Source organism: Moritella sp. F3 (assembly GCF_015082335.1).
Classification (GTDB): domain Bacteria; phylum Pseudomonadota; class Gammaproteobacteria; order Enterobacterales; family Moritellaceae; genus Moritella.
Genome location: NZ_BLRL01000011.1, coordinates 57672 through 115019, shown reverse-complemented (window position 1 = coordinate 115019; position 57348 = coordinate 57672). Strand labels below are relative to the sequence as shown.

At 42.1% G+C, this 57348-nt stretch carries 62 protein-coding genes and 1 riboswitch (1 of these 63 cut by a window edge); of the genes, 49 read left to right on the top strand and 13 right to left on the bottom strand.

What is annotated here, in order from left to right; translation table 11 throughout:
• Window positions 1-114: 114 nt before the first annotated feature.
• The 3 genes from JFU56_RS23205 to JFU56_RS16995 form a co-directional block, all read right to left on the bottom strand.
• Window positions 115-642, bottom strand: coding sequence for a Tfp pilus assembly protein FimT/FimU (locus JFU56_RS23205; protein WP_198438457.1), 528 nt, complete (start codon window positions 640-642; stop codon window positions 115-117).
• A 116-nt stretch (window positions 643-758) separates the two neighbouring features.
• On the bottom strand, window positions 759-1301 hold the full coding sequence (locus JFU56_RS17000; protein ID WP_198438456.1) for a prepilin-type N-terminal cleavage/methylation domain-containing protein: 543 nt from the start codon (window positions 1299-1301) through the stop codon (window positions 759-761).
• Between the two features lie 265 nt (window positions 1302-1566).
• Window positions 1567-3288 (bottom strand): proline--tRNA ligase, encoded by a 1722-nt coding sequence (locus tag JFU56_RS16995; protein WP_198438455.1) that lies wholly within the window; start codon window positions 3286-3288, stop codon window positions 1567-1569.
• Window positions 3289-3461: 173 nt separating this feature from the next.
• Here JFU56_RS16995 and JFU56_RS16990 point away from each other — a divergent pair, with 173 nt between their 5' ends.
• Complete coding sequence (locus tag JFU56_RS16990) at window positions 3462-4076, top strand: hypothetical protein (RefSeq protein WP_198438454.1); 615 nt, start codon at window positions 3462-3464, stop codon at window positions 4074-4076.
• 127 nt (window positions 4077-4203) lie between these two features.
• On the opposite strand, the gene tsaA is transcribed toward JFU56_RS16990, so the two are convergent.
• Together tsaA and rcsF are read right to left on the bottom strand one after the other, a co-directional pair.
• The gene (tsaA, locus tag JFU56_RS16985; protein WP_198438453.1) at window positions 4204-4941 is read right to left on the bottom strand and encodes a tRNA (N6-threonylcarbamoyladenosine(37)-N6)-methyltransferase TrmO; all 738 of its coding nucleotides are present in this window, start codon (window positions 4939-4941) and stop codon (window positions 4204-4206) included.
• Entirely contained in the window at window positions 4941-5330 is a 390-nt protein-coding gene (gene rcsF, locus JFU56_RS16980) for an Rcs stress response system protein RcsF (protein ID WP_198438452.1), read from the bottom strand. Before rcsF ends, tsaA begins: the two co-directional genes overlap by 1 nt.
• A gap of 205 nt (window positions 5331-5535) precedes the next feature.
• Here rcsF and JFU56_RS16975 point away from each other — a divergent pair, with 205 nt between their 5' ends.
• The 3 genes from JFU56_RS16975 (at window position 5536) to JFU56_RS16965 (ending at window position 8013) form a co-directional block, all read left to right on the top strand.
• Window positions 5536-6339: a transporter substrate-binding domain-containing protein gene (locus JFU56_RS16975; RefSeq protein ID WP_198438451.1), complete on the top strand. Its 804-nt coding sequence runs from the start codon at window positions 5536-5538 to the stop codon at window positions 6337-6339.
• Window positions 6340-6432: 93 nt separating this feature from the next.
• Entirely contained in the window at window positions 6433-6783 is a 351-nt protein-coding gene (locus JFU56_RS16970; RefSeq protein WP_019441720.1) for a RidA family protein, read from the top strand.
• Window positions 6784-7122: 339 nt separating this feature from the next.
• Window positions 7123-8013: a prenyltransferase gene (locus JFU56_RS16965; RefSeq protein WP_198438450.1), complete on the top strand. Its 891-nt coding sequence runs from the start codon at window positions 7123-7125 to the stop codon at window positions 8011-8013.
• Window positions 8014-8132: 119 nt separating this feature from the next.
• On the opposite strand, the gene JFU56_RS16960 is transcribed toward JFU56_RS16965, so the two are convergent.
• Window positions 8133-8558 (bottom strand): hypothetical protein, encoded by a 426-nt coding sequence (locus tag JFU56_RS16960; RefSeq protein WP_198438449.1) that lies wholly within the window; start codon window positions 8556-8558, stop codon window positions 8133-8135.
• 159 nt (window positions 8559-8717) lie between these two features.
• Here JFU56_RS16960 and JFU56_RS16955 point away from each other — a divergent pair, with 159 nt between their 5' ends.
• From JFU56_RS16955 to JFU56_RS16880, 16 genes are all read left to right on the top strand, one after another.
• Window positions 8718-10112, top strand: coding sequence for a PhoH family protein (locus JFU56_RS16955; protein ID WP_198438448.1), 1395 nt, complete (start codon window positions 8718-8720; stop codon window positions 10110-10112).
• Between the two features lie 222 nt (window positions 10113-10334).
• The gene (locus tag JFU56_RS16950) at window positions 10335-10601 is read left to right on the top strand and encodes a hypothetical protein (RefSeq protein WP_198438447.1); all 267 of its coding nucleotides are present in this window, start codon (window positions 10335-10337) and stop codon (window positions 10599-10601) included.
• Between the two features lie 151 nt (window positions 10602-10752).
• A complete protein-coding gene (locus tag JFU56_RS16945) occupies window positions 10753-11493 on the top strand; it encodes a PepSY-associated TM helix domain-containing protein (RefSeq protein ID WP_242065998.1) in 741 nt (246 codons plus the stop codon).
• 9 nt (window positions 11494-11502) lie between these two features.
• Window positions 11503-12048 (top strand): DUF2271 domain-containing protein, encoded by a 546-nt coding sequence (locus JFU56_RS16940; protein ID WP_198438446.1) that lies wholly within the window; start codon window positions 11503-11505, stop codon window positions 12046-12048.
• Between the two features lie 16 nt (window positions 12049-12064).
• A complete protein-coding gene (locus tag JFU56_RS16935) occupies window positions 12065-12901 on the top strand; it encodes a DUF4198 domain-containing protein (RefSeq protein ID WP_198438445.1) in 837 nt (278 codons plus the stop codon).
• Between the two features lie 102 nt (window positions 12902-13003).
• On the top strand, window positions 13004-13324 hold the full coding sequence (locus tag JFU56_RS16930) for a hypothetical protein (RefSeq protein ID WP_198438444.1): 321 nt from the start codon (window positions 13004-13006) through the stop codon (window positions 13322-13324).
• The gene (locus tag JFU56_RS16925) at window positions 13321-13944 is read left to right on the top strand and encodes a DUF6162 family protein (protein ID WP_198438443.1); all 624 of its coding nucleotides are present in this window, start codon (window positions 13321-13323) and stop codon (window positions 13942-13944) included. Before JFU56_RS16930 ends, JFU56_RS16925 begins: the two co-directional genes overlap by 4 nt.
• A gap of 32 nt (window positions 13945-13976) precedes the next feature.
• Complete coding sequence (locus JFU56_RS16920) at window positions 13977-14960, top strand: metal ABC transporter solute-binding protein, Zn/Mn family (protein WP_198438442.1); 984 nt, start codon at window positions 13977-13979, stop codon at window positions 14958-14960.
• Window positions 14961-14962: 2 nt separating this feature from the next.
• On the top strand, window positions 14963-15715 hold the full coding sequence (locus JFU56_RS16915; protein ID WP_101061884.1) for a metal ABC transporter ATP-binding protein: 753 nt from the start codon (window positions 14963-14965) through the stop codon (window positions 15713-15715).
• Window positions 15715-16590: a metal ABC transporter permease gene (locus JFU56_RS16910; RefSeq protein ID WP_017223454.1), complete on the top strand. Its 876-nt coding sequence runs from the start codon at window positions 15715-15717 to the stop codon at window positions 16588-16590. Before JFU56_RS16915 ends, JFU56_RS16910 begins: the two co-directional genes overlap by 1 nt.
• A gap of 6 nt (window positions 16591-16596) precedes the next feature.
• Window positions 16597-17481 carry an ABC transporter substrate-binding protein gene (locus JFU56_RS16905; RefSeq protein WP_198438441.1) on the top strand — a complete coding sequence of 295 codons (885 nt, stop codon included), beginning with the start codon at window positions 16597-16599 and terminating at the stop codon, window positions 17479-17481.
• Window positions 17482-17691: 210 nt separating this feature from the next.
• Window positions 17692-17958, top strand: a complete 267-nt coding sequence (locus JFU56_RS16900) for a YihD family protein (protein ID WP_198438440.1) — start codon at window positions 17692-17694, stop codon at window positions 17956-17958.
• Window positions 17959-18323: 365 nt separating this feature from the next.
• Complete coding sequence (locus JFU56_RS16895; RefSeq protein ID WP_242065997.1) at window positions 18324-18572, top strand: c-type cytochrome; 249 nt, start codon at window positions 18324-18326, stop codon at window positions 18570-18572.
• 13 nt (window positions 18573-18585) lie between these two features.
• On the top strand, window positions 18586-19809 hold the full coding sequence (locus tag JFU56_RS16890; protein ID WP_198438438.1) for a sulfite oxidase: 1224 nt from the start codon (window positions 18586-18588) through the stop codon (window positions 19807-19809).
• Window positions 19806-20174 carry a cytochrome C gene (locus JFU56_RS16885; protein WP_198438437.1) on the top strand — a complete coding sequence of 123 codons (369 nt, stop codon included), beginning with the start codon at window positions 19806-19808 and terminating at the stop codon, window positions 20172-20174. The genes JFU56_RS16890 and JFU56_RS16885 overlap by 4 nt, the downstream gene beginning before the upstream one ends.
• Window positions 20175-20189: 15 nt before the next feature.
• Complete coding sequence (locus JFU56_RS16880; protein WP_198438436.1) at window positions 20190-20519, top strand: hypothetical protein; 330 nt, start codon at window positions 20190-20192, stop codon at window positions 20517-20519.
• An 80-nt stretch (window positions 20520-20599) separates the two neighbouring features.
• Here JFU56_RS16880 and thiQ read toward each other — a convergent pair whose 3' ends face one another.
• The 3 genes from thiQ to thiB are packed head-to-tail and all read right to left on the bottom strand — an operon-like array spanning window position 20600 to window position 24025.
• The gene (gene thiQ / locus JFU56_RS16875; protein WP_198438435.1) at window positions 20600-21397 is read right to left on the bottom strand and encodes a thiamine ABC transporter ATP-binding protein; all 798 of its coding nucleotides are present in this window, start codon (window positions 21395-21397) and stop codon (window positions 20600-20602) included.
• Entirely contained in the window at window positions 21390-22994 is a 1605-nt protein-coding gene (gene thiP, locus JFU56_RS16870; protein ID WP_198438434.1) for a thiamine/thiamine pyrophosphate ABC transporter permease, read from the bottom strand. The genes thiQ and thiP overlap by 8 nt, the downstream gene beginning before the upstream one ends.
• 23 nt (window positions 22995-23017) lie before the next feature.
• Window positions 23018-24025, bottom strand: coding sequence for a thiamine ABC transporter substrate binding subunit (thiB, locus tag JFU56_RS16865; protein ID WP_198438433.1), 1008 nt, complete (start codon window positions 24023-24025; stop codon window positions 23018-23020).
• A gap of 86 nt (window positions 24026-24111) precedes the next feature.
• A riboswitch (TPP riboswitch) is annotated at window positions 24112-24225 on the bottom strand.
• An 807-nt stretch (window positions 24226-25032) separates the two neighbouring features.
• Here thiB and JFU56_RS16860 point away from each other — a divergent pair.
• From JFU56_RS16860 to JFU56_RS16755, 22 genes are all read left to right on the top strand, one after another.
• The gene (locus tag JFU56_RS16860) at window positions 25033-25902 is read left to right on the top strand and encodes an urease accessory protein UreD (protein WP_198438432.1); all 870 of its coding nucleotides are present in this window, start codon (window positions 25033-25035) and stop codon (window positions 25900-25902) included.
• A gap of 56 nt (window positions 25903-25958) precedes the next feature.
• Window positions 25959-26261 carry an urease subunit gamma gene (gene ureA, locus JFU56_RS16855; protein ID WP_198438431.1) on the top strand — a complete coding sequence of 101 codons (303 nt, stop codon included), beginning with the start codon at window positions 25959-25961 and terminating at the stop codon, window positions 26259-26261.
• Window positions 26262-26271: 10 nt separating this feature from the next.
• Window positions 26272-26589: an urease subunit beta gene (locus JFU56_RS16850; RefSeq protein ID WP_198438430.1), complete on the top strand. Its 318-nt coding sequence runs from the start codon at window positions 26272-26274 to the stop codon at window positions 26587-26589.
• Between the two features lie 3 nt (window positions 26590-26592).
• Complete coding sequence (ureC, locus tag JFU56_RS16845) at window positions 26593-28296, top strand: urease subunit alpha (RefSeq protein ID WP_198438429.1); 1704 nt, start codon at window positions 26593-26595, stop codon at window positions 28294-28296.
• Window positions 28297-28372: 76 nt separating this feature from the next.
• The gene (locus JFU56_RS16840) at window positions 28373-28963 is read left to right on the top strand and encodes a HupE/UreJ family protein (RefSeq protein WP_198438428.1); all 591 of its coding nucleotides are present in this window, start codon (window positions 28373-28375) and stop codon (window positions 28961-28963) included.
• Between the two features lies 1 nt (window position 28964).
• The gene (ureE, locus tag JFU56_RS16835) at window positions 28965-29447 is read left to right on the top strand and encodes an urease accessory protein UreE (RefSeq protein WP_198438427.1); all 483 of its coding nucleotides are present in this window, start codon (window positions 28965-28967) and stop codon (window positions 29445-29447) included.
• 28 nt (window positions 29448-29475) lie between these two features.
• Complete coding sequence (locus JFU56_RS16830; protein ID WP_198438426.1) at window positions 29476-30153, top strand: urease accessory protein UreF; 678 nt, start codon at window positions 29476-29478, stop codon at window positions 30151-30153.
• A 12-nt stretch (window positions 30154-30165) separates the two neighbouring features.
• Complete coding sequence (ureG, locus tag JFU56_RS16825; RefSeq protein ID WP_198438425.1) at window positions 30166-30783, top strand: urease accessory protein UreG; 618 nt, start codon at window positions 30166-30168, stop codon at window positions 30781-30783.
• A gap of 229 nt (window positions 30784-31012) precedes the next feature.
• The gene (gene urtA, locus JFU56_RS16820; RefSeq protein ID WP_198438424.1) at window positions 31013-32314 is read left to right on the top strand and encodes an urea ABC transporter substrate-binding protein; all 1302 of its coding nucleotides are present in this window, start codon (window positions 31013-31015) and stop codon (window positions 32312-32314) included.
• Window positions 32315-32400: 86 nt separating this feature from the next.
• A complete protein-coding gene (gene urtB / locus JFU56_RS16815; protein ID WP_242065996.1) occupies window positions 32401-34152 on the top strand; it encodes an urea ABC transporter permease subunit UrtB in 1752 nt (583 codons plus the stop codon).
• Window positions 34153-34155: 3 nt separating this feature from the next.
• A complete protein-coding gene (gene urtC / locus JFU56_RS16810; protein WP_198438423.1) occupies window positions 34156-35322 on the top strand; it encodes an urea ABC transporter permease subunit UrtC in 1167 nt (388 codons plus the stop codon).
• Window positions 35319-36278 (top strand): urea ABC transporter ATP-binding protein UrtD, encoded by a 960-nt coding sequence (gene urtD, locus JFU56_RS16805; protein ID WP_198438422.1) that lies wholly within the window; start codon window positions 35319-35321, stop codon window positions 36276-36278. Before urtC ends, urtD begins: the two co-directional genes overlap by 4 nt.
• On the top strand, window positions 36278-36973 hold the full coding sequence (gene urtE / locus JFU56_RS16800) for an urea ABC transporter ATP-binding subunit UrtE (RefSeq protein WP_198438478.1): 696 nt from the start codon (window positions 36278-36280) through the stop codon (window positions 36971-36973). Before urtD ends, urtE begins: the two co-directional genes overlap by 1 nt.
• A gap of 95 nt (window positions 36974-37068) precedes the next feature.
• A complete protein-coding gene (locus JFU56_RS16795; protein ID WP_198438421.1) occupies window positions 37069-37371 on the top strand; it encodes an urease subunit gamma in 303 nt (100 codons plus the stop codon).
• A gap of 38 nt (window positions 37372-37409) precedes the next feature.
• Window positions 37410-37763: an urease subunit beta gene (locus tag JFU56_RS16790; RefSeq protein ID WP_242066000.1), complete on the top strand. Its 354-nt coding sequence runs from the start codon at window positions 37410-37412 to the stop codon at window positions 37761-37763.
• Complete coding sequence (gene ureC, locus JFU56_RS16785; RefSeq protein WP_198438419.1) at window positions 37764-39467, top strand: urease subunit alpha; 1704 nt, start codon at window positions 37764-37766, stop codon at window positions 39465-39467.
• Between the two features lie 84 nt (window positions 39468-39551).
• Entirely contained in the window at window positions 39552-40169 is a 618-nt protein-coding gene (locus JFU56_RS16780) for a HupE/UreJ family protein (RefSeq protein ID WP_198438418.1), read from the top strand.
• A 4-nt stretch (window positions 40170-40173) separates the two neighbouring features.
• Window positions 40174-41043, top strand: coding sequence for an urease accessory protein UreD (locus tag JFU56_RS16775; RefSeq protein WP_198438417.1), 870 nt, complete (start codon window positions 40174-40176; stop codon window positions 41041-41043).
• A 22-nt stretch (window positions 41044-41065) separates the two neighbouring features.
• Entirely contained in the window at window positions 41066-41560 is a 495-nt protein-coding gene (ureE, locus tag JFU56_RS16770) for an urease accessory protein UreE (RefSeq protein WP_198438416.1), read from the top strand.
• A gap of 28 nt (window positions 41561-41588) precedes the next feature.
• The gene (locus JFU56_RS16765) at window positions 41589-42266 is read left to right on the top strand and encodes an urease accessory protein UreF (RefSeq protein ID WP_198438415.1); all 678 of its coding nucleotides are present in this window, start codon (window positions 41589-41591) and stop codon (window positions 42264-42266) included.
• Between the two features lie 9 nt (window positions 42267-42275).
• Window positions 42276-42896: an urease accessory protein UreG gene (gene ureG / locus JFU56_RS16760; protein WP_198438414.1), complete on the top strand. Its 621-nt coding sequence runs from the start codon at window positions 42276-42278 to the stop codon at window positions 42894-42896.
• A 218-nt stretch (window positions 42897-43114) separates the two neighbouring features.
• Window positions 43115-43405 (top strand): PilZ domain-containing protein, encoded by a 291-nt coding sequence (locus tag JFU56_RS16755; protein WP_198438413.1) that lies wholly within the window; start codon window positions 43115-43117, stop codon window positions 43403-43405.
• Between the two features lie 199 nt (window positions 43406-43604).
• Here JFU56_RS16755 and leuB read toward each other — a convergent pair whose 3' ends face one another.
• Both leuB and leuA read right to left on the bottom strand, forming a co-directional pair.
• Entirely contained in the window at window positions 43605-44702 is a 1098-nt protein-coding gene (gene leuB, locus JFU56_RS16750; RefSeq protein WP_198438412.1) for a 3-isopropylmalate dehydrogenase, read from the bottom strand.
• A 20-nt stretch (window positions 44703-44722) separates the two neighbouring features.
• Window positions 44723-46288 carry a 2-isopropylmalate synthase gene (gene leuA, locus JFU56_RS16745; RefSeq protein WP_198438411.1) on the bottom strand — a complete coding sequence of 522 codons (1566 nt, stop codon included), beginning with the start codon at window positions 46286-46288 and terminating at the stop codon, window positions 44723-44725.
• Between the two features lie 274 nt (window positions 46289-46562).
• Here leuA and JFU56_RS16740 point away from each other — a divergent pair, with 274 nt between their 5' ends.
• From JFU56_RS16740 to ilvN, 5 genes are all read left to right on the top strand, one after another.
• A complete protein-coding gene (locus tag JFU56_RS16740; protein WP_198438410.1) occupies window positions 46563-46712 on the top strand; it encodes a 2-isopropylmalate synthase in 150 nt (49 codons plus the stop codon).
• Between the two features lie 262 nt (window positions 46713-46974).
• Window positions 46975-48783: a long-chain fatty acid--CoA ligase gene (locus tag JFU56_RS16735; protein WP_198438409.1), complete on the top strand. Its 1809-nt coding sequence runs from the start codon at window positions 46975-46977 to the stop codon at window positions 48781-48783.
• A 222-nt stretch (window positions 48784-49005) separates the two neighbouring features.
• Entirely contained in the window at window positions 49006-50652 is a 1647-nt protein-coding gene (locus tag JFU56_RS16730) for a bifunctional diguanylate cyclase/phosphodiesterase (RefSeq protein ID WP_242065995.1), read from the top strand.
• Between the two features lie 364 nt (window positions 50653-51016).
• A complete protein-coding gene (locus tag JFU56_RS16725; protein WP_198438408.1) occupies window positions 51017-52744 on the top strand; it encodes an acetolactate synthase 3 large subunit in 1728 nt (575 codons plus the stop codon).
• Window positions 52741-53235, top strand: a complete 495-nt coding sequence (ilvN, locus tag JFU56_RS16720; protein WP_019441678.1) for an acetolactate synthase small subunit — start codon at window positions 52741-52743, stop codon at window positions 53233-53235. The genes JFU56_RS16725 and ilvN overlap by 4 nt, the downstream gene beginning before the upstream one ends.
• Window positions 53236-53317: 82 nt before the next feature.
• Here ilvN and JFU56_RS16715 read toward each other — a convergent pair whose 3' ends face one another.
• Both JFU56_RS16715 and JFU56_RS16710 read right to left on the bottom strand, forming a co-directional pair.
• Window positions 53318-53668 (bottom strand): DUF3802 family protein, encoded by a 351-nt coding sequence (locus tag JFU56_RS16715; protein WP_198438407.1) that lies wholly within the window; start codon window positions 53666-53668, stop codon window positions 53318-53320.
• Window positions 53669-53936: 268 nt separating this feature from the next.
• A complete protein-coding gene (locus JFU56_RS16710) occupies window positions 53937-54743 on the bottom strand; it encodes an enoyl-CoA hydratase (RefSeq protein WP_242065994.1) in 807 nt (268 codons plus the stop codon).
• A gap of 210 nt (window positions 54744-54953) precedes the next feature.
• Here JFU56_RS16710 and JFU56_RS16705 point away from each other — a divergent pair, with 210 nt between their 5' ends.
• Both JFU56_RS16705 and cysI read left to right on the top strand, forming a co-directional pair.
• The gene (locus JFU56_RS16705) at window positions 54954-56750 is read left to right on the top strand and encodes an assimilatory sulfite reductase (NADPH) flavoprotein subunit (protein WP_198438406.1); all 1797 of its coding nucleotides are present in this window, start codon (window positions 54954-54956) and stop codon (window positions 56748-56750) included.
• Window positions 56750-57348: the 5' portion of an assimilatory sulfite reductase (NADPH) hemoprotein subunit gene (gene cysI, locus JFU56_RS16700; protein WP_198438405.1), read on the top strand. It continues 1090 nt past the right edge of the window; only the first 599 of its 1689 coding nucleotides appear in the window; the start codon lies at window positions 56750-56752; its stop codon lies beyond the right edge, outside the window. Before JFU56_RS16705 ends, cysI begins: the two co-directional genes overlap by 1 nt.

Sequence of the window (57348 nt, the reverse complement as noted above, 5' to 3'; positions counted from 1 at the left end):
CTTAATTATTGTTAAAGACTAACGCCTTCGCCAAATTAATACTGTGGAGTGTGGGGTAATTTGAAGTATTGATTATTATGCCAAGGGAGTACTTGGCTTTAATGATGCTGTTACTTATTTACAATCTTCAGTTTCTAGCCCGATGATAGCGGGTGTACCGTCTTGATGATTAAGGTAGTAAACGCCACATTGGTCACTCCAACGATAACCACGTGGGAATACTTTACCGATACGACCGGGATATGTTGTACTGATAATGCCACTCGGTATCGTTGTCGCATTTCCCATGCCGCACCAATCCGTTGTGCATATTGCGTTGTCCTTGGAAAATTCGACCGTATCTAAATTAACAATGTAACGAATACCATTCATCCAATTACCAACAGGGTAACCACTGTGTAATAAGATGTTGATACCATCAATGGAGAGTGTTGCTTCGTTCACATCTTGATTATTAACCACTGCTTTAGAGTGAATTAAATTCGTACCACTGCGCATAGCACCTTCCATGCCTTTAAGTGATGCAATGCGGGCGTCAGATGATAAGTTGGTAAATTTAGGGATGGCAGTAGCGGCAAGTATGCCTAATACGATAATGACGATGACGAGTTCTATTAATGTAAAACCTTGCTGCTTATTCATTGCTCTCGCCCTTATCTATAATGGCGGCATGTTAACAGCCCAAAGTAGCGCTGTAAATATAGACTCTGTAGATGATAAGAAAGGGGGGGGATGCGTGGGTTATGTGATGGTTTAGCTTATTTACACTCTTTGGTTTCTAGGCCAATTTCAGGCTTAGATCCATCGTGATAATTAATATAGTAGACCCCGCATTGATCATTCCAACTATAACCTTGTGGGAATACTTTGGCGATATAGCCTTGGGTTATAACGATGCCACTCGGTAACTCTTGTTGCTCGCCTCTGCCACACCAATTTGATTTACATATATCTTCGGCTTGTTTAGAAAATTCGACGTCATCTAAACTAATGGCATAGCGCACTCCGTTCATCCAATTACCATCTGGGTAACCACTGTGTAATGTCATGGTAATGCCATCAATATCGGCAACGAATTTGTCTTTATCTTCTTCAGGTGGATTATCTTGATTAGTCAGTACAGCTTTAGCATAGATCAAGTTAACACCACTACGTAGGGCTCCTTCCATACCTTTAAGAACGGCAAGGCGAGCGTCGGATGATAGGTTGGTGAATTTAGGGACCGCAGATGCGGCAAGTATACCGAGTATGATAATAGCGATAGTCAATTCGATTAATGTAAACCCTTGCTGTTTGTTCATTACATCCACCTTGTTGTCGAATGGACGATGTTAGCAACCTAAGTTAATACGGTACATGAATGCTATAAGTAAACGACTGGTTTAGTCCAATAGCGGCACTGTTGGTGATAAAATATTGACGATTAGAGTTTCGATGCTGTTAGTTAGCTTGGTATATTTAGCGTTATATCGTGCGCTGCTATATGTCGAAATGCAGATACGAAAAAGCCAAGCAGATGCTTGGCTTTGAATTGTTTTAACAGACGAGAGTTAATTACCAGTTAGCTTAAGCTAGTAGGCTTTTAATATGCTCAACGATATCAGTCAGTGCGATCTCTGTCTTATCACCAGTCGTACGTAGTTTGTGGTCAACTAGACCATTCTTCAGACTACGATCACCAATGATGATGTTGTGTGGGATACCGATAAGTTCAGAATCCGCAAACATTACACCTGGGCGCTCTTTACGATCATCGAACAATACTTCGATACCAGCTGCTTGAAGGTCAGCGTAGATTTTCTCTGCTGCTTCTTTTACTTCTGCTGATTTATGCATGTTCATTGGGATGATAGATACTTTGTATGGTGCGATAGACTCGTTCCAGATAATACCGTTTTCATCGTGGTTTTGTTCGATTGCTGAAGCAACGATACGAGAAACACCAACACCATAACAACCCATTGTCATCGTTTGCTGTTTACCTTGCATGTTTAGTACGCCAGCACCCATAGATTCAGCGTATTGCGTACCAAGTTGGAAGATATGACCAACTTCGATACCACGTTTAATAGAAAGTGTACCCTTACCACATGGGCTCGCTTCACCTTCAACAACGTTACGGATATCTGCAACTGTGTAATCGCTAATATCACGATCCCAGTTAGCGCCAGTGATGTGCTGGCCATTCACGTTAGCACCACAAACAAAGTCTGCTAGGTGTGCAGCTGAGCGGTCAACAACAACAGGGCAGTTCAGACCTTTAGGACCGATAGAACCCGCATCGCAGTTTGCTGCTGCTTGGATTTGTGCTTCGTTAGCAAATGTTAACGGAGCTGCAACGCCTGCAATTTTCTCTGCTTTCACTTCGTTTAGTTCGTGATCACCGCGTAGTACCAGTGCGATAACGCCTTGTGCTTCGCCTTCTTCAGCTTCAGCAGCAACAAGCAGTGTTTTCACTGTTTGTGTTGCATCAACACTTAAGAATTTACATACGTCTTCGATGCTATGTGCATCTGGCGTATCAACAACAGTTAGCGCTTGAGTTGCTGCAGGACGGTCGCCAGCAGGTGCAAGTGCTTCTGCTTTTTCAATGTTTGCTGCGTAATCGCTGCCGTCAGAGAATACGATATCGTCTTCGCCGCTTTCTGCAAGTACGTGGAATTCGTGAGATACAGCACCACCAATTGAACCAGTATCAGCGAGTACCGGACGGTATTCTAGGCCAATGCGTTCGAAGATGTTGCAATATGCTGTGTGCATTTTGTTGTACGTATCGTTTAGACATTCATCTGATAAATGGAAAGAGTAAGCATCTTTCATCAGGAATTCACGTGAACGCATTACACCGAAACGAGGACGAACTTCATCACGGAATTTAGTTTGGATTTGGTAAAGCGTCAACGGTAGCTGCTTGTAGCTGTTGATTTCTTTACGCGCGATATCAGTGATCACTTCTTCGTGCGTTGGACCTAAAACAAAAGGACGGTTGTGGCGATCGTTAATGCGTAACAACTCTGGACCAAATTTATCGATACGACCTGTTTCTTGCCATAAGTCAGCGGGCTGAACCATCGGCATTAGAGTTTCAACAGCACCTGCTTTATCCATCTCTTCACGTACGATGTTTTCTACTTTACGTAAAACTCGTAAGCCTGTCGGTAACCAAGTGTATAGACCTGATGCAAGACGACGAACCATACCTGCACGAAGCATTAGCTGGTGGCTAATTACTTCTGCGTCATTTGGAGTTTCTTTCAAAGTTGAAAGCAAGTAGTTGCTGCTGCGCATAACGTTCCTTTATTTACTAATAAAATCGATATAAGAGAGCGATTTTAACAGGGCATAGCCAGAGTAAACAGTAAAAGTTAGTGATTAGTTTTATTTATTTTTGACTGCTGTCCTTTTATTCGTTTCTCGGAGGTCATATACTGGCTGCCAAAATTGGATTTGTGTTATTTAAAATGAAAAAAATACTGAGATTAGCTGCACTTATAATGGTTAGCAGCGTATTGTTTGGTTGTGCTTCACAACCGAGTAATCCGGAAAATATTTGCGATATTTTTATTGAAAAATACGATTGGTATGAAGCTGCCATGGACAGTAACGAAAAATGGGGTGTGCCTGTACATGTGCCAATGGCAATGATGTATCAAGAGAGTTCATTTAAACATAATGCGCAACCGCCGATGCAGTATTGGTGGATCATTCCAACGGGGCGCGCAAGTTCTGCTTATGGTTATGCACAAGCAAAAACCATGACCTGGGATGATTACGTGAGGGAAACTGGTAATAGCTGGTCAAGCCGTTCTAATTTCCATGATGCCATGGATTTTATGGGGTGGTTTATGAATAAAACCCAAAAAATCAATGGTGTATCTAAGTGGAGTGCAGAGCAGCAATACTTGAATTACCATGAAGGTTGGGGCGGTTATCAGCGTAAAACCTATAATCAAAAGCCTTGGTTGAAGAAAGTCGCGAAAAAAGTGGAACAACGTTCGTTAAGATATGCGGGTCAGTATCGGACCTGTAAAGACGATTTAGATTCTAACTGGCTATGGCGTTTGTTCTTCTTATAATACCGAAGATAGTACCGATTACAGCACTGGCGTTAAACCAGATAATGTTGGAATAAAAAAGCCGATTGACTGCTAAACAGTGAATCGGCTTTTTAGTATTTTAACCACGTCTTCGCTAATCAGTAGATTATTCAGATGCCGGCGGTAGTGCTGGTAGCGCATCATCTTTAATGACAGATACAACGGTGGTGATATCACTTTCAACTACCCAGCGGACATTAAAATCATATAACTTCACACCGTATTCCTGACGGGTGGTTTTATTCTTTTTGTAAGCAGGGCGTGGATCTTGCGCTAATACCTGCGCAATAAAGTCGCGTAATTCTGGGTGTTTTTTATGCTGGGCACCTATTTGGTTCACCGCTTCATCAGCAAACAAGACTGGCATATCTGCAATTGGCGCGTCGCTGGCATAACCAGCTTGTGCATCCGCTAAACTATCGGCGTAAGGCACATAGGGTTTGATATCTAAAATAGGTGTACCGTCAACGAGGTCAATACCAGATAAATTCAAAATACACTGATTATTCTTAATGCTAATGCCATCGAGTTTCGCTACTGATAATCCTAATGGATTAGGGCGAAATGTAGAGCGAGTAGCAAATACGCCTAAGCGTTCGTTCCCGCCTAAACGTGGTGGGCGCACGGTCGGATTCCAGCCTTTATCCATGGTTTCATGAAACGCAAAAATCAACCAAACATGACTGAACTGTTCAATACCACGTAATGCATCCGCTTCATCATACGGCGGGCTTAAGATCAGTTGTGCTTTGGCTGCCGACACTAAACCTGGTTGACGCGGTACGGCAAATTTTTCTTTATATGGGCTATGAATGATCCCAACAGTATCGAGTTCAAACTTCATTATTGGCTATCGTCACTGCTGCTTGTTAAAGGGGTTACCTTGATCGCATCAGCATAACAGAGGTAACTACTCAAGCATGCTTTTGAAGCGGGAGGGGCAATACACGAACGAATAATAATACCATTGGCATTGAGAGCGGCAGCTTGACGTTTTGCGGCTATTTTCGCTTGTTGTTCTTCTGCTGGTGGCAGGTTATCAGCGGTTTGACAGCTTTCGCCTTCGACTAAACCTAATTGTTCAACGTGGCTATATAACAATGAACTGGTTGTGTAATACTCGACATCCGAAACGGCAAAATAATCGGTGAAGTTGTCTTTATCTAAATTGGTCTGTAGCGGGTAAGTGCTACAGCCGCTTAAGAGTATTGTCAGTAATAATAAATATTTCATGGCATGCTATCGAGTGAAATTATACTGCAATTATAATTCTATCACTGACTTAAAGACATTTATTTTTGACCTGATTAGCTGTCTATATTGTTTTACCTAGGGTGTTATTGGCATTACAGATGAATAATTATGATTTTTACTAGATAGCTCGTGATTTATAGTCTTAACTTATATTGGATAAACGCAATATGAGGGAAGCAATACGATGAGAAACACACGCTGTATTATCACGCTATTATGTTCACTAAGTTTAGCCAGTATTAGTTTATCTGCCCATGCCGGGATCGATAAAATACGCCTTACAACCGAAGAACGTAATTACCTTACCAGTCGCGCGCCGATAAAACTCTGTATCGACCCGAATTGGATGCCTTATGAAGCGTGGGATCCTAAGCTTGGTTATATTGGTATTGCAGCTGATTATGTCGCGGTGTTTTCTCAGATGTTAGATGTCGAGTTTGAAGTCAGAGAAACAGATACTTGGCAGCAAAGTTTAGATGTCACCCGTAGCGGTGGCTGTGATGTATTGTCCTTCCTGAATCAAACCCCGAGACGTTCACAATGGCTGCTTTTTACGACTCCATATGTTGAAGCGGAAGCGGCATTAGCGACCTTGAAAAATGTGCACGGGATCCGTAACTTAAAATCATTACGTGGTAAAACCGTTGCCGTTGTTGAAGGTTATGTTTATGAAGAATATCTGCGTAGCAACTACCCGAGAGTCATTGTTAGTCGAGTCGATAACACGGATGAGGCGCTGCAAAAAACTGCCAACGGTGAAATTGTCGCGACCATCGAATCGTTATTTGTATTACGTTACAAAATTGCCAAACTCGGGTTGAAGAATTTAACGGTATCAGGGCGGACTAAATACGTGAATCGTTATCGTTTTGGGGTTCGAAAAGATCAAGCAATGTTACGTAAGATATTAGACAAAGCGATAATGCAAATTGAACCAAAAGTGGAAAATAAAATTTTACGAAAATGGAGTTTAGAGCATAACTATTAATTTTAAGCTAAAATTTATCCGTTATCCAAGGTAAACTAGTCGATTAACCCACAAGCTGGGTATCATCTTGATATTTAACGAAGAGAATTTAGCATGATAGAACGTATGGAAACTAAACCAAGAATGAGCCGTATTGTAAAGCACAATGGCACTATCTACTTATGTGGCCAAGTATGCGCAGATGCAACGTATGGTATTAAAGAACAAACTGAAACGATGCTAGCAAAAGTAACTGAATTATTAGAGCAAGCTGGTAGTGACAAAAAACATATGTTGTCAGCAACGATTTATATTAAAGAGATGACTGATTTTGCTGAAATGAATGCAGTGTGGGATGCTTGGGTTCCCGCTGGTTATGCGCCAGCACGCGCATGTGTACAAGCAAGTATGGCGCGTGAAGCGTTACTCGTTGAAATTTCAGTAGTAGCTGCAGAGATCGTATAAGCGATACGCGTTATATTCAGCTTATAAAGCGGTGAAATGCCATAAAGAGCAAGAACAAGCGTAAGATCAAGGGATATGAGCTTAAGTTAACAAATAACCTAAGCTAGATTCATTGCTGTTACGCTTCCTCTTTATTTTTTTAACATTATATTTTATTTGTTACATTTATTTAAATATCATTTTTCTTACCATTATTTTATCAATATCTCACTTCACAGTTTATTGTTTTAACGTAACTGAAATTGAAATCCGGAAGATCTTTAGATTCAGATCAAATTTAGCTTGTTTAAATCGCGCTAGCATAACTCTAAATGAGTATTTATTTGAGGCGAACTCGCTATGTTAACGTTTAGATTTAAAACAGTATTACGATCGATAAATTTATCCTATTTTTTACTTACACTTGTTTGTGTGTTTCTCGGTTTTAGCGCGGTCGTTGCAAACCATGATGATGTGAATGGTTATGTATTAATTGCAGCCTGTATCGCAGCATTTGTCGGTCATGTCAGTATTTGTACATTCCATGAGTATTCAGATTTAAAGCATTGCTGGGCATTTAAAGCCAACCGTAAGCAACATCGGGGTTATCCACGAGCGCGAGATCAAGTGAACTCGGCCTTCTTAGTCGGTGTTATTGCATTGGTTATGAGCTTGTTATGCGGTTTATTCTTGGTGATGCAATTTGGTTTAGGTATCTTGCCTGTGGGCATTGTCGGTCTAATGCTGTTACTTAGTTACAGCAGTATTATTAAAAAACACCCGATTTATTCGTTATTGGCGCCCGGTTTTGGTTTTGCATTATTAATTATACTAGGCACCGAATTTGTATTGGTTGGTCAGTATACGCAGTTGGTTTGGGTGATTGCTCTGATCCCATTTTTCTTAGTGAACAACTTATGGTTGCTGAATAACTACGGGGACATTAAAGCGTCAGCAGACGAAGATAAAGCGCAAGACTTCCCAATGGCGTATGGCATCAAAGTCAGTAATTATGTCTATGCTGTCTTTGCTACATTGGCGGTAGCGCTGATTATTAGTTATGTGGTGATTGGTTATTTACCGGTATTGAGTTTGATTGCATTAGTACCTATGCCATTAGCATTTTATGCGCTTTATGGTGGTATTAAATTTGGTCAGAATATTGCGCAGCAACCTCAGTTTTTACGTTCAAACTTGATTGCGACTGTGGTAACACCGGCGTTATTGGGGTTAACGCTGATTTTAGATTAGTGTTTTTCTGTCGTGTGAAGAAGTAGTATGTAGCTGTATTTAATAGCAAAAGCACCACCCACAACTATATTGATGTGGGTGTGGGTGGTATGCTCTAGCTATTCATTTTGTCAGGCATATTAAGCTTGTGCGAATGCTAAATATTTAGCATCGTCGTCACCGAAGATTTCAGCACCTTCAGCTTCAAACGCTTTTGTTAGCTGTTCTTTAGCTGGTTCCATATTGCCTAGTTCAAAGTGTGCTTGACCTAAACGTAGGTGTAAATAAGGATTTACTGCACCTTCTGGGCATAGCATAGCAAACCCCATCGCTTCTTCTAGCGAAGCCCAATCGCCTAGCATGAAGTGTGCGTCACCCAGTGCAGTTAGGATCCAAGTTGAAACATTCCAATGGATCTTAGGTTCAGGAACAAGATCATAAGCTTGCATAAAGGTCTCGATTGCTATGTCGTATTGCTCAGATTCGAGTTGCTCTTCACCTTTCTCACAAATGATTTCGATTTTTTTAAATAGCTTAGGGTCAAGTGCTGTCTTAGTTGCTGTCATCTTATTTCCGTAATAAAAGCCTGATAGGGTCATCAGAGATATGTATTGTGTAAGTATATCGTATTGCAGCATAGATATTGTAAAAAAATGGCTAAAAATGAAATCAACGAACTCAACGACTAAACTTGAAGAGTTAGTCGAACTTAATGAGGTGTTTCTATGGAAAGTACCAACAGTAAAGTTTTCATTCTCGATACCAATGTGTTGTTGCACGCGCCCTTGTCTATCTTCACCTTCCAAGAACATGATGTCATGATCCCGATGACGGTGTTAGAAGAACTCGATAACATTAAAGATCGAGGAAGAGATGTGAGTCGTGATGCGCGTGTGGCTATTCGTGCACTAGAAGATATTTTTTCCAATGCCAGTCCTGAAGAAATAAGCCAAGGTGTACCACTACAAAAAGTCGAAAGTAAAAATAAGTTGGGTAAGATCTCTATTTTTGCGGATCATAGCGTGATGAAGCAAGATGCTTTTTTTACTGATAACGAACCTGATAATCGTATTATTAACGCGGCGCTGTTTTTACAAAGTCAGTCAGAACGCGAAATCGTATTGGTAACCAAAGATATTAATATGCGCTTGAAAGCTAAAGGCGCAGGGTTAAGGTACGTTGAAGATTATCGCTCTGATCAATTGATCGAAGATATTAAGTTTTTGGCCACTGGGTTTCATAAATTCAGCGGTGATTTCTGGCAAGAGATTAGTGAGTGCCGTAGTGAAAGCATGAAAAGCGAAACTATGGGATCAAAGACCATCCATACGGTTGAAACAGAGCAGTTAAAAGACAGTTTTATTAACCAATACTTGATTGATGAAACCGATCACTTTGCTGCACGTGTCGTGGGTAATGATAAAGGCGATATCAGTTTTGTTGATTTAGGCCGTGAACGGTTAATGTCACAAAAAGCGTGGGGAATTCACCCGAAGAATGTTTACCAAGGTATGGCGATGGAAGCGCTGCTTAATCCGCACATCGATCTCGTGATCCTAACTGGACCAGCGGGTAGTGGTAAAACAATATTAGCGATGGCAGCAGCATTGGAGCAAGTGATTGAACGGAAAATGTTTGATAAGATCATTGTGACGCGTAACACGCCTGAAATAGCCGAGAGTATTGGTTTTTTACCGGGGACCGAGGAAGAGAAAATGTTGCCTTGGTTAGCGGCGATCACTGATACCTTGGAGGTATTACATAAACACGATGAGTGTAAAGATGGCTCGGTGGAATACATTAAAGAAAAAGCTAATTTGCAGTTCAAATCGGTTAACTTTATGCGTGGTCGTTCAATCCAAAATGCCTTTGTGTTATTGGATGAGTGTCAAAATCTGACCGCAGCGCAACTGAAAACCATTATTACGCGTTGTGGTGAAGGCACCAAGATTGTCTGCTCGGGTAATCTATCGCAAATTGATAGCAGTTATTTAACCGCAGTGACTTCGGGCTTGACCTATGTGGTGGAGCGTTTTAAAAACTTTGATGGTAGTGCCAATGTGTTCTTAAAAGGTGTGCAGCGTAGTCGCCTTGCGTCTTTTGCGGAACATAATATGTAATCCGCCGACTTATGTTTTATTAGGCTATTTTTCTCTTCATAAAAGCTATTTTATTAATAAATGTCTCGCATAGCAGATGTTATTCGTCTGCTATGTTCCTGCCTATCCCGTTTGATTACCTATATTATTCTTTTATATGAATATATTAGTGTAAATATATAGACGTAAACATACGCATTTACACTAATATAGTATTTATCTACGTTATTCATGGAAATTATTATGCGAATTAAAATACTCACTCCTTTGTTGTTACTCGGCATTACAGCCTGCAGTTCGACAACGCAGGAGCCTATTGGTGGTGATCGTGATGCTCATGGTTGCTTGCCTGCGGCTGGTTATCTATGGTGTGAACGCACGCAAACCTGTGAGCGCTCATGGGAGCTTGCGGATGCGGCCAAAATTGAGTATAGCGCTGCTGAAGTTAAAGCGTATTGTGAGATGATTGATAGTGATTTACTCAGCGATGATGACAACGGTGGTGAGTAAAAGATGAGTGAATAAAAACCCAAGTTACTGACGATACACCCGTATTGGCATTGCATTAACGTAAATAATGTAAATTCAATGCCAATGAAAACAATTATCAATTACATTGCCTGTACTTAAATCCCATAAACCAAGCAGTGTTATTACGATCATGTCTTCTTTTAGTCAAACACTTCCCCAGACACCAGATCAGGCAGCCAATCAGACATCGAATCAAAAACTGACAAGATCGAAAAACCAAGCTGCGACTGCAAAAAACAAAACCTTTCTAAAGAATAAACAAGTGCAAATATGGGCGCGTCGTTTGCATATCTATATCTCGATGGCGCTATTGCTGGTAGTACTGTTTTTCTCTATCACGGGTATTACGCTGAATCGTCCTAGCCTGTTTGTTGCTAGCCAAGCTGATATTGAAGAAACTATTCTGAGCTTACCGCAAGCCTTATTCAGCGATGCCAATGGCGCTGTTGCTGTCAATAAATCCGGTATTGTGACTTACCTTACTGAGCACGCTAACCTTTCTGGCCAGCCTTCTGCATTAGATGTTTTTACTGAAATTGAAGATGGTGAATTAATCGAAGGCGAGATCGCCATGGATTACAAAGGCCCCGGTTATAACGTCGCTGTGTTTATTGATATGACGACCACTGAAGCCGTTATTGAAAAAACCCATTACGGTGTTATCGCGGTATTAAACGATTTACATAAAGGCCGTAATAGCGGCGATGTATGGAAATTGTTTATTGATATTACCGCGCTGTTGATGGTGTTTTTTGTATTAACTGGGGTGTGTTTATTAGTGCCGAAAAAGAAAACCTTCGCAACCTCATTAAAATGGACCTTGTTTGGTTCGCTCGTTACTTTGGCTATTTTTGTCGTGGCCGTTCCTTAAGGATCTTGTATGACTTTGTTATTTAAACGTCTTGGTCAGTGCATCGGACTATCTATTGCATTATTAAGCAGCCTGTTCATTTCGACTTTTTCAGCAAGTGCTGCGCCAATCCCTGTGACTGCAGAGCTAGCGGTTGAATTTAGCTTACCTAAGATTGATTCATCTATGTATGCACGCCCTTATGTGGCGGTATGGATCGAGAACTCGAAACGCAAATCAGTGCGTACCGTCGAGCTGTGGGTTGGTAAAGACGAATGGCTAAAAGATTTACGTAGCTGGTGGCGCAAAGTCGGTCGTTACGATCGTGCATTGGTTGACGGCGTTACATCTGCCACTCGTCCTGCGGGTGATTACCGTTTCACCTGGGATGGTTTAGATAATGATGGTAACCGCGTTGAAGCGGGTAAGTATACATTTTATGTTGAAGTAGTACGTGAACACGGCGGCCGTAATTTCATCCGCCAAAAAATGACCTTAGGTGACAAGCCATTTAGTCACGCCATTGCACCAACCGAAGAAACCGGTGATATCCGTATTAACTACCTAATTAAATAATATAGCGAGAAAGATAATGTCTACAAAAAGCAAATTAAAAGTATTAGGTTTAGCCTGTACGGTTATCGCAGGACTAGCTGCTACAACAACGGCTAATGCACACCCGCGTTGGGTATTACCATCGCATTTCACCGTATCAAAAGAAGGTGGTGATTGGTTAACGTTTGACGTAACTGCATCACACGGTACGTTCGTATTTGATAAGCCTGCCGGCAGTGAATTTGCACAAGTGATCATGCCTGATGGCCGTAAAGAGCGTCCTAACTTTGTGATCCGCGGTAAACGTCGTTCTATCTTTGACTTCTACTTTGAAGAAGAAGGTACGCATAAAGTCGCTATTAACAATGTTCCGTCTTACTACACGGCTTATAAAGCCGGTCGTCGCGATACGGTTAAACGTATTCAAGCCAACAAAGCAGAACGTGCAAACTTACTCCCAGAAAAAGCACGTGATGTGAGCACGCAATTGAGCTACACACGCGCAGAAAGCTATGTAACGGTTGGTATGCCAACTGAAAAAGCATTAGAAATTGAAGGTAAATACCTTGAAATGCGTCCACTGACTCACCCATCAGACATTGTTGAAGGTGAAGAGGTTAGCTTCCAGTTTTTCTTTAATGGCGAGCCACAATCGGGTGTTACTGCGGATATTACCCGTGAAGGTACGTTATACCGTAATCACCAAGAGCAAATTGACGTAGTAAGTGATAAAGACGGTAAAGTGACTTTCACTCCGAATGTTGCAGGTCGTTACTTGATGAAAGCTAATTATAAAGGTGAATTGAAAAATGATCCGATGGCTGACAAAGCAAGTGTGAACGTGCACTTTACGTTTGAAGCGTTACTACAATAACCTTCCACGTTATTGCCAGTTAGTCAGTTTATAGCCTGTAATCGATACGATCTGATTACAGGCTTTTGCTTTTTATTCGAATTAATAATTGTAGAGGTTTTCATGACAATCAAGCCAACGGTGTTCGCGTTTTCATTAATGACAGGTTTATTTTCTAGCGCAGCAAGTGCCCATTTCCCGTTAATGAATTGCTGGTTCGAGTCTGACAAAGTCGCTTGCGAAGCGGGCTACAGTGATGCCAGTACGGCTGTGGATTACGCTGTAAATATGTATGACTACGATGATAACTTAATTGCCAAAGGCATGACGGATAAGCGCTCAATTGCTGAATTTAGTAAACCTGATACTGATTTCTATTTAGTATTCGATGCTGGTCATGAAAACCCTGTTGAAGTTGACGTTGTTGAGATTAGTGAAAAATGATCAGTCAATCAGTTCATCCAGATGATGGCGGCCGTGAAGGTAAATGGGTGGCGTTAATCATCATCACCATTCTTGCCACTGCAGCACTGCTGTTACCTTACCATCAAACGGCGTCGAGCGAGCAACAGCTCGCGAGTCATCAAATATCGATTAAAGACCTGCCCACAGTGGAGCTGGCGATGATCGGCGAATTACGCTTAGCGCATGAAGAGATCCGCAATATTCATCAAGATAGCCTTGAGTTTGAAGGCGCCGATGCTTGGCCTGAAATGGCTGAATTAGATGAATTATGGTTAGCGCCTTTTATTATCGATAAAAGTTGGGAGCGTAAAGGTAAACATGCGTGGCGTAAAGTTGCTCCGGCTTTATATCAAGGAATTCCAGCGTTAACCACGGGTAGCGTTGCGGTGATATTGAATAGCCAAGCTGCAAGACCAGATGTGTGGTTAGCATTAGATATGCCTCGCCCTGAGCCAATGATGGGCAACGGGCTTAATGCCAGCGAACTGATCAATGCAGGTTGGAAACAAGTTGTGTTCACGGGTGATGAGACTGCTGGTGTAGATCGTGCCGGCGTAGATAATCGCGCTGCAGCGCATACCGACAAAGACAGTCACTAAAGCGTAACGTCAGTTAATAATGGGATTTCATAATGAAAAGTAAAACAATGAAAAACAGCATGAAAAATCTAATCGTCGCAGTGACTACAAGCGCTGTGTTGCTAATGAGCGGCGCTGTTCAAGCGACTGAAAAACTCACTATTGGTATTACCCTGCAACCTTATTACAGCTATGTGAAAGCGGTTGTGGGTGATAAAGCCAATGTACTGCCACTCGTTGATGAAGGTTTTAACCCGCATAACTACCAACCACAACCAAATGATTTACGTCGTCTTAAACAGATGGACGTGATTGTTGTGAATGCGATTGGCCATGATGACTTTGCCTTAAAAGTAATTAAAGCAGCAGACCGTGATGATCTTATTGTGATCAAAGCCAATAAAGACGTGCCGTTATTACCTGCAATTGGTCAATCTGTAGGTGAAGGTGCAGTAAATCCGCATACCTTTGTGGGTCTATCGACGACTATTCAAAAGGTTTATACCATCGCCACAGAGTTATCGAAGATTGATCCTGATAACGCCCGTACTTACCGTAAAAATGCGCGTAAATATGCGACTGAATTCCGCAAAATGAAACGCCAAGCGATGCTGACGTTAGGCGATCTCGATACTTCGGGCATGCTGGTGGCGACCACACACAATGCTTACGGTTATATTCTGCAAGAATTTGGTGTAGATGTGGCGGCGGTCATTGAACCTGCACACGGTGTTGAGCCAAGTGCTAGCCAGTTACAAGAAACTATCGAGAAGATCCGCGCATCGAAAATTGATGTGTTGTTCTACGAATTAAATATGCCAAGCCGTTATGTTGAAACGATTGAAGCGGCAACGGGCGTGCAACTTTACCGTTTCTCGCACATGACGCATGGTGCATATGAAGAGAATAAAGTGGCCGTTGAAATGAAAAGTAATCTTGCGACCTTAGTTGAAGCAATGAAGTTTGCAGCGAAACGTTCGTTAGCTGATACAGCTGTAACGACTAATACCGCAACCAATATCAAGCAAGGAAGTTAATCGTGGGTCCTGCAATTCGTTTACAAAATGTTGGTTTGCAATACGGTGACAATGTCATTTTAGAAGACATTTCACATTATTTAGAAGCTGGTCAATGCCATGTGATCATGGGACCTAATGGTGGTGGTAAAACATCGTTATTACGTTCTATTTTAGGCTTAACGCCTTTCACGGGCAATATTGATATTCAATGGCCTGAGCATAAAGGCAATATCGGTTATGTACCGCAAAAGGCGACGTTTGAGTCGAGCTTACCGTTTACAGTGATGGATTTTATTCTGTTAAATCAGAGTCGTAATCCGTTGTTTTGGCGCAAGCGTAAAAAAGAACAAGATCATGCGTTAGCGCAATTAGATCGCGTTGGCATGGCGAACCGTACTGACCGCCGTATGGGACAGTTATCAGGTGGTGAACAGCAACGTGTGTTATTCGCGCAGTCATTATTAGATAACCCCGATCTGTTAGTGCTTGATGAACCAACAACGGGTATGGATGAACAGGGTGTGCGTTACCTTGAGTCGTTAATTCATGAGTTAGTACGTGAGAATAAAACCATTTTAGCCGTGCATCACGATGTCAGTGCAGTGCGCCGTTTAGATGGTCAAGTGCATGTGGTTAATCGTCAGTTAGTTGATTCAGGCCCTGTGTCTGAGGTACTACGCGCAGACAAGATCGAACGCTTATTCAATCATTATACTGGTGGCAATGTATCTGTTAGCGCATCAAGCGTTAACCCTGCTCAAGGAGTTAAATAATGGATACTATCCGTCATTGGGCACAACTGGGTGTGGATGCAGGTTGGTTGAGTGAGAGCTTCTCTTATTCGTTTATGGTGAATGCTGTTGTTGCTGCCATCTTGCTTGGCCCACTATTAGGTGGCCTTGGTACTTTGGTCATTGCTAAACGTTTAGCGTTCTTTTCTGAAGCGGTAGGACACGCAGCATTAACGGGTATTGCCTTAGGTGTATTACTGGGTGAACCAGCAGAAAATCCAATTATTGGTTTATTCAGTTTCTGCATGATCTTCGCATTGTTGCTGCATTTTGTGCGTAACCGCACCAATGTACCTTACGATACTTTGGTGGGCGTATTCCTTGCCTTTGCTTTAGCGGTCGGTGCGGCGCTACTGATGTACGTGGCGCGTAAGATTAACATTCACATGTTAGAGAATGTATTGTTCGGTTCGATCTTAACGATCACTGATTATGACTTGTTGATCTTGGCGGTGACTTGCGGGGTTATTTTACTGGTATTGATACCCACCTTTAACCGTATTTTGTTGACCTGCATCAGCCCTGATATTGCTAAAGTACGTGGTTACGCGACTAATTTTTATGACTATTTATTTGTCATGATGATCACGCTAGTGACGATTGCCTCGGTGAAAATTGTCGGTGCGGTGTTAGTGGGGGCCTTGTTACTGATCCCTGGCGCTACGGCCCGACTGTTAACCAAGAACATGGGGAGCTTTGTACTGATGTCGGCGTTATTAGCGACGATAAGTTGTTTGATTGGTACGATTTTACCAATGGAATTAAAACTGCCAATTCCTTCTGGCGCGGCGATCATTATTGTATCGACGAGCTTCTTCTTAACGGCAACCTGCTACCGCATTGTGCGTAAAGGATAACTGATTATGACTTCTCCATTATTAAGTGTTAGCGCGGCAGTATTATTACTGACATCAACATTGGGCTTTAGCCAAAAGATAAATGCTGCAGACATTCTTACCGCGACGCCGGTGACTTATATGTTAGCGACGGAGTTAACTAAAGGCACGGATATTACGACTCAGTATTTACCGCCAAAACGTTACGGCATATCGCGTTTACCGAACTGGTTTAGTTCGAAAGGCGCAACGTTAACAGAAAAAGCGGCGATTGATGCGCAAGTCGCAATTACCCTAGGTGCCGTTTGGCCACAAGACCCGTTATTTGTGCATGCGCGTAAAGGCAACATTCGTATGATTGAAGTGGATGCATCTCAAGCCATTTCACCACGTGCACAAGGCGTTGCTGCGCTGCGTTTAGACGACGGGACTATCTCAGCTTACACTTGGTTAAACCCGACAAACTTAACCCGTATGACGGCGATTGTGAGTCAAGACTTACAACAAATATGGCCACAGCAAGCGGCGACAATTACCAGTAATCAACAAGCTTTGATGATGTCAGTACGTCATTTGATTAACCAACAACAAGCGATGTTGTTAGACAATGAAATTGACTCTGTGGTGTTGCTATCAACAGAGCTAGAAGACTTTGCCTCAGGTAATCAGTTGTTTGTGGTTGAGCGCTTAACCAAACCTGAATTGGAATGGACGGCAGAAGACAAACAGGAACTGGTAGCGCTATTAACTGAAGACGATAGCTTATGGATCTTGACCTCGAAAAGAGCCAGTAAACAGCTTAAAGCATTAGTACCGAATCCGACTCGTATCTTAACGATTGATAGTATCGATCGCTGGGGTCGTGGTATTAAAGCGGATAAGCCATTACAACGCTGGCAGTTAGCGCTTTAATTTATAAAATAACAGCTCTTAAATAACTATTCTTAAATAAAAAATGCCCTGCGTAATCTCCATTACTCGGGGTATTTTACTATTTATTAATAATCGTCGTCGTTACTGCTGGATGACAAGCGTTATTACAAACGGAACTGGCCATTGCGTGTTATTTCATTTGTGCCTAGTAGTAGGTATAATATCCATAGTTTAAATAAGGATAATAATATGAAATACCACCGCTTAAATGAAATCATCGAACTATTACAACCAGAATGGCAGAAAGAACCTGATACTAATCTGCTGCAGTTACTTAGCACCTTGGCTGATGAGATGAAATTTGAAGGCGAGTTAGCTGATTTGAGTGATGATGCGCTTATCTATCATTTGAAAATGCGTAACAGTGCGAAAGACGAAATGATCCCTGGTTTAGCCAAAGATCACGAAGATGACTTTAAAACAGCACTGCTTAAAGCCCGTGGTTTTGTGCCGTAATAGCCGCTGATTTATTCATTTTAAATGAGTGAACAAATTAATTTATCAATGGTTATTTTTTTAGTTAGAATTGAAATTGTAGCCATTATTCCCACCTTTGTTTGATGTACATCAATTCCTGTCATTTCCCCTCAAAATTATTATCGGTTAATTTATGCCAATTAAGTGAATAAAAATTAATTAAGTAAATAAAAACTACTCATTAAAAATCAATCCATTACTTTATTTTCGATGTTACTTTTTGTATCCATATTGCGCCTAAATACGCCATAGTTATACTTCATTTATTTGAAATCTCATAGCGGCTTAAGATGATAAATAAGCGAGTTCCTCGATATATTCTGGCAGGGGTATATCTGTCTATTATGTCATTTTCAGCAGCCTCTGCAGATTACGACAAACTAAAAAATATGTGCATGGGTTGCCATGGTGATAACGGTGTTAACCCTTATCAATCGATACCGGATCTGCAAGGCCAGAGCCTCATCTACCTCAGAAATCAGATGGCGGCGTTCAAAAGTGGCGAGCGACAAGATATTACTATGAGCAAGGTTGTACAGTTACTTTCTGATGATGACGTCATCAAAATTACCAAATACTTCAGCGAACAATAAGGTTTAATTAAGCATGAAACGTAGAGATTTTATTAAAGGCACATTTGCTGTCGGTGCCAGTGCTATGTTACCGATTAATTGGGTATTTGCAGGTAATTTACCGAAAGGTTTGTCACCATTAGAAGTTGATTCATTAAAGTGGTCATCGGTTACTGATTTACCTGATTACTATAAGGTACTCAACAGTACGCCGTTAAATGCTTATGTTGCTGATCATATGTTAGACCCGACTGTAACACCTGCTAATGTACCGTTTGTTCGTTGGAATGGTTTACTGCCAGATTTTAAAGCGATGGATCCTAGAATTTGGGAATTCACTGTTGATGGTGAATCATGTGAAACGCCAAAAACATACACGATTGCAGATCTAAAAAGTAAATTTAAACATCATACTTACGCATTGACGTTGGAGTGTGGTGGTAATAGTCGTAAAAACTTTTATCCGTCAGCTAAAGGTAACCAGTGGACTGATTCCGCTGTGTATTGTTCGGAGTGGACTGGCGTATTAGTCAGTGACGTATTAAAAGATTGTGGCATTAAAGATGATGCAGTATATACCGGGCATCACAGTATTGACCGCCATTTAAGTGGTAAAGGGGACGCGATTTCTCGAGGTGTGCCAATTCAATATGCACTAGAAGATAATGCATTGATTGCATGGTCGATGAACGGCGAAGAGATCCCTTACTTACACGGTTATCCATTGCGTATCGTATTTGGTGGTCGCCCTGCCTCTATTTCATCGAAAGCAGCAACGGGTATCAGCATTCGTAATGTTGAGCATGATGGTAAGAAAATGGAATCCCCTGCTTATCGCGTGCCTAAATACCCTGTTGCTCCTGGTGAGAAAGTGCCGTTAGATGATTTTGAAATCATCGAACACATGATTGTGAAATCATTAATCACCCATCCACAAACGGGCAGTGAGTTCAAACTAGGTCAGAAGACTGCTGTGCGCGGTCATGCATGGGCTGGTCCACTTGCAGTGGTTAAAATGGAAGTCAGTTATGATTATGGTACCACTTGGCACCTTGCTGACTTGAAAAAACAGCCAAATCAAATGGCATGGCAAGATTGGTCAATCGAACTTGATTTACCTCAGCATGGCTATTACGAAATATGGTCAAAAGCGACGGATAGCGAAGGTAAGACGCAACCTGTGGTACAGCCACAATGGAATCCAAAAGGTTACATGTTTAATGGTTGTCACCGTATTGCGGTTCGGGTGCAAAAATGAATAAATTCCGCTATTTAATGTTATTACTTTTGCTTGGTGTCAGTACGACTGCCGCAGCAAAAGTTGAAAGTTATTTAGTCGATCAAAAGTCTGGCCTGATCATGGCGCCAGGCTGGGAACTGGTTAATAAGCAATGTAATGCTTGCCACACCAGCTTAATTATTACTCAAAACAAGGGTAATAAAGAAGAATGGCGAGAAACCATCCAATGGATGGTTGATAGTCAAGGTTTGTGGGATTTGAGTGATACTTGGGAACCGGTATTAGATTATTTGTCGACTTATTATAACCAGCAAGAAATCGATTTAACCACATTTAGACGATTACCATTAGCGGCTGAGTATCAACCACCGTCAGCAAAATAGAGTGAGTTCTAAATCATGATGAAAAAAATCGTATTCACTGCTGCTTTAGTATTTGGCTCGGGAACGGCAATGGCATCTGATGCCGATATTATTAAGCCTAATTTGGCTAATGGCCAGCAGTTATCGCAGCGTTGTTTAGCCTGTCATAATGAAAGTCGATTAGAAGAATTTAACTACTTCCCGTATCTGGAAGGGCAGAAATACAAATACATCGTTCGTCAATTAAATAACTTTAAGCTGGGCTTGCGTAAGAGCCCGTTTATGGAAGGTGAAGTGGCGTATTTAAGTCGCCAAGATATGGTCGATGTTGCCTATTTCTTTAGCATTCAGCCGAAGAAACAGTAATCACCGTTAACAAGACTCACATGCAGCGAGTCTATACATCGCGTATAGGCTCGTTTCATCATTCTGTTACCATTCTTTGATTACTTCCCCAAATAACGTTTCAACATCTCTGGCGCATCTTGATCGGCTAAAATGGCCGCAGGTGCATGCAGTGCTACTTTTCCATTTTCTACAAACGCAATATTATCGGCGATCTGCAGGGCATCATCTGGGTTGTGGGTGACCATTAACACAGTAATATCATGTGCTTTATTCAGCTTAGCAATCAAGCGCAGCATCTCTTGACGTAATGCGGGATCGAGGGCACTAAACGGTTCATCGAGCAATAACAAAGGTTGTTTACGAGCTAGACAACGGGCAATGCCAACACGCTGACGCTGGCCACCACTTAAGTCACCGGGCAGACGGTTGAGTAATTCTGTTATTTCGACTTGCTGCGCCGCTTTCTCAAGTGCAGCTTGTTGGCTCGCGTCCAGTTTCATACTTGGTGCTAAACCAATGGCGATATTCTGCTTTACCGTTAAATGGTTAAACAAATTATGTTCTTGAAACAAGGTGGTGATCGGTCGCTGCGCTGGGGTTTTCGCCAATATGGATACTTGCTGAAAGCTGATATCTCCCGATAAGGGCTGGTTAAAACCAGCGATAAGATTTAGCAAGGTTGATTTTCCTGAACCACTGGCGCCGAGGATCGCTAAGGTTTCACCACGATTAATCACCAAATCAAATTGCATCTGCATCTGCTCATACGCAAAGGTAATCTTGTCTACTTGTAATAACACACTGTCTATCTGCACTGAAACATTGTCATTACAGTTTGTCGTCGCATTGGTATTACTCTGAGGGCGCGCTTTGTTTAGCTGCGTTGTATTAGGCATTTTTGCCTCCAATAATTCGTTCAAACAGATAGAAGATCACACCGCATAGCGTTAATAAGAAGATAGCCGTTACAGCAGCGGCATCAAGCTGATAACTGCCTAATTGACGATAGAGTACCAAAGGGAGGGTTTGCATATTTTGGCTGCCAAATAACGCGATGACACTTAAATCCCCCAGAGATAACACACATGCTAGTCCTAATCCCATCGCAATCGGTTTACGTAATAACGGCCACTCGATAATCCGCAGGCGTTGCAAACGTGATAAGCCTAAGCTGACGGCTAGTTTGTCATAGGACGCAAAACTGTCTTGGATAGGTTGGTTCAATACGCGCAGTAAGTAAGGCAGCGCCATTAATGCGTTGACGAGAATAACCAGCCAAGCGGCAATACTAAATACATCGACATAGGGGCGTAATAGTAAGAACAATCCAGTGCCGAGTACCAATGCGGGAACAACTAGAATAATCGCGCCAATATTTTCGATACCATAGGCTAACGTCATTAATTTAAAGCGCACTTTCAATATACGGGTCGAGAATAAGATAGCGCAGGCGAGTAATAAACTTAACAAACCAGAGCTCAGGGCTATTTGTAATGATATGCCTGTTGCTTGCCATAACATTGGCTGGCTAAGCACGCTAAGGGTATTACTGTTAATACCGCTGCTTAGGATCGCCAGCATTGGCGGCGCTAATAAACAACTCGCGAGGATAAAGCTAAGACCATCGCAGACTTTACTGTTGAGGCTATGGCAATCGGGGCGACGGAAGTAATTACCAGATGGCGCTGACATAGGTTGTGATTTTAAAAATATGGCACTAAAAAGCATTAAGGCGACAGTGATCGCGACTTGAATTATCGCTAAGGCAACTGCTTGCTCGATATCAAATTCAAATTTGAGCGCTTGATAGATAGCGACTTCAAGGGTTGCATAATCAGGCCCCCCACCGAGGGACATGACAATCGCGAAACTGGTAAAGCACAGCATAAAGATAAGGCTAATTAACGAGGGTAATTGCTGCTTTATCTTCGGCCATTCTAAGGTAATGAAGATGTGTCGTGATTGCATGTTTAGCTGACTCGCCAAGCGCCAAGATTCACTGGGAATAGAGTCGAGGGTTTGCAGTAAAATACGCGTGGCTAACGGTACATTGAAAAATAAATGCGCCAGTAGAATACCAGTTAAGCCATAAATATAATGACCAGTTTCAATATTAAAGAAACCTAAAATTTGGTTCACCCAGCCATTTTTACCGTGCACGGCGACAATACCAAAGATGGCAATGATGATGGGCAATACTAACGATAAATTAAATAGTTTGATGATTAATTGTTTACCAACAAATTCTCGGCGTGAAAAAGCCCGTGCCAGCGGGATCGCCAAACCAATACTTAAGCCGGTAGATAAGGCTGCCTGGTAAAAACTAAAACGAATGACATGTTGGGTGTAGGAGTCAGCAAGTACACTGCTAAAGTCTAACTCGGCTTGTGAAAAATTAAGCAGGGCAGTAAAACTACCGCCTACTAGGAGTAAAATGATGCTGATGGCGAGCAAGGCGCTACACCACCAGTATTTATGCGAATTCGCGTTCATAATTTTGATTAGTTATCGACGAATTATTGAGTAACAGCGTTACGCCATTCCTTCACCCAAGATTTACGTGATTGCGCGACTTCTTCAGGCGTGAATTCAATCGTTTTAGCTGGAGTGATCAGTTTTTCAAACTCGCTTGGTAATGCGGCCGCTTGTTTTGCTGGTAGCATCCAGTTGCCTGTCGCTATCACGTCTTGAAAAGCAGGGCTAAGTACAAATGCCATGAATTGATCGGCTAACTCAGGATTTGCCGTATCTTTTAAACGAGCCACCACTTCTGTTTGTTGATAGTGACCTTCAGTGAATTCAGCCGCTTTATATTTAAATTCGCTCTCTGCAATCATGTGGTAAGCGGGTGATGTAGCATAGCTTAATACCATGTCTGCTTCGCCTTTTAAGAACATACCGTAAGCTTGGCTCCAGCCTTTCGTGATCGTCACTGTTTTATCTGCAATCTGTTGCCATGCTTGTGGTGCTTGATCACCATAAACTGCTTTAACCCATAACATAAAGCCTAGGCCTGGTGTGCTGGTGCGTGGATCTTGATAGATGATGCTCAGATCTTTACGTTCGATCAGTTCCGCTAGGCTTGTTGGTGGATTGGTCAACTTTTCACTGTCGTAGATAAAAGCAAAGTGGCCGTAATCAAATGGAATGAAGTATTCGTTAGTCCAAGCGTTTGGCAGTGATAATTTACTGGTGTCTTGTTGGTGTGGTGCAAGCAGTTTGGTTTTTACCGCTTCAGCCATCAGGTTGTTGTCTAAACCTAATAGTACGTCAGCCTTGGTGTATTTACCTTCGAGTTTAACGCGGTTAAGAATACTCACGCCGTCTTCTAAAGCGACTAAGTTCAAGGTGCAATTACAGTCCGCTTCAAATGCTGTTTTTACTTTTGGACCAGGGCCCCAGTCAGATGCAAATGAATCGTAGGTATAGACATTTAATACTGGTTTTTCGGCTGCAATAGCAACTGATAGTGAAGGTAATAGTAGGGCCGTATAAAGTGCTAGTTTTTTGATCGTGTGCTTCACGTGTTCTCCTAGAATGTGAAGCATAGAACTTATGACTCGGTAATGCGTACTTATCTGTGCATTATTTCTTAACGCAGATATGAACCAGTCTGTCGAATCTCATTCCTATGCCAGCATTATCTGGTTCAAGTTAATACGGGTGTTATCTCAGCCACTGTGACTCTGTTATTAAAAGTCTGGTAGCACCCCGATGAGTGAGCGCACATTGTATTTTTATTTGCTCTAAAGTGCCAGTGAGATTGACGATTATTGTTATAAAAATAAAGTGCATGAGTTATGTGCTGTGTTGTGGAGAGCCACAGGACGCTGAGTTACTTTAGATAATATGAATATGCATCGTTTTATTGGTATTCGTGACGCTGTTTATTGGTAACTACTTTATTATAAAACCATGCGTTATCACTTTAGTTATTATTCATTGATATAGATCATAATTGTTGGTGTGGTTTTTGTAGTGGCTGGATTTGTGTCATGCTATATTCCGTGTATCTTAAGGAGGTTTCTCTTCTTTGACTTATCGCTATATTTACCCCCGTTTTTTTATTACAGGATTTATATAAAATGAAAACAATTAATCGATTACTTGAGTGCACTAGCCACTCTTTAATTGTGCGTTATTTTGGTCGGTTATTCCGCTAATAAAACACCCCGATTGTTTTTGTATCCTCGTATCTGAATTTATACATAACTTTATTACATTACTCGTCTTCAAAATTTAACTATTTTGTGTCATCGATGACGCATTTTTATTTTTTTGCGTGTATTTTTAAAGCTATTTTTATCTCCATTCATTTACGTAATAAATCCTGAAATATATCTGTCTTTGACTCTATTAAAGATCATTAAATATGCTGTGTCTGAGTACTTCGTCCTCGGCTTTTATTGGCGTCTTTTAATTTTAAGATCTTCTTTAGCGAGTCGATATCTTCGTGGCTTTTATTATGTTGTGAAATGAATTTTGAATTATTCAATTCTTTAATTCAATAAATATAGGCTCATCAAACTGAATGAATATACCTACGCGAGTTAGCTACTCTCGACCTCAAAACCATCAAGGCTGGCGAGCTGAGATTTTCTTAAAGTATGGCGTTAAGCGTGATAAAACAAGGTTACTTGAACGTCAGCAGCTTGGCCCTTTAATGGTTCAGAAAACTTTTTTCCCCGAAGGAAATACCTGTCATACCTATTTACTTCACCCGCCAGGTGGTGTGGTAGGAGGTGATCAATTGAGTGTGTCTGTAGCACTCGAATCTGGTGCACATGCCTTATTGACCACACCTGGCGCGACTAAGTTTTATCGTAGCAATGGTGAGCTGGCCTGGCAGTCTCAGCACTTGTCTGCCGCCGATGGCTCATTTTTAGAGTGGTTACCAATGGAGAATATTTTCTTTCCTGGAGCCAATTGCCAATTGTTGACTGAAGTTAAGCTCACTGGTAATGCCCGCTTTATTGGCTGGGAGATGCAATGTTTTGGTCGTCCTGCTTTGGGGGAGGATTTCATCCGTGGTCAGCTTAAAGGGCAGGCGCGTATCTTCCGAGATGATAAATTATTGCTGGTGGAAAATTTACGCCTACAAGACCAACTACAACTCCAACAAAATGCATCGTTAAACGGCTATCCGATGATTGGCAGTTTATACATTAGTCCTGCAGATAATATCTTAGCGGCAAAAATTAATGCGGTGATAGATACCCAGCAAATTCGATTTGGTGATGACGTCCTATTAGGTGCAACTGAATTGGAAGGTCTCTTAGTTGTACGTGCATTGGGCCGTCAGACTGAACCTATGATGGCCAGTTATGTGCAAGTGTGGTCAATAGTGAGGGAGCATTGGTTAGGGGTTATTCCTGATGTTCCAAGGATCTGGCATACATGATCAAACGATAGTCATTATGACGTTGTTAGGGCAGTTTAAAAATTGGAGGAGTTGTTATGAAATTAACACCGAGAGAGAAAGATAAATTAATGCTGTTTACGGCGGGTTTAGTTGCTGAGCGCCGTTTAGCAAGGGGGTTAAAGTTGAATTATCCAGAATCGGTGGCGTTGATCAGCTGTGCATTAATGGAAGGCGCTAGAGATGGGCGCACGGTCGCAGATTTGATGAATTACGGTCGCACTATTCTGACCTCGGAACAGGTGATGGATGGGATCCCTGAGATGGTAGATAACGTGCAGATAGAATGTACTTTTCCAGACGGCACTAAATTAGTGTCAGTTCACGAACCTATTATCTGAGGATAAAAAAATGATCCCAGGGGAAGTATTAGTGACTGAGTCGTTAGGTGATATCGAACTTAATCAAGGTTATGAATCGCGAATATTAAGCGTAGCAAATTTAGGTGACCGACCTATTCAAGTTGGCTCACATTATCATTTTTTTGAAGTAAACGAGTTTCTCTCTTTTGATCGTGACCAAGCGTATGGTTTTCGATTGGATATTCCAGCTGGTATGGCGGTGAGATTTGAACCAGGGCAAATGCGTACTATCGAACTCGTTGCATTTTCTGGTGATCGTATTATTTATGGCTTTGATGGCAAGGTCATGGGAAAGCTGGAGGAGTAACAAATGGCTAAAATTTCAAGACAAGCGTATGCCGACATGTTTGGTCCGACGACCGGAGATCGTATTCGTTTAGCGGACACTGAGTTAATGCTAAAAGTAGAAGCTGATTTAACCACCTATGGTGAAGAAGTTAAATTTGGTGGTGGCAAGGTGATCCGTGATGGCATGGGTCAAGGTCAAAAACTCAGTGAGGATTGTGTTGATGCGGTGATCACCAATGCCTTAATACTTGATTATTGGGGCATCATTAAAGCCGATATTGGTATTAAAGCGGGACGAATTGTTGGTATTGGTAAAGCGGGTAATCCTGATGTACAGCCCAATGTTGATATTGTCATTGGCGCTGCGACAGAGGCGATTGCCGGTGAAGGGCGCATTATTACAGCGGGGGCGATTGATACTCATGTGCATTTTATTTGTCCTCAGCAAGTGGAAGAAGCCTTATCGGCTGGCACCACGACATTTATCGGCGGTGGTACTGGACCGGTAGCTGGCTCTACTGCAACAACGGTGACACCTGGTATTTGGAATGTGCATCGTATGTTAGAGGCTGCCGATGAACTGCCTATTAATGTTGGCTTGTTGGGTAAAGGCACAGTGAGTGTCCCTGAGGCAATCCGTGAACAAATTGCAGCAGGTGTCATTGGTTTGAAAATTCATGAAGATTGGGGCGCGACACCAGCGGCGATCAATAACTGCCTAAATGTGGCTGATGAGATGGATGTGCAAGTCGCTATCCATTCTGACACATTGAATGAAGGCGGATTTTATGAGACCACGAGTGATGCGATTGGCGATCGGGTTATTCATGTTTTTCATACTGAAGGTGCGGGCGGCGGGCATGCGCCTGATGTGATTAAATCTGTCGGCGAACCCAATATTATACCAGCCTCAACCAATCCGACAATGCCGTATACAGTGAATACTATTGACGAACATCTGGATATGTTAATGGTGTGCCATCATCTTGATCCGGCAATTGCTGAAGATGTGGCTTTTGCTGAATCACGTATTCGTCGTGAAACCATTGCCGCGGAAGATATTTTACATGACTTAGGCGCGATCTCTGTCATGAGTTCGGATTCACAAGCAATGGGTCGTGTAGCTGAAGTGGCGATGCGAACTTGGCAGTGTGCCCACAAGATGAAAATACAGCGCGGGCCTTTAGCGGGGGATGATGAGTTTGCCGATAACAATCGCTTAAAGCGTTACATTGCAAAATATACAATCAACCCAGCGATAGCCCATGGTATTAGCCATGAAGTCGGTTCGATTGAAGTCGGAAAACTGGCTGATTTGGTGTTATGGGATCCGGCTTTTTTCGGGGTAAAACCAGACACTGTGATTAAAGGTGGCTTAGTCGCCTATGCACCGATGGGCGATCCGAATGGCGCGATCCCCACACCACAACCGGTACATTATCGTCCCATGTATGCTGCCACGGGAAAAACGCGTGCAGCAACATCGATGACGTTTTTATCAAAAGCGGCGATAGCGGCGGGAATACCTGAAAAATTAAAGCTAACTCACTTGATCGGTGAGGTGAAAAATTGTCGTGATATTCGTAAGAAAGACATGATCCATAACAGCTATACCCCGAACATCGAATTGGATTCACAAACCTATGTGGTAAAAGCCGACGGTATGCCTTTGGTGTGTGAACCGCTTGAAATATTACCCATGGCGCAGCGTTACTTTTTATTTTAATGCCTTGTTATTGTAAGTAATTATTGTTTCTAGTCATAAATATCAATTTGTTTAAATTTTCATAAAGGAAAAGTTAATGTCTAAATATCTATCATCAAAAAAATTCATCACGCTAGCAACACTATCTGTTGCGGTATTCTCTAATGCGGCACTTGCGCATACTGGGACTGAAAGTATGGCGGGAGGATCTTTTATTGATGGTTTGTTACATCCGCTCACAGGGGGGGACCATCTAATTATGCTACTGGGCGTTGGCTTTTTAGCTGCGCAGATGGAAGGTAAGCAAGTCCGTATTATTTTCGGCGCGTTATTAACCATGCTGATTGGGACTGGGTTTGGTGCGTTAACGGGCATGATGACTGGTTTGGAAAGCGTGATCTTAGCATCGGTATTTATCGTTGCAGTTGCAGTTTGGAAGCAAAGCCAGCAAGTTGCGAGCAAGGTTAATTTATTATCCAGCGCTGCGATCGTCATGGTGCTGTTCCATGGTTGGGCGCATGGCGCTGAAACAGCTGCTGCGCAGTTAGTACAGTTTGTTCCGGGGATGTTGGTGAGTGCGGCTGGTTTATTAACCATTGGTGCTGCAATTGGCAGTCAAGTCAGTGCTAAATGGTTAAGTCCATCACTGGGTGTTAGCGCTGTACTTGTTGCTTTGTTAGGGGCTTAAAATGATCAAGTTAACGAAAATACGAACTGTCGCAGCTAATCACGTTGCTGCTTATGTGTGTTTGACCATGTTACAGCGTACCAAGAGTCGTCTTAAAGTACAGCTTGAAGATGGCCGTGATGCCGGCTTGTTTTTACCACGTGGTCAGTTATTAGCGCATGGCACACAACTCTCCACAGATGATGATTTTATCGTTCAAGTCATTGCTGCTAAAGAACGAGTTTCAACTGCACGCAGTGACGATCCAACCTTGTTCGCTCGCGGTTGTTATCACTTAGGTAACCGCCATGTGCCACTGCAAGTCGAAGCGGGCTGGTGTCGTTTTCTTCATGACCACGTATTAGATGAAATGCTGATTGGCTTGGGCTTAGAGGTCAAGGTTGAGAATGCTGCTTTCCAACCTGAGCCGGGTGCCTATGGTGGTACGACTGGCGGTCATTCCCATGGTAGTGAAGAAGAGTATGTGCATCCGCATCCGCATTAATCGTCGATTTAACGAATAGGAGATCAGCATGGACAATATGTTAGCTGAATTAAAATTGTATCAGTTGATTAGTCCATCGCTCCCTGTCGGCGGATTTACCTACTCACAAGGGCTTGAGTGGGCAATTGAAAAAGGTTGGGTCACTAATGTGGCTACGCTAGAAAATTGGTTAGCTGGGCAAATGTCGGAAAGTTTAGCCAGTCTCGAATTACCTATTTTGATTCGCTTACAGGACTGCTTGGCTAATCATGATCGTCTGCAAGCGCAAGGTTGGTGTGATTATTTAGCCGCCTGCCGTGAAACCAAAGAGATGCGTTTAGAAGAGCGTCAACGTGGACTTGCCTTTGTGCGCTTACTGCCAAAGTTAGGCATATCATTGGACGATGCTGAACTGGCGAAGATGGTTGAAACCACGCAGCTTGCAGCGTTTTCATTAGCAATTAATCAATGGGCTATTTCGTTAGAGAAAGCCTTGGGGGGTTATCTCTGGAGTTGGTTAGAAAATAATATCGTGGTTGGCATTAAGTTAGTGCCGCTAGGGCAAAGTGATGGCCAGCAATTATTAATGAAATTAGCCGCCTTGATACCTGCTGCTGTGCAACAAGCATTAGCAACGAAAGACCAAGACATAGGCAGCTTTACGCCAGCGCAAGTGATGGCGAGCTGCCGACATGAACATCAATATACGCGATTATTTCGCTCGTAAGGATTTTAAACAATGACAGAATTTAAACAACCGTTACGCATCGGCGTTGGCGGTCCAGTAGGCTCAGGTAAAACGGCATTATTAGAAGTTTTATGTAAAAGCATTCGTGATACTTACAACATTGCTGTGGTAACCAATGATATTTATACCCAAGAAGATGCGAAGATCTTAACCCGCGCTGGAGCCTTGGATGCTGATCGTATTATTGGCGTTGAAACGGGAGGGTGTCCACATACCGCTATCCGTGAAGACGCATCAATGAACTTGGCTGCGGTTGAGGAATTAGCCAAGCTACACAAAACTCTCGATGTGGTATTTGTTGAAAGTGGCGGTGATAATTTAAGTGCCACGTTTAGCCCTGAGCTAGCAGACTTAACGATTTATGTTATTGATGTTGCCGAAGGTGAGAAGATCCCGCGCAAAGGTGGACCAGGTATTACTCGTTCCGATCTGCTGGTGATTAACAAGATTGATTTAGCGCCGTATGTTGGTGCGTCACTTGCGGTGATGGAGCAAGATACTAAGCGCATGCGCGGCGATAAGCCTTATGTGTTTGCGAATATGAAAAAACAGATTGGTTTACAACAGATTATCGATTTTATCGTTGATAAGGGCATGTTGGATTGTTAACTAAACTTTAATTTTAACTTCCATATTAATTATCCCTTTAGTGGTGCATCTGCTTTGCGCTTGCACCAACAATACTCATATTCTTGATACTTGGTTATATATCATAACTTCAGAGTCAGTTTTAAAGCTTTGTTTTTATAGCTAATTTTAATATTTATTATGAAGCTAATTATGAAATGGCATAACGATTGCCTATTTAGGGCTAGGTTCATAATAAGGAAGTTAAATCATGGTTACAATTAACAAAGCTAAATTCTCTCATCTCGCCACAACGCTAGCATTTACATTAGGCATGGCTTCATTTAATTCGATTGCTGCTGAAGACAGTATTAAAGTCGGTGTATTACATTCACTGTCGGGCACCATGGCGATCAGTGAAACAACATTGAAAGACACTATTTTAATGATGATTGAGGAGCAAAATAAACAAGGCGGTATTTTAGGTAAACAGCTTGAGGCTGTCGTTGTTGATCCTGCATCAAATTGGCCGCTGTTTGCTGAAAAAGCTCGCGAGTTAATTGAAAAAGAAAAGGTTGATGTGGTATTCGGTGGTTGGACATCGGTATCGCGTAAATCGATGCTACCTGTATTTGAAGAACTTGATAGTTTGTTATTTTATCCTGTGCAGTACGAGGGGGAAGAGTCTTCTAAAAACGTTTTTTATACTGGCGCAGCGCCGAACCAACAAGCAATTCCCGCGGTTGACTACTTGATGAATGACATGGATGTAAAACGCTGGGTCTTAGCGGGTACTGATTACGTCTATCCACGTACGACCAATAAGATCTTAGCGGCATACCTTAAATCTAAGGGCGTCGCTGACAGCGATATCATGGTCAATTACACCCCGTTCGGCCATTCAGATTGGCAGTCAATTGTTGCTGATATTAAGAAGTTCGGCGCCAAAGGCAAGAAAACTGCTGTTGTCTCTACCATTAATGGTGACGCGAATGTTCCCTTTTATAAAGAGCTCGCGTCACAAGGTGTGTCTGCAGAAGATATTCCTGTGGTGGCATTTTCGGTGGGGGAAGAAGAGTTATCGGGAATGGATACTTCCGCTTTGGTTGGGCACTTAGCTGCATGGAATTATTTCATGAGTGTTGAGACAGAAGCGAATGATGAATTCATTGAGAAGTGGCAGAAGTTCACCAAAGATGAAGATCGTGTCACCAATGATCCAATGGAAGCCAGCTATATAGGTTTCAAAATGTGGGCGAAAGCGGTTGAAAAAGCTGGTTCTACTGACGCGGGTGCTGTTCAAGATGCAATTATTGGTGTGACAGTGCCGAACTTAACTGGTGGCTACGCGACGATGATGCCAAATCATCACATCACGAAGCCTGTGTTGTTAGGCGAAATTCAAGATGATGGTCAGTTTGAGACAGTATGGGAAACCACTGGCGTTGTCGCTGGCGATGCTTGGTCTGATTACCTACCAAGCTCTAAACCACTTTATTCAAGTTGGTTAGCACCCTTGTCGTGCGGCAGTTTTAATGTGACGACTGGGAAATGTACAGGGTCGTCTAAGTAACCACTCATTCGTTATCAAGTGCAAGGTAAGCAGTATGAGTGCTGGTTATCTTGCATGGTAAGTTATCCAAATTGGCAGGGAAAGCTATGAACAAAGATGCCCGTGTACGATCATCAACATCAGTGCAATCAACACTTGTCCCCTCGATATCAGGGCGCTCAAAATCATCATCGATCTTATGCTTTAGCACTCTGCTATTTTTATTCACCTTGTGTACGGTAAATAAGAGTTGGGCTGCAGCGGTGGTTAATTCATTTTCAGATGTTGAGATACAGCTTTCTCAACGTAACTTTGATCATAAAATTGCAGCGATAAATTGGTTAAGTCAAAAAGCCTACCCAAACCCGTTTCAAGCAAAGCAGTTATTCAATGATTTACTTGCTGGTCGTATTTTCTATCATAAAAAACAAAAGACCTTATTCCTTATTCGAGATTATGCGACAGGACAATCGGCGATTAAATTAGCGCGTTCGTTCAGTGGCGATGCTACTGATACTGCAGCACAAACGGACGAGGGGAATGGTACGGTTTTGATAGCCAAAAAACGTGATTTCAAAAAAGTATCGCTGAATAATAAATTACGTAAAAGCATCCGTTTAGGCATTGCTCAGTTAGATTTAGCGTCAAGTGATGGTGCGTTGCGTGAGCAAGCAATACAAGCTTTGCTAGGGAATGTTGATCCTGCGGTTCAAACGTTATTACGACAGCGTTTAGCCGCTGAAGATATTGAGAAAAATAAAACCCTATTAACATTGGCGTTGGCTATTGGTACGGTCGCGACATCGGAAGATAAAACAGCATTGTTAGCCGCTATTAATTTATTAGCAGACTCGATTGAGCCGACAGCATTTAGTGCACTAGATACTGTCGTGAATAACACATCAGATGATGAATTAAGGCAGGCTGCAGAGCGGGGATTAGACAATTACGCGCAAAGCCAACAGGTATATTCAACACTTGAAACCTTGTATTTTGGCTTGAGCCTCGGTTCTGTATTAGCGTTAGCGGGTTTGGGTCTTGCGATCACCTTTGGTGTGATGGGCGTGATTAACATGGCGCACGGTGAGCTGATTATGCTCGGCGCTTATACAACCTATGTGATGCAGCAATTAATGCCGGACAATATTGGTCTGTCGTTAGTGTTATCTATTCCCGCAGCGTTTATTGTTTCTGGTTTAGTTGGCATTGCTATTGAACGCGGGGTTATTCGCTTTCTTTATGGCAGGCCATTGGAAACGCTACTCGCAACTTTTGGTATCAGTCTTATTCTGCAGCAAACGGTTCGCAGTGTATTTTCACCGTTAAACCGCTCTGTAGTCACTCCGGATTGGATGAGTGGCATGTTGGAGTTTAACCCAATGCTGGCACTGACTTATAACCGCCTCTATATCATTATTTTTTGCTTATTGGTGTTTTGTGCTCTGATTTTTGTACTAAAGAAAACACCATTAGGTCTGCAAGTGCGTGCGGTATCGCAAAATCGTTCAATGGCGCGTGCTATGGGTGTGCGTTCTGAATGGGTCGATGCCATGACGTTTGGCCTTGGTGCTGGTGTCGCTGGTATTGCTGGTGTGGCCTTATCGCAGTTAACCAATGTCGGTCCTAATATGGGGCAGAGTTATATCATTGATTCGTTTATGGTCGTTGTATTTGGTGGCGTTGGGAACTTGTGGGGAACCTTGGTTGCAGGCTTAAGTTTAGGCTTATTTAATAAGTTATTAGAACCTTGGGCTGGTGCGGTTCTCGCGAAGATATTGGTATTGGTATTCATCATTCTATTTATTCAAAAACGCCCTCGTGGACTCTTTCCACAACGTGGCCGTGCGGCGGAGGAATAACCTATGTTGCAATCGCTATTCGCAAATTCAATGTTAAAAACAGATCGTGGTGGTCAGCTGTTAATGCTGTTACTGACGACGCTACTCATCGTGGTGCCCGCGTTTAATTTATTATTACCACAAGGTCATTTCTTACATATCGAAACTTATACTATTTCCTTATTGGGTAAATATTTGACTTATGCCTTATTGGCGATGGCTGTCGATTTGGTGTGGGGCTATTTAGGTATTTTAACCTTGGGCCACGGAGCATTTTTTGCTTTGGGTGGTTATGCCATGGGCATGTACTTGATGCGTCAAATTGGTGATCGCGGGGTTTATGGAAATCCAGAATTACCCGATTTTATGGTGTTCTTAGATTGGCAAGAATTACCGTGGTTCTGGCAAGGGTTTGATATGTTTTGGTTCGCGTGCTTGATGGTAATATTAGTGCCTGCAGCACTGGCGTTAGTATTCGGATTTTTGTCATTTCGATCGCGTGTATCTGGGGTGTATTTATCTATCATGACACAAGCGCTTACGTTTGCCTTAATGCTGGCTTTTTTCCGTAATGAAATGGGCTTTGGTGGTAATAATGGCTTGACCGATTTTAAAGATATCCTTGGCTTTAGCTTGCAAGCCGATACCACTAAGGTCGGCTTATTTATGGCATCTGTTGTGGCCTTAATATTGGGTTACCTGACTTGTCGTAAAGTGGTTTCAAGCCGATTAGGTAAAGTGGCTGTCGCTATTCGTGATGCCGAACCGCGCGTGCGCTTTATTGGTTATAACGTGGCAAATGTGAAATTGGCTATCTTTATTTTATCGGCAATGATTGCGGGTATTGCAGGTGCGCTGTATGTACCACAAGTCGGCATAATTAATCCCGGAGAGTTCTCGCCGCTTAACTCAATTGAGATTGTTGTTTGGGTGGCATTAGGCGGTCGCGCGACGTTATTTGGTGCGGTTATTGGTGCGCTATTAATTAACTATGCCAAAAGTTGGTTCACGATTGAATTACCGGAAGTGTGGCTATTTGCATTAGGCAGTTTATTTGTATTAGCGACGCTATTTTTACCGAAAGGGGTAACAGGGTGGTTTACTGACCTATCTAAGCATAATAAGAAGTCTAACCACAATAAGGAATCAAGCAGTAATAAGGACTTGGCGACGAAGGAGAGTGCATCATGAGTAATTCTAATCAGATTAATGCGCAAGTGAATACTGCATCAGCTTTAACATCGCAATTTACTGACCTAGAGGTACCCGAGAGTGCGCACCGTGAATGGCAAGGTTTTACTGCGCCAATTACAGCGCAGATCCGCGACAATGTGAGTCAACTTACTCGCCGAGATCAGGTCTTTAAATTTTTGCAACCGCCACATAACCCATTGCTCGATACGCGTCATAATATCTTACTGTATTTGGAAGGCGTCTCCGTGTCGTTTGATGGTTTTAAGGCCATTAACGACCTTAATTTATACATCAAAGAAGGCGAGTTACGCTGCATTATCGGCCCTAATGGCGCGGGTAAAACCACCATGATGGATATTATTACCGGTAAAACCCGCCCTGATACGGGGCAAGTCTGGTTAGGCTCAAAACTTAATTTATTGAAGATGGATGAAGCGCAGATCGCCAATGCGGGTGTGGGCCGTAAATTCCAGAAACCCACGGTATTTGAATGTTTATCTGTATGGCAGAATTTAGAGCTTTCCATGGCGGGATCGCGCAGTGTTTGGTCGGTATTCCGTGCCAAATTAACTGGTGAGCAGTGCGATGAAATCGAAAGAGTATTAGTGCTAATCGGTTTACAAGAACAAGCGGCAGTGGATGCTGGCAGTTTATCGCATGGCCAAAAGCAGTGGTTGGAAATTGGCATGTTATTAATGCAAAAACCAAAACTGTTATTAGTTGATGAACCCGTGGCTGGTATGACACATCAAGAAATGGATCGCACTGCAGAATTATTGAATTCACTGGCTGGTCAGCATTCTGTTGTTGTTGTAGAGCATGACATGGATTTTGTCCGTTCTATTGCAAGTACGGTATCGGTATTACACCAAGGCAGTGTATTGGCGGAAGGGTCGATGGCTGACATTCAAAATAACGCCAAAGTTAAACAAGTTTACCTGGGAGAGTCATGATGCTATCGATTAAAGGTGTGAATCAATTTTATGGCGAAAGTCATACTTTGTGGGATCTTGATATGCAGATCCCCAAAGGAAAATGCACGGTGTTAATGGGGCGTAATGGTGTCGGTAAAACAACCCTGCTGCAATGTGTGATGGGACTGTTACCGGTTAAAAGTGGTGCAATCGTATTGCAAGGTAAAGATATCACGCCGCTGAGTGCTGAAAGTCGAGCTCGACATGGGGTGGGTTATGTACCACAAGGACGACAAATATTCTCTTCACTCACTGTTGAAGAAAATCTACAGATAGGTTTACCTATCCGCGCTAAAGGTGACCGTAAGATCCCTGAATTCATTTATCAATTATTTCCAGTATTAAAAGAAATGTTACATCGCCGTGGTGGCGACTTGTCTGGTGGTCAGCAACAACAATTAGCGATTGGCCGAGCGTTGGTGATTAATCCTGAATTACTAATACTAGATGAACCGACTGAGGGTATTCAACCGAATATCGTGCAAGAGATTGGCGATATTATCCGTAAATTAAATAAAGAATTGGGATTAACCGTGTTGTTGGTCGAGCAGAAATTGCCGTTTGCCAGAAAGGTTGGTGATAACTTCTGTTTATTAGATCGAGGCCGTGCTGTCGCCAATGGTGAAATGGCAACGTTAACAGATGAGCTTATTCAGGAATATCTAACTGTGTAAAGGTTGTGTTAAATTGTTAACGCTTGTGTCACAGTGGTGTAAACAATCTAAAAAGTATATTTAAGCATTGATATCAATACTTAACGGAGACGTAAATGGAATTAACGCCGAGAGAGAAAGATAAATTGTTATTGTTTACCGCGGCTTTAGTAGCAGAGCGTCGATTAGCTCGCGGCTTAAAGTTGAATTATCCTGAGTCGGTAGCCTTGATTAGTGCTGCCATTATGGAAGGTGCCCGTGATGGTCGTACCGTTGCAGAACTAATGGCATTTGGTCGCACAGTATTAACAGCCGAGCAAGTCATGGAAGGGGTGCCTGAAATGATTTCAGATGTGCAAGTCGAAGCGATGTTCCCGGATGGAACCAAGCTTGTCACCGTCCATGAACCAATTATATAGGGGTTGTTATGGTGAATAAAACACAAACAAGCTCAGGTATGATCCCCGGTGAAATGAGAGCTGGTAGTGGTCACATAACTTTAAATCCAGGGATGCCAACGGTGTCGGTGAGTGTCGCGAATGTTGGCGACCGCCCTATTCAGATTGGTTCGCATTACCATTTTTATGAAGCCAATGATGCCCTGACTTTTGAGCGTGAACTAACGTTAGGTTTTCGACTTAACATTGCCGCAGGTACTGCTATTCGGTTTGAACCGGGACAAAGCCGAACCGTTGAGTTAGTTGCTTTTGGTGGTAACCGCATGATTTATGGTTTTCAGGGCAAGGTCATGGGCAGCATTGATGGTGTGGAAAGTCAGGAGAATTTGACGGACAAGGATGAGGGTAAATAAATGGCAAAGCTTTCAAGGCAAGCATACGCAGAAATGTTTGGGCCGACGACTGGCGATAGATTACGTTTAGCAGATACAGAATTGTGGTTAGAAGTGGAGCGAGACTATACTCGCTACGGTGATGAAGTTAAATTCGGTGGTGGTAAGGTTATTCGTGATGGCCAAGGTCAAAGCCAATTAACCTCGCGGTATACTCCGGATTTAGTGATCACCAATGCGGTTATCCTCGATCATTGGGGCATCGTGAAGGCTGATATCGGCGTTAAAAATGGCCGAATTATCGCTATCGGTAAAGCCGGTAATCCAGACGTGCAGTCAGGCGTTGATATCATTATTGGCCCAGGTACCGAGATCATCGCAGCAGAAGGCTCCATTATTACTGCTGGTGGCGTTGATTCGCATATTCATTTTATCTGTCCGCAGCAAATTGATGAAGCGCTGACTTCCGGTGTTACCACTATGATTGGCGGCGGAACGGGACCAGCAACCGGGACAAATGCCACAACTTGTACACCAGGGCCGTGGAACATTCACCGCATGTTGGAATCTCTCGATAACTTCCCAATGAATTTTGGTTTATTAGGTAAGGGTAACGCCAGTGTTCCAGCTCCGTTACATGAACAAGTTGCTGCTGGTGCAATTGGACTAAAACTGCATGAAGATTGGGGCACAACGCCCGCATCGATTGATAATTGTTTAACCGTCGCAGATGAAACCGATGTGCAAGTGGCTATCCACACCGATACCTTGAATGAATCAGGTTTTGTCGAATCGACGCTAGATGCCATTGGCGATCGCGTTATTCATACTTACCATACAGAAGGCGCTGGTGGCGGTCATGCTCCTGATATTATTCGCGCTTGCGGTGAGTCTAATGTATTACCGTCATCAACCAATCCTACGCGACCTTATACGGTTAACACGATTGATGAACATTTAGATATGTTGATGGTTTGTCATCACTTATCCCCATCAATCGCCGAAGATGTGGCTTTTGCTGAATCGCGTATTCGTCGTGAAACCATTGCTGCTGAAGATATTCTGCATGACCTGGGGGCGTTTTCTATGATCGCGTCGGACTCACAAGCAATGGGACGGGTAGGCGAAGTGATATCGCGTACTTGGCAAACTGCTCATAAGATGAAAGTACAGCGTGGTAGCTTGCCACAAGATCCGCCGCACCATGACAACTTCCGAATTAAGCGCTATGTGGCTAAATACACGATTAATCCTGCTATTACTCATGGTGTGAGCCATGAAGTCGGTTCTGTTTCTGTGGGTAAATTGGCGGATTTAGTGTTGTGGAAACCGGCATTTTTCGGTGTGAAACCGAGTCTCATTATTAAAGGCGGCATGATTGCGTCAGCGCCAATGGGCGATCCGAATGCCTCGATCCCAACACCACAACCCGTTCATTATCGTCCTATGTTTGGTAGTTTTGGCCGTGCTTCGCAGAACACATCAATGTTGTTCATTTCTCAACAAGCTAAAAAAGACGGTATCCCAGAACAATTACAGCTGAATAGTTTGATTGGTGTCGTTAAGGATTGCCGTCAATTGAGTAAGTCTGACATGGTGTTAAATGATTGGCAGCCAACGATTGAAGTGGACTCACAAACCTATCAAGTGCGCGCCAATGGTGAACTATTAGTGTGTGAGCCTGCCACTGTTTTACCGATGGCGCAGCGTTATTTTATGTTTTAGCACGTTGCTACTTATGTTTTAACGCGCCACTATTTTATATTTATCAGTATCAATATTGTTGTAAATTATTTTAAGGAAAAAATAATGTTTAAATCTCAATCTTCAAAGCCGCTAGCCTCAAAAAAAATCATGTCTTTAGCTGTGCGAGCAGCTGCAATATCAGCCACGGTGTTTTCTGGTTCAGCACTGGCACATACCGGCGCTGAAACTTTCATGACGAGTACGTTTGCCAATGGCTTATTGCATCCATTAACGGGGTTAGATCATTTGATCATGCTATTAGGTGTCGGCTTTTTAGCGGCGCAAATGAAAGGCCAGCAAGTGAGTATTATTCTTGGCGCGTTATTAACCATGTTAATTGGTACTGGTTTTGGTGCGTTAACGGGCTTAATTACGGGGATGGAAAGCTTAATTTTAGCCTCGGTATTTATTGTTGCGGTAGCGGTTTGGAAACAAAGCCAGCAAGTTGCGACAAAGGTGAATCTATTATCGAGTGCGGCAGTGGTGATGGTGCTGTTCCATGGTTGGGCGCACGGTGTTGAAGCCCCTGCTGCGCAGTTAGTACAGTTTGTACCTGGCATGTTAATCAGCGCCGCCGTTTTATTAACCTTGGGTGCAGCGATAGGGCGTAAAGTAAGTGCTAAATGGTTAAGTCCATCACTGGGGCTCAGCGGAATATTAGTTGCCTTTTTAGGAGCTTAACTCGATGAATATGCCGTCAACTATTCGCTTTCCTCGCCCTGACGGTGATAAGGGCTGGCGCGCTGAAATCCAGCTTAAATATGGTGTGAAGGGCGGTAAAACCCGTCTATTGGAACGCCTTTTTGTTGGTCCTTTGGCGGTACAGAAAACGTTTTATCCAGAAGGCGGAACTTGTCATACCTATCTGCTACATCCGCCAGGAGGCGTTGTTGGTGGTGATCAACTGCGCTTTGATATTCAGGTCGCTGCTGCATCACATGCCTTGTTAACGACACCTGGTGCGACTAAGTTTTATCGGAGTAACGGCGATACCGCGTGGCAATCTCAGGAATTAATGGTTGTTGATGGCGCATTTCTTGAGTGGTTACCAATGGAAAATATCTTTTTCCCCGGCGCCCAAGTGAAGCTTATTACCGAGGTTAAATTAGAAGGGAACGCCCGATTTATCGGTTGGGAAATGCAATGTTTTGGCCGTCCCGTATTAGGCGAAGAATTTACCCATGGGCAGATATTAGGTCAAACACATATCTTTCGTGACGGTAAATTATTGCTGGCTGAAAACCTACGATTACAAAGTAAAACCCAGTTAGAGTGCGCCGCCGCGTTACGTGGTTATCCGATGACGGGCAGTTTATATATTAGTCCTATTGATGATGCCTTAGTTGAGCGGATTAATCAGATCATAGATGAACAACAAAGCCGTTTCGGTGAGGCAGTATTGCTCGGTACCAGTGAGCTAGAAGGTTTATTGGTTGTTCGGGCGTTAGGGCAGCATACCGAACCTATGATGGCGAGTTTTATGCAAATCTGGTCTGCAGTAAGAGAATATTGGCTTGGATGTACACCTGATGCGCCAAGGATCTGGTCTACGTAGTTTTGATAATAAAGGAATATGAATGATTAAGTTAACGCAAATATTAACTGAAACGACCAAGAATATTGATGCTTATGTATGTTTAACCATGTTACAGCGCACTAAAAGTCGTCTTAAAGTCGAACTTGAAGATGGTCGTGATGCGGGGTTGTTTTTACCTCGAGGTCAGTTGTTAGAGCATGGCACGCAGTTGGCCACGGATGATAATTTTATTGTGCAAGTTATCGCTGCTAAAGAGCGTGTTTCAACCGCACGTTGTGATGATCCGACCTTATTCGCTCGTGGTTGTTATCACTTGGGTAACCGTCATGTGCCTCTGCAGGTTGAAGCTGGCTGGTGCCGATTTCAACATGATCATGTCTTAGATGACATGCTTATTGGTTTGGGTTTAGAGGTCACTGTTGAAGATGCTGCATTCCAACCTGAACCTGGTGCCTATGGTGGTACCACTGGTGGCCATTCGCATGGTAGTGAAGAAGAATATGTGCACCCACATGAACATGCGCATGATCATTAGTTCTTATATCAACGAATAGGCAATCAGTATGGATAATATGTTAGCTGAATTAAAGCTATATCAGTTGATCAGTCCATCGCTGCCTGTGGGTGGGTTTACCTATTCACAAGGGCTTGAGTGGGCGATTGAAAAAGGCTGGGTAACAGATGTTGCGACGCTTGAAAACTGGTTATCAGGACAAATGTCCGAAAGCTTAGCCAGTCTTGAACTGCCCATTCTTATCCGTTTGCAAACTTGTTTAGCTGTTGATGATTATCAACAGGCGCAGACCTGGTGTGATTATTTAGCCGCGAGCAGAGAAACCAAAGAGATGCGCCTAGAAGAGCGTCAGCGTGGTCTTGCTTTTGTGCGGTTATTGCCAAGGTTAGGTATATCTCTGGATGATAGCGAACTGGCTAAAATGGTTGAAACCACGCAGTTGGCGGCGTTTGCCTTAGCTATTAATCAGTGGACTATCCCATTGGAAAAAGCGCTTGGTGGTTACCTTTGGAGCTGGTTAGAAAATACCATCGTTGTAGGCATTAAATTAGTGCCATTAGGGCAAAGTGATGGTCAGCAATTATTAATGAAGTTAGCTGAGTTAATTCCCGCAGCGGTGCAACAAGCATTGGCTACAGACGATCAAAATATTGGCAGCTTTACGCCCGCGCAAGTGATGGCGAGTTGCCGACATGAACATCAATACACGCGATTATTTCGCTCATAAGGATTTGAAATGACAGAGTTTAAACAGCCATTACGTATTGGCGTTGGTGGTCCAGTAGGATCAGGTAAAACAGCGTTATTAGAAGTATTGTGTAAATCGATCCGCGATACTTACAATATCGCGGTGGTTACCAATGATATTTACACTCAAGAAGATGCCAAAATCTTAACTCGTGCAGGCGCATTAGATGCCGACCGCATTATTGGTGTTGAAACGGGCGGTTGTCCTCATACTGCGATCCGTGAAGATGCATCAATGAATTTAGCGGCGGTAGAAGAGTTAGCTAAGTTACACAAAACGCTTGATGTGGTATTTGTCGAAAGTGGCGGTGATAATTTAAGTGCTACCTTTAGCCCTGAATTAGCCGATCTAACGATCTATGTCATTGATGTTGCGGAAGGTGAAAAGATCCCGCGTAAAGGCGGCCCTGGTATTACTCGCTCCGATTTACTCATCATTAATAAAATTGATTTAGCCCCGTATGTTGGTGCATCGCTCGAAGTGATGGAGCAAGACACTAAACGTATGCGTGGTGATAAGCCTTATGTATTTGCTAATATGAAAAAACAAATAGGCTTGCAACAAATTATCGACTTTATTGTTGATAAAGGTATGTTGGATTGCGAATAAAATGACGGTGAAAGAGTCGTTTAGATCGCATTATTGACCTTAGGCCGTCCCTGCTGAATAAATGATGACTATACTAAAATATAGAAAATCATCATTTAAATATGTGAATCATTTACTCGGTATAGTGAAGTATTTATTCATTATGGTTACAGGTTTGCTCGGTATGAATAAAGGCTTGCTGAGCATGTAAGAACGACGGCAATAAGAGGGATATTGATGTGCTAAAAGCTAATTTGGAACGACGTAGTTATCACCGAATGTTGATCGACTCTCCGGTGCAGGTGACGGATGAAGAGCGTAATATTACCGCTATCTGTCGTGATTTAAGTGCGAGCGGCATGTCACTCGATGTACCTGAAAGTTACTTTTCATTAAACGATAACGTGAGTATTTTTCTACCGACAGGCGATACCAGAGTTCCGCCACTGCAAGCCGAAGCGAAGGTTACTCGTGTCGATAATGATGGCGAGCACTATCAAATCGGTGTCGAGTTTACCAGTTTAACGTAAGCTGGCTGTTGACTTAACTTGTTGTGACTGAGGTTATTCTAGAGGCTTAAGTTGCTTGATGATAAGTCGATAATCAACAGACAAAAAAGGCCGAAAGTGAAATTCACTTTCGGCCTTTTTTATTTATACCACTTACATAGACACAACTTAGATAAGTGCGACTTAAATAAGTTTAGCCGCATGACTTATTTAGGATTAATTAAGCGCCAACTTTAGCGGCAATTAGATCACCCATCTGTGCCGTGCTTTGTACTGGTTTAGTATTGCTGTCACTGTGCAGATCGCCAGTTGCATAGCCTTCTTCAAGTACAAATGAAACCGCTTGCTCAATTGCTTGTGCAGCGTCTTCTTGTTTTAGTGAATAACGCAGCATCATTGCTGCAGATAAGATCTGTGCAATTGGATTAGCAATGCCTTTACCAGCAATATCTGGTGCTGAACCACCTGCTGGTTCGTATAAACCAAAGTCAGAATCGTTCATGCTTGCCGACGGTAACATGCCCATAGAGCCTGTGATCATTGCACATTCATCAGAGATGATATCGCCGAATAAGTTACCGCACAGTAGTACGTCAAATTGCGATGGATCTTTGATTAACTGCATTGCTGCATTATCTACATAGATGTGCTCAAGTTCTATTTCAGGGTAATCTTGTGCTACTTCAAGTACCACTTTACGCCATAACACTGATGTTGCTAGTACGTTTGCTTTATCAACAGACGTTACTTTGTTGCCACGTAATTTAGCCGCTTCAAAAGCGATGCGTGCGATACGATCAACTTCTGCACGGCTATAAAGCATGGTATCAAAACCTGTTTCTTCAGCGCCTTCGCCTTTGTTACCTTTTGGTAGGCCAAAATAGATGCCGCCAGTTAGCTCACGTACTACAACAACGTCAAAACCATTATTTGAGATGTCTGCACGCAGTGGTGAGAACTTTTCTAGACCAGCATAGATCTTCGCTGGACGTAGGTTACAAAATAGTTTGAAGTGACCGCGTAATGGTAATAGTGCGCCACGTTCTGGTTGTTCTTGTGGTGGTAGGCCTTCCCATTTTGGACCGCCAACAGAGCCGAATAAGATCGCATCTGAATTTTCACACGCTGTCAGTGTGCTTGCTGGTAATGGTGTACCGTGGTTATCGATTGCAATACCACCTACATCATTAAAGTCATAAGTTAATTCTAAATTAAACTTACTTTGTACAGCAGCAAGTACTTTAATTGCTTCCGCCATTACTTCTGGACCGATACCATCACCTGGTAATACAGCAATATTATGTTTTGTTACAGTCATCCTTAGCCGCCTTTTCTATATTATTGATTTTGTTTTTTAAGTTTTTGTTGCTCTACCGCATTTGCGCGATGGATATTATTCATTACGTGGATATAAGCCAGCGCAGAAGATTCAATGATATCTGTTGCTAGACCGATGCCGTGAAATTTACGACCTTCGTATGTTGCAACGATATCAACTTGACCCAATGCGTCTTTACCTTCACCTTTTGCGGTGATGTGGTAATCGGCAATATCGATATCAAAGCCAGAAATACGGCTTAAACATTTGTATACGGCATCAACAGGACCATTACCAATTGCCGCTTCAGTCGTTGATTTTGTTTCATCGCTGGTTACTAATTTTGATGTGAGGCAAATTGTAGCAGTTGCTGTGACACCTGAACCAGACTGAACACTGAGGTAATCTAATTTAAAGTGTTCTTCATCTTCATGCAAATTGTTAAAGAAGACTAGAGCCTCTAAGTCGTAATCAAAAACTTGACCTTTCTTGTCTGCCAATTGCAAGAAGCTTTCATATAACTCATCCAGGCTATAATCAGTGTCGCTATAACCGAGTTCAGCCATGCGATGTTTGATCACGTGACGACCTGAGCGTGATGTTAGGTTTAATTTATTTTGTGTTAAACCTATGCTTTCAGGAGTCATGATTTCGTAGGTATTTTTCGCTTTCAACATACCATCTTGGTGGATACCTGATGAATGTGAAAATGCATTACCACCGACAATGGCTTTATTGCTCTGTACTGGCATGTTGCATAACTGGCTAACCAGTTGGCTAGTACGGTAGATTTCTTGTGGATTGATATTCGTGGTTTTACCTAATAGATCGTGGCGTGTATGCAAGATCATGGCTATTTCTTCTAATGAACAGTTACCTGCACGCTCGCCAATACCATTGATAGTACATTCGATTTGGCGTGCGCCTTGTTGCACTGCTGCAATCGAGTTTGCCACGGATAAGCCAAGGTCATCATGACAATGTACTGAGATCACTGCTTGATCGATATTGGGCACTCGATTGAACAGGTCTGTAATGATACCGCCGAATTGCGATGGCACTGTATAACCAACGGTATCAGGGATATTAATTGTTGTCGCGCCTGCTTTAATTGCTTCTTCAACCATACGACAAAGATTATCGATAGGCGTTCGGCCTGCATCTTCACAAGAAAACTCAACATCGTCAGTATATTTGCGCGCATGTTTAATTGCGTGACGCCCCATTTCTAATACATCATCAAAGCTACGTTTTAATTTACTTTGGACGTGAATGTCTGATGTTGAAATAAAGGTATGAATACGGAAGTCTTTCGCAACGGAAAGCGCTTCGCCTGCTGCATCAATGTCTTTTTCTAGTGCGCGAGAAAGTGCGCAAACACGACTGTTTTTAATGTTGCGTGCGATGGTCTGCACTGATTCGAAATCACCAGGTGATGAAATTGGAAAACCAACTTCCATTACATCAACACCTAAACGCTCCAGCGCAAAGGCGATTTGTAATTTTTCTTTTACGGTTAAGCTCGCAGATAATGCTTGCTCTCCATCCCTTAAGGTCGTATCAAAAATAATAACCTGGTCTGACATTATGAATCCTTCAATTGCCGTTATATAGACGCGTTTTAGCCGTCTATATGTATAAATTAATTTTATGCCTTAATCATTACAGGCTTGGTTGTTTTTTGTCAATTAATTTATACCTCTGCAAGTGGTGATTATTGATATCGTGAGTTTAAATGGGCTGGGTTATTTGTTTCCTGTCGCAGGGATAATTGTTAGCCTCCTTTTATTGCAATGTAAAATTAGACCTTTTGTTGATCTATGCCACACTTAAAATAGACTTTTTATAGAGAGGTGAAGTATGTTATTTAAAAATGAAAGTGGTGAGATGGTTGAGCTTGCTGACGATTTAACATTAAAAGAATTAACCGAGATGGGAATTGATATTTCCTTGGTTGAAAATACCCGTGATGAGCCATTAGATCACTGGTTGCATTTGGCTAGCCATTAGTACGTTATTGGGTGAGTAATTTGACTATGTACATAACACGCAATTCGTTATGTATTTCACTACCATAACGACTAAATATGTTATTAATTGTAGCGATAAGCTGCAGTTATCAATGTAAATGACACTATTATTGGCTTTTTGAGTGTGAAATAGGTTATAAAATCTTCATTTATTTTACAAATGAAATTTTACAGGATACCCTCCTTGGCTTACATCTGTAAGCCGAATTGAGTTTGCGCCCGAATTAACATGAGAAATAAACATGAGCCAGCATTTCGTAAATCAGATCCTTGATAGGATCGAAAAGTATCAAGACAAAACGGCCCTAAAAAGTAAAACAAAAACTGGCTGGGATTGCATCAGCTGGACACAGATGGGCGAGCGTATTGAAGGTCTCGCTAATAACTTACTTAACCGCGGACTAAAAGTTCAAGAGACAGTGGGGATTTGGGCAAATAACTTACCTGAATGGACGATTGCCGATCTCGCCCTACAGCAATGTCGCGCCGTATCTGTACCACTTTATCCAAGCAGCACATCATCGCAAGCTGAATACATCATTAATGATGCCAAGATGACCTGCATGTTTATTGGTGATAAAGCAGAATTGAAACTCGCCTTACCTTTACTAGATAAGTGTGAAACGCTGCAATCATTAATTGTATTATCTTCGACAGTGAAATTACCTGATGATCCACGTGTTGTTGCTTATGCCGATTTATTAGATTTCATCCCTGGTGGTTCATCATCGCTGGCGCTAACACATCGTATCGAACACGCTAAAGCAGATGATCTCGTTACCTTGATTTATACTTCAGGTACCACTGGAGAGCCTAAAGGTGTGATGCTAGATTACGCGAATATTCAAGCGGCTTTAGCATTAAATGAACCTGAAACACGTTTAGAAGAAACGGATGTGTCGTTAGCGTTCTTACCATTAAGCCATGTGTTTGAGCGTATTTGGACATTTAACGCCTTGTTTTGGGGTGCTGAAAATACCTACCTTAAAGATCCTGCTCGTATTCAAAAAGCATTGACAGATACTCAGCCTACAGTCATGTGTGCTGTGCCTCGTTTGTATGAAAAAATCCATACTACGATGATGAACAAAGTTGAAAATGCCCCTGAATCACGCAAAAAACTATTTCATTGGTCTATCGCTGTGGGTAAAAAACGCTTTGCTGCACAGCAAGCGGGTACGTCTGTTTCACCATTATTAAAGCTACAGCATATGATTGCCGATAAATTGGTATTTACTAAATTACGCGCGGTGTTTGGTGGCAAAGTACGTTTTTTCCCGTGTTCTGGTGCCAAGCTTGATGACGAAGTTAACTTATTCTTCCAAGCAATTGGTATCCATTTAAAATATGGTTACGGCATGACAGAAACAGTAGCGACAGTGAGCTGCTATTCAAAAGACTTTAAACTCGGCTCTATCGGTTCGGTATTACCGGGCATTGAAGTTAAGCTGGGTGCTGAAAACGAGATCTTAATTAAAAGCCCAACTGTGATGCGCGGTTATTTTAATAAACCTGAAGAAACGGCAAAAACATTCGATGGTGAATGGCTGAAAACGGGTGATGCGGGGGCGATTGATGAAAATGGCTACCTGTATATTACAGATCGCTTGAAAGACTTAATGAAAACGGAGTGTGGTAAATATATTGCTCCGCAGTTAATCGAAGGCACGTTAGGTCGTGATCGTTTCATTGAACAGGTCGCGGTATTTGCGGATGCGAGAAAATATGCATCTGCTTTGATTGTACCTGCGCAAGAAGCGATTGAAGAACACGCTAAAAGTCTTAATTTAAAGTATGAATCATACGTTGAATTACTTAAACACACTAAGATTGTCGAGTTACTGGACGAGCGTGTTAAAGAGATGCAAAAAGAGTTAGCTAAATTTGAGCAAGTGAAGAAATTTAAGTTAATGGCATCACCGTTTACTAATGAGAAAGGTGAACTAACACCCACGCTTAAGCTAAAGCGTAAGGTTATTCAACAGCGCTATAGCAGCTTGATCGAAAGTATGTATAGCACTGTTAAAAAAGGAAAAAACATAAAACATTAAAATGTTTATTTAATGTTTTCAATCCCGTTGCGCAGTATTTATGTGACTGACAGCGGGATTATTATGTCTGGCTCACATTTATGACTGAGTGTTTTTTATTACCCTCGTACTTTCTTCTATTTATTCCTAAGCACCGTAAAATATTCAAGCCATTGTCATTTATCTACACTAATATTACATAAATAGGGATAGGCAGATTGGTCACAATGGATGGTGCTAATTATGGACAAACTCAATCATACTCGTTCGTCACGTCAATGGCGTAAAATAATGCTGATATTAATGATTGCTGCAGGTTCATTAATGTTGTTTTCTGCGGTCTATTTTCTGGCTTTTTCTAGTGATTCTATCTGGTTGTTTCTATTGGAATTACGCCATGCTTTCATCTTAACGCCAAGCTCTGTTATCGCGACTACGATTATCAGCATTTTCGGTATGATTTGCATTTATAAAGCCAGTCAGTATAGGCGAGATATTCTCAAAACTAATTTAGAACTATCGCGTTTACAAGCACGACTTGTGGAGCTGGACCTATCGGTATATTTAGATAATGGTACTGGGCTCGCTAATCGATTTAAATTTTTAGAAATACTTGATAGCAAAATGACTAAAGGAAAGGGTAAAACAGCATTGTGTATTTTGGATCTGGACGATCTTAAAAATGTTAATGATACCTTAGGTCATAATGTGGGAGATCAAGTTATTGCCATCATCGCTCAGCGCATTAAACAGTCCTTAGAATATTCTCAACAACCGAGCCGGTATGACACGGATGTTTTTCGTATTGGCGGGGATGAATTTGCTATTTTAATTATGGGAATATCAGATGCGGACGATATCGTTCCTATCTTGAATGAACTGCTTAAAAATGTCCGCCGTAAAATAGAGTTGTCCGGTGAAAGTATCTCTGTTGGTGTCAGTATTGGCGTTAGTATTAGCCCTGAGCATGGCACATGCAGCGATTCGTTATTGAAAAAAGCTGATATGGCAATGTATAAAGTGAAAGAGTCTGGCAAACATGGTGTCGCTTTTTTTAAACCCGAATACATGCTAGAACTGGAATACCGAGTTCACCTTGAACAAGAGCTTAATCAGGCGATTATCAATGGTGAATTCGAAATTTATTATCAACCCGTGATTGATACATCAACAGGAAAAGAATTAGGTTTTGAAGCGCTCATTCGTTGGAATCACCCAGTACGTGGTTTAGTCCCACCTGATGATTTTATTCCCGTCGCAGAGCAGACTGGTCTTATTGTTCCTATGGGGCAATGGATAATAAAACAAGTGTGTAGCGACTTATCGTTATTACAGCTCAATAACCCGGAGTATTTCATTGCGATCAATATCGCGCCACTGCAACTTGCCGATCACGGCTTTGTACAGAACGTACGTGCCATCTTAGCGCATTATTCGTTAGTACCTGCTCAAATCCACTTTGAAATTACAGAAACTACCTTGATGAATGCCGACAATGATAACTTACTGGTTTTACGCGAGTTAAATAATTTAGGTATTAAGTTATGGATTGATGATTTTGGCACTGGTTATTCATCTTTCAGTTATCTGCACAAATTTCAATTCTATGGGATCAAGCTTGATCGTAGTTTTATTGAAGGCGTCGTTGACTCTGAACGCAGTCAGAATATTGTCAAAGGTATCTGTGCGATGGGGGATGCATTGAAACTCGAATTACTTGGCGAGGGTATTGAACAGCGAGAGCAAGCTGAGTTTTTGTTAAAGCTGGGATGTTATAAAGTACAAGGTTACTGGTATGCAAAGCCGATGTCGTTACCGACGCTAAATATGTGGCTAGCAAGTCGTAAGGAAAATCCGAAAATGGAGAGTATCGAGCGACCATCAGCATAAATATGTTTGGTTACTTGATGATTCATTAAATAGAACATTTTAAAATAACTGTGTTAATTACTTCGAAAACATTCTTCAAAATAATCTTTTCCACTTTAAATCAACGCCTTATCAGGTTGCTGTTCGTTTTTTTTATCATATTTAAGGTTGAAATATATCGTTGTAAGTGACGATAATGAAATTTTTTAATATTTAATTTCTCATATCCCTTTTAAAGATGATTTTATTTTGTTAATTTCAGTAAATAAACCAATAAAAATAAAGTTAAATCTAATTCAATGGGAAGTTCAAATTTGTAACGGATTTGTTACGGTGTGAGCAGTTGTCAAACTAGAATTAGGAAATGGGCCGGGAGGGCCTGCTTATGGAAATGTTGTCTGGTGCCGAAATGGTAATCCGCTCACTGGAAGATGAGGGTATTGAGCATATCTTCGGTTATCCTGGTGGCTCTGTTCTTGATATTTATGATGCGTTATTCGAATCAAGTCAAATTGAACATTTTTTAGTACGTCATGAGCAAGCTGCAGTACATGCTGCAGATGGCTATGCACGTTCGACAGGGAAAGTTGGTACCGTCCTCGTTACATCGGGACCTGGTGCGACAAACTGTATTACTGGTATTGCAACAGCGTATATGGATTCTATCCCGCTGGTTGTGTTATCTGGTCAGGTTCCTACATCAATGATCGGTAACGATGCATTCCAGGAAACGGACATGATGGGCGTATCTCGCCCAATCGTAAAACACAGTTTCTTATGTAAAACAGCTGCTGACATCCCTGATGCTATTAAAAAAGCGTTTTATATCGCGTCAACGGGTCGCCCTGGACCTGTGGTAATTGATTTACCAAAAGATACGCAAAATCCGTTAGCTAAATTTCCGTACCAATATCCTGAGAACGTATCAATGCGTTCATATAACCCCGTTAAATCGGGTCATAAAGGCCAAGTACGTAAAGCGGTTAAAGCGATTTCAACAGCTAAAAAACCAGTACTTTATGTTGGTGGTGGCGCAGTTATCGCTAACGCTGAAGCACAAGTATTGAAATTTGCTGAGCAATTAAACCTACCAGTAACAAATACATTGATGGGACTGGGCATTTTCCCTGGTACACATCCACAAAATGTTGGCATGTTAGGTATGCACGGTACGTTTGAAGCAAATAAAACGATGCATAACTCAGACCTTATTATTTGCTTAGGCGCTCGTTTCGACGACCGTGTAACGAATGCGATTGATAAGTTCTGTCCTGAAGCAAAAATTATTCATGTTGATATTGATCCAACATCAATTTCTAAAACTGTACACGCTGATATTCCAATTGTTGGTTCTATCGAAGTGGTTGTTGAGCAGATGCTTGAAATCATTGCAGAATTGGATGTTACCGCAAATGAAGAAGAGCGTGCAGCTTGGTGGAAACAAATTGATAGCTGGCGTACTAAGCAATGCTTAAGTTATGAAACGGGTACATCAATTAAGCCGCAAGGTGCAATTGAAGCCTTGTACAAACATACTGATGGTAAAGCGATAATTGCCTCAGATGTGGGTCAGCATCAGATGTTTGGTGCCTTGTATTACCCATATGATAAACCGCGTCAGTGGATTAACTCTGGTGGTTTAGGCACGATGGGCTTTGGTTTCCCTGCTGCAATGGGAGCTAAAATTGCTAACCCAGAAAAAGTGGTGTGTTGTATTTCTGGTGACGGTTCTATTCAAATGAATATTCAAGAGCTATCTACTTGTCTACAGTATGGTATTGCAGTGAAGATTATTACCCTGAATAACGGTGCATTAGGCATGGTTAAGCAGTGGCAGAAAATGTTCTATGATGGCCGTCATTCTCATTCTTATATGGAGTCTATGCCAGACTTTGTTAAATTGGCTGAAGCGTATCATCACGTTGGTATTCAGGTGAGTAAACCTGAAGATCTTGATAAAGCTTTTGCTGAGTGTTTCTCGGAAGAAAATAAACACCGTGTTGTATTCATGGATATCATTATTGATCCTGAAGAACATGTGTATCCGATGCAAATCAAATATGGCGCAATGGATGATATGTACCTTAGTAAGACGGAGAAAACCACATCATGAGACGTATAATTTCAGTATTAACAGAAAATGAATCAGGTGCGTTATCACGTATCGTTGGTTTGTTCTCACAACGTGGTTATAACATTGAATCGTTGACTGTATCGACGACTGATGATGAAACGCTTTCGCGTTTAACGTTGGTTACTAACGGTGACCGTGCGGTAGTGGAACAGATCATGAAGCAATTAAACAAGCTGATTGATGTCCTTAAGGTGAGCGATCTTACAGAAGGTCCACACATTGAGCGTGAGCTGTTACTAATTAAAGTTAAAGCAGCTGGTTTTGTACGTGCAGAAGTAAAGCGTACATCGGATATTTTCCGTGGCCAAATCGTTGATATCACTGATTCTTTATATACAGTACAACTTGCGGGCGATAGCGATAAGCTTGATGCCTTTATTCAAACATTAGCATCGAGCACTGAAATTGTAGAAGTTGTTCGAAGTGGTGTTTGTGGTATTGCTCGTGGTGAACGTTGTTTAAAAGCATAATCTCGCTTTTAAACGCATAAAAAAGCCAGCTCATGTGAGCTGGCTTTTTATTTTGTTTTAATTCATTATTTTAAGCTAGCGCTTATGCTAATTTAGCTAATTCACTATCAAATAAATTTTTCATTAAACCAACAAATTCTTCGATAAATACCATCTGCTCATTACTCGGTGAGATATCCCAAGCACTTGATAATACTTCTTCTAAATCACTGACAATTGCATCGATCTCTCTGATCACGATAAAACGGTGTTTTTCAGTAAGCTGGTGATGTTGATTACACACCATCATTGTATTATTGGCGATATGTTCAGAAAAAATATCACCTATGGTGTCTGTTGTAGACGCAGTTTGCTGACTATGGTTTTCAAAAATAGCTAAGTTATCTGCTAAAAAGTGGATTAGCTGAATGTAACCATCACTGTTTGTTATCATTATTTTTACCACTTCAAATATAAACATCACATGTTGTGCGTTGCTACTCGCTTAGACAAATTCTAACGCGTTGTAGATATAAACATGTATAAGGTTCAATTATGCGCTGAGGGCTTCGATAGGTAAAGTAGAACAGAAAACAAAGCGCTATTTTCTGTTCTACTTTGCGGTATATCAATAATGTTGCTACACGTATTTCAGTTAATTAACATTAAATAGCTATAAGTGGGTAGCCTTGGGTTATGCACTTAACATTTGAATCTAAGTATTAATTAAATCGTGAGAAGTCTGGTTTACGCTTTTGCATAAAGGCACTGACCGCTTCTTTTGATTCCTCGCTGTTAAGTGCATCGGAGAAATATTCAAGCTCAACATCGATCACTTGTTCGATCTTACTAATCAATTCAGCTTTCATTAATTTTTTGGTGTTACGCAGTGATGCTGGTGCTTTTGCGGCTAGTTTGAGTGCACTTTTTTCGGCCATGGCAAATAATTCATCTGCAGGCAGTACTTTATTGGCTAGGCCTATTTCTACTGCGGTTTGCGCATCAAATTTATCTGCGAGTAACATCAGTTCAGCGGCGCGTTGATGGCCTGCTAAACGAGGTAGTATCAGACTCGCGGCATACTCAGGAACCGCGGCAAGATCGGTAAATGGTAGACGTAATACCGTGTTATCAGCAAGATAAACTAGATCACAATGCATCAGCATCGTAGTGCCGATACCAACTGCTGGGCCTGCTGCTGCGGCGATAACAGGTTTTGAAAAGTGTAATAGCGCCAACATATACTGCACTAATGGTTGGTCTTTAGAAAAATCCATCCCATTCATGAAATCAGCCATGTCATTACCTGCACAGAAGCAATTTTCTGAGCCGCGTAATATCACCACACGTACTTCTGGGTTGTCATCCGCTTGACGAAAAGCCTGCGCTAATTCGGTATAAAAGGCCCCGTTAAATGCATTAAGCTTATCTAAGCGATTGAGCGTTAAAGTAAGTACGCCTTGTGCATTCAATTCTGTGAGTAAGTAAGTCGCCATTTTGTCATCCTGATAATGGTTTTGTGAGGCCACTATTTTGCCATGTAACGCCGATGAATTGAACTACTAATGTTAATGCTTGGTACCGCTAATGTTAATATTATTAGTGGTTTATTTGTTATATATACGCTAGCCAACTTTTTTGCTTATAACAAAATGGAATAAAAAATCATTATTTATTCTTTGTGGTTATCCTTAACAGTCGTTAATCTTAATTTAATTCAGCACAGTGGAAGCCGTAATATGCTATTAAAGGAACTATCATCATTGACGAGTCCGTTGAGTGAGCCGCAGTTATCGAAACTGCAATTGGCACTTAATGATTTGTCACCAACGCAAACCGCGTGGGTAAGTGGATATTTGGCAGGGATAAGCCAAGCATCTGGAAGTCAAATTCAGGCTCAAGGTGTGGCTTCTCAGCCTGCCCAGCGTGTCACTATTTTATTTGGTTCACAAACCGGTAATGCGAAAGGTGTTGCAACAGAACTTTTTGAACAAGCTCAAGCACAAGGCATTGCAGCTCGACTGCTCAATATGGCTGATTATAAAGCCAAAGAATTGAAAGCAGAATCACACTTGCTCATTGTCGCAAGTACCAATGGTGAAGGTGAAGCACCTGATGATGCGATTACCTTCCATGAATTTTTAGCGTCTAAAAAAGCGCCTAAAGTACCAACATTGAAATACAGTGTTTGTGCCCTAGGTGATTCAAGTTATGAGTTTTATTGCCAAACCGGTTTAGAGTTTGATGATCGTTTAGCTGCCTTAGGCGCAGAAGCTGTGGTTGCGCGAGCTGACTGCGATGTTGATTATGATGATGCTGTGGCAGCGTGGATCGAGCAGGCTCTCGCAGCAATTAAAGCAACGTTGAAAGAAGCGACTACGGCTGCAGCACCAATTGCTGCGATGGCGTCAAATCACGTTGCTAATACGTATTCTAAAAAGAACCCATTTAAAACAGAACTGCTCGTGAATCAAAAGATAACCGGGCGTTTTTCAAGTAAAGATATTCGTCATTTTGAAATCGCGTTAGAAGATTCTGGTATTAGTTATCAGGCGGGTGATGCGTTAGGCATTTGGTTTAAGAATGATCCAATACTTGTTGATTCAATCCTAGATCAATTAGAGCTAGATGGAGCGCAAACGGTCACCGTTGCTAACAGCACACCAAGTTTACGCGATGCGCTGATTAATAGTTTTGAACTCACTCAGAGCTACCCGAGCTTCATTCAAGCATATGCTGAGATATCGGGTTCGAAGAAATTAACTAAGCTACTCGATGATAAAACAGCGTTACGTAATTATTGTTATGGTCGTCAAATCTTAGACGTTATTGATGAAAAGAAAGCAAAATTAACGGCCACGCAGCTACTTGCTGGCTTACGTAAGTTAACACCACGCCTCTATTCAATTGCATCAAGTCCTAACGAGGCGGAAGGCGAGGTGCATCTCACTGTTGCTGTTGTTGATTATCAGCAAAGCGGCGAACAACGTATTGGTGGTGCTTCAGGGTTCCTACAACGCCTTGAAGAAGGCGCTGAAGTTGAGGTGTTTGTTGAACATAACGATAACTTCCGCCTGCCGAGTAATGATGAAACACCAGTGATCATGGTTGGCCCTGGTACCGGCATCGCACCATTCCGCGCTTTTGTGCAGGAACGTGATGTACGTGAAGCAACCGGTAATAACTGGTTGTTCTTTGGTAACCAACATTTTACTGATGACTTCTTGTATCAAACAGAATGGCAGAATTATTTAAAGTCAGGTCTATTAACTAAAATGGATGTGGCGTTCTCACGCGATCAAGCTGAAAAGATTTATGTACAAGATCGCTTACGTGAAAATGCAGCTGAATTGTATGCTTGGTTAGAGCAAGGCGCTCATGTTTATGTTTGTGGTGACGGCGATAGAATGGCGAAAGATGTGAATGAAGCATTAATCGACATTGTAGCAGAACAAGGTAAATTAGCGCGTAGTGAAGCAGAAGAGTATGTTGCGGAACTACGTCGAAATAAACGTTATCAGAGGGATGTTTACTGATGAGCGACATTAAATTAGCGGTTAACGAACGCATTAAAACGGAAAGTAATCTTTTACGCGGTACTATTGCTGAAGGTCTTGCAGATCAAATCACTGGCGGACTGTCAGATGATGATATGCAATTGACTAAATTCCATGGTTTCTATCAGCAAGATGATCGTGATATCCGCGCAGAGCGTCAGAAACAAAAATTAGAACCTCGCCATAGTTTTATGCTACGAGCGCGTGTTCCCGGTGGTATTTGTACACCGCAGCAGTGGTTAGAAATAGATCGCATTGCTAGTGACTTAACAATTTATGGCAGCATTCGTTTAACGACGCGTCAAACGTTTCAGTATCACGGTATTTTAAAGCCACAGGTGAAACCACTGATTCAAGCATTAGGCTCGGTTAACCTTGATTCGATTGCTGCTTGTGGTGATGTAAACCGTAATGTGATGTGTACGCCGAATCCGGTTGAATCTGAATTACATCAAGAGGCTTACGCTTGGGCCATTCGTTTAAGTGATGATTTATTGCCGAACACTAATGCCTATGCTGAATTATGGTTAGACGGTGAGAAAGTCACCAGTAATGAAGTTGAGCCTATGTATGGTCC

What these genes read in the sequence shown, in the direction of transcription:
- JFU56_RS23205 (WP_198438457.1), bottom strand. Translation starts at nt 642, where the DNA reads ATGAATAAGCAGCAAGGTTTTACATTAATAGAACTCGTCATCGTCATT.
- JFU56_RS17000 (WP_198438456.1), bottom strand. Translation starts at nt 1,301, where the DNA reads ATGAACAAACAGCAAGGGTTTACATTAATCGAATTGACTATCGCTATT.
- JFU56_RS16995 (WP_198438455.1), bottom strand. Translation starts at nt 3,288, where the DNA reads ATGCGCAGCAGCAACTACTTGCTTTCAACTTTGAAAGAAACTCCAAAT.
- JFU56_RS16990 (WP_198438454.1), top strand. Translation starts at nt 3,462, where the DNA reads ATGAAAAAAATACTGAGATTAGCTGCACTTATAATGGTTAGCAGCGTA.
- tsaA (WP_198438453.1), bottom strand. Translation starts at nt 4,941, where the DNA reads ATGAAGTTTGAACTCGATACTGTTGGGATCATTCATAGCCCATATAAA.
- rcsF (WP_198438452.1), bottom strand. Translation starts at nt 5,330, where the DNA reads ATGAAATATTTATTATTACTGACAATACTCTTAAGCGGCTGTAGCACT.
- JFU56_RS16975 (WP_198438451.1), top strand. Translation starts at nt 5,536, where the DNA reads ATGAGAAACACACGCTGTATTATCACGCTATTATGTTCACTAAGTTTA.
- JFU56_RS16970 (WP_019441720.1), top strand. Translation starts at nt 6,433, where the DNA reads ATGATAGAACGTATGGAAACTAAACCAAGAATGAGCCGTATTGTAAAG.
- JFU56_RS16965 (WP_198438450.1), top strand. Translation starts at nt 7,123, where the DNA reads ATGTTAACGTTTAGATTTAAAACAGTATTACGATCGATAAATTTATCC.
- JFU56_RS16960 (WP_198438449.1), bottom strand. Translation starts at nt 8,558, where the DNA reads ATGACAGCAACTAAGACAGCACTTGACCCTAAGCTATTTAAAAAAATC.
- JFU56_RS16955 (WP_198438448.1), top strand. Translation starts at nt 8,718, where the DNA reads ATGGAAAGTACCAACAGTAAAGTTTTCATTCTCGATACCAATGTGTTG.
- JFU56_RS16950 (WP_198438447.1), top strand. Translation starts at nt 10,335, where the DNA reads ATGCGAATTAAAATACTCACTCCTTTGTTGTTACTCGGCATTACAGCC.
- JFU56_RS16945 (WP_242065998.1), top strand. Translation starts at nt 10,753, where the DNA reads ATGTCTTCTTTTAGTCAAACACTTCCCCAGACACCAGATCAGGCAGCC.
- JFU56_RS16940 (WP_198438446.1), top strand. Translation starts at nt 11,503, where the DNA reads ATGACTTTGTTATTTAAACGTCTTGGTCAGTGCATCGGACTATCTATT.
- JFU56_RS16935 (WP_198438445.1), top strand. Translation starts at nt 12,065, where the DNA reads ATGTCTACAAAAAGCAAATTAAAAGTATTAGGTTTAGCCTGTACGGTT.
- JFU56_RS16930 (WP_198438444.1), top strand. Translation starts at nt 13,004, where the DNA reads ATGACAATCAAGCCAACGGTGTTCGCGTTTTCATTAATGACAGGTTTA.
- JFU56_RS16925 (WP_198438443.1), top strand. Translation starts at nt 13,321, where the DNA reads ATGATCAGTCAATCAGTTCATCCAGATGATGGCGGCCGTGAAGGTAAA.
- JFU56_RS16920 (WP_198438442.1), top strand. Translation starts at nt 13,977, where the DNA reads ATGAAAAGTAAAACAATGAAAAACAGCATGAAAAATCTAATCGTCGCA.
- JFU56_RS16910 (WP_017223454.1), top strand. Translation starts at nt 15,715, where the DNA reads ATGGATACTATCCGTCATTGGGCACAACTGGGTGTGGATGCAGGTTGG.
- JFU56_RS16905 (WP_198438441.1), top strand. Translation starts at nt 16,597, where the DNA reads ATGACTTCTCCATTATTAAGTGTTAGCGCGGCAGTATTATTACTGACA.
- JFU56_RS16900 (WP_198438440.1), top strand. Translation starts at nt 17,692, where the DNA reads ATGAAATACCACCGCTTAAATGAAATCATCGAACTATTACAACCAGAA.
- JFU56_RS16895 (WP_242065997.1), top strand. Translation starts at nt 18,324, where the DNA reads ATGTCATTTTCAGCAGCCTCTGCAGATTACGACAAACTAAAAAATATG.
- JFU56_RS16890 (WP_198438438.1), top strand. Translation starts at nt 18,586, where the DNA reads ATGAAACGTAGAGATTTTATTAAAGGCACATTTGCTGTCGGTGCCAGT.
- JFU56_RS16885 (WP_198438437.1), top strand. Translation starts at nt 19,806, where the DNA reads ATGAATAAATTCCGCTATTTAATGTTATTACTTTTGCTTGGTGTCAGT.
- JFU56_RS16880 (WP_198438436.1), top strand. Translation starts at nt 20,190, where the DNA reads ATGATGAAAAAAATCGTATTCACTGCTGCTTTAGTATTTGGCTCGGGA.
- thiQ (WP_198438435.1), bottom strand. Translation starts at nt 21,397, where the DNA reads ATGCCTAATACAACGCAGCTAAACAAAGCGCGCCCTCAGAGTAATACC.
- thiP (WP_198438434.1), bottom strand. Translation starts at nt 22,994, where the DNA reads ATGAACGCGAATTCGCATAAATACTGGTGGTGTAGCGCCTTGCTCGCC.
- JFU56_RS16860 (WP_198438432.1), top strand. Translation starts at nt 25,033, where the DNA reads ATGAATATACCTACGCGAGTTAGCTACTCTCGACCTCAAAACCATCAA.
- ureA (WP_198438431.1), top strand. Translation starts at nt 25,959, where the DNA reads ATGAAATTAACACCGAGAGAGAAAGATAAATTAATGCTGTTTACGGCG.
- JFU56_RS16850 (WP_198438430.1), top strand. Translation starts at nt 26,272, where the DNA reads ATGATCCCAGGGGAAGTATTAGTGACTGAGTCGTTAGGTGATATCGAA.
- ureC (WP_198438429.1), top strand. Translation starts at nt 26,593, where the DNA reads ATGGCTAAAATTTCAAGACAAGCGTATGCCGACATGTTTGGTCCGACG.
- JFU56_RS16840 (WP_198438428.1), top strand. Translation starts at nt 28,373, where the DNA reads ATGTCTAAATATCTATCATCAAAAAAATTCATCACGCTAGCAACACTA.
- ureE (WP_198438427.1), top strand. Translation starts at nt 28,965, where the DNA reads ATGATCAAGTTAACGAAAATACGAACTGTCGCAGCTAATCACGTTGCT.
- JFU56_RS16830 (WP_198438426.1), top strand. Translation starts at nt 29,476, where the DNA reads ATGGACAATATGTTAGCTGAATTAAAATTGTATCAGTTGATTAGTCCA.
- ureG (WP_198438425.1), top strand. Translation starts at nt 30,166, where the DNA reads ATGACAGAATTTAAACAACCGTTACGCATCGGCGTTGGCGGTCCAGTA.
- urtA (WP_198438424.1), top strand. Translation starts at nt 31,013, where the DNA reads ATGGTTACAATTAACAAAGCTAAATTCTCTCATCTCGCCACAACGCTA.
- urtB (WP_242065996.1), top strand. Translation starts at nt 32,401, where the DNA reads ATGAACAAAGATGCCCGTGTACGATCATCAACATCAGTGCAATCAACA.
- urtC (WP_198438423.1), top strand. Translation starts at nt 34,156, where the DNA reads ATGTTGCAATCGCTATTCGCAAATTCAATGTTAAAAACAGATCGTGGT.
- urtD (WP_198438422.1), top strand. Translation starts at nt 35,319, where the DNA reads ATGAGTAATTCTAATCAGATTAATGCGCAAGTGAATACTGCATCAGCT.
- urtE (WP_198438478.1), top strand. Translation starts at nt 36,278, where the DNA reads ATGCTATCGATTAAAGGTGTGAATCAATTTTATGGCGAAAGTCATACT.
- JFU56_RS16795 (WP_198438421.1), top strand. Translation starts at nt 37,069, where the DNA reads ATGGAATTAACGCCGAGAGAGAAAGATAAATTGTTATTGTTTACCGCG.
- JFU56_RS16790 (WP_242066000.1), top strand. Translation starts at nt 37,410, where the DNA reads ATGATCCCCGGTGAAATGAGAGCTGGTAGTGGTCACATAACTTTAAAT.
- ureC (WP_198438419.1), top strand. Translation starts at nt 37,764, where the DNA reads ATGGCAAAGCTTTCAAGGCAAGCATACGCAGAAATGTTTGGGCCGACG.
- JFU56_RS16780 (WP_198438418.1), top strand. Translation starts at nt 39,552, where the DNA reads ATGTTTAAATCTCAATCTTCAAAGCCGCTAGCCTCAAAAAAAATCATG.
- JFU56_RS16775 (WP_198438417.1), top strand. Translation starts at nt 40,174, where the DNA reads ATGAATATGCCGTCAACTATTCGCTTTCCTCGCCCTGACGGTGATAAG.
- ureE (WP_198438416.1), top strand. Translation starts at nt 41,066, where the DNA reads ATGATTAAGTTAACGCAAATATTAACTGAAACGACCAAGAATATTGAT.
- JFU56_RS16765 (WP_198438415.1), top strand. Translation starts at nt 41,589, where the DNA reads ATGGATAATATGTTAGCTGAATTAAAGCTATATCAGTTGATCAGTCCA.
- ureG (WP_198438414.1), top strand. Translation starts at nt 42,276, where the DNA reads ATGACAGAGTTTAAACAGCCATTACGTATTGGCGTTGGTGGTCCAGTA.
- leuB (WP_198438412.1), bottom strand. Translation starts at nt 44,702, where the DNA reads ATGACTGTAACAAAACATAATATTGCTGTATTACCAGGTGATGGTATC.
- leuA (WP_198438411.1), bottom strand. Translation starts at nt 46,288, where the DNA reads ATGTCAGACCAGGTTATTATTTTTGATACGACCTTAAGGGATGGAGAG.
- JFU56_RS16740 (WP_198438410.1), top strand. Translation starts at nt 46,563, where the DNA reads ATGTTATTTAAAAATGAAAGTGGTGAGATGGTTGAGCTTGCTGACGAT.
- JFU56_RS16735 (WP_198438409.1), top strand. Translation starts at nt 46,975, where the DNA reads ATGAGCCAGCATTTCGTAAATCAGATCCTTGATAGGATCGAAAAGTAT.
- JFU56_RS16730 (WP_242065995.1), top strand. Translation starts at nt 49,006, where the DNA reads ATGGACAAACTCAATCATACTCGTTCGTCACGTCAATGGCGTAAAATA.
- JFU56_RS16725 (WP_198438408.1), top strand. Translation starts at nt 51,017, where the DNA reads ATGGAAATGTTGTCTGGTGCCGAAATGGTAATCCGCTCACTGGAAGAT.
- ilvN (WP_019441678.1), top strand. Translation starts at nt 52,741, where the DNA reads ATGAGACGTATAATTTCAGTATTAACAGAAAATGAATCAGGTGCGTTA.
- JFU56_RS16715 (WP_198438407.1), bottom strand. Translation starts at nt 53,668, where the DNA reads ATGATAACAAACAGTGATGGTTACATTCAGCTAATCCACTTTTTAGCA.
- JFU56_RS16705 (WP_198438406.1), top strand. Translation starts at nt 54,954, where the DNA reads ATGCTATTAAAGGAACTATCATCATTGACGAGTCCGTTGAGTGAGCCG.